This window comes from Nonomuraea sp. NPDC050691 (assembly GCF_040654455.1).
Lineage (GTDB): Bacteria > Actinomycetota > Actinomycetes > Streptosporangiales > Streptosporangiaceae > Nonomuraea.
Map to the genome: position 1 here is coordinate 109,434 of NZ_JBFAIA010000001.1, position 55,614 is coordinate 165,047.

At 71.9% G+C, this 55,614-nt stretch carries 55 protein-coding genes, 2 tRNA genes and 1 riboswitch (2 of these 58 running past the window's edge); of the genes, 33 read left to right on the forward strand and 24 right to left on the reverse strand.

Annotated elements, in window-relative coordinates; genetic code table 11:
• The 6 genes in view from AB0H81_RS00595 to AB0H81_RS00620 are tightly spaced (at most 21 nt apart) and all read right to left on the reverse strand, a layout consistent with a single transcriptional unit that may run on beyond the window.
• Positions 1-1,187, reverse strand: the 5' portion of a protein-coding gene (locus tag AB0H81_RS00595) for a serine/threonine-protein kinase (protein ID WP_358367173.1). Its footprint begins 268 nt before the window's first position; 1,187 of the gene's 1,455 nt are visible here — the first part of the coding sequence; its start codon is at positions 1,185-1,187; its stop codon lies off the left edge, out of view.
• A gap of 21 nt (positions 1,188-1,208) precedes the next feature.
• On the reverse strand, positions 1,209-2,672 hold the full coding sequence (locus AB0H81_RS00600) for a penicillin-binding protein 2 (protein ID WP_358367176.1): 1,464 nt from the start codon (positions 2,670-2,672) through the stop codon (positions 1,209-1,211).
• Positions 2,669-4,057: an FtsW/RodA/SpoVE family cell cycle protein gene (locus tag AB0H81_RS00605; RefSeq protein ID WP_358367179.1), complete on the reverse strand. Its 1,389-nt coding sequence runs from the start codon at positions 4,055-4,057 to the stop codon at positions 2,669-2,671. Before AB0H81_RS00605 ends, AB0H81_RS00600 begins: the two co-directional genes overlap by 4 nt.
• Positions 4,058-5,392 (reverse strand): Stp1/IreP family PP2C-type Ser/Thr phosphatase, encoded by a 1,335-nt coding sequence (locus AB0H81_RS00610; protein ID WP_358367182.1) that lies wholly within the window; start codon positions 5,390-5,392, stop codon positions 4,058-4,060.
• A complete protein-coding gene (locus AB0H81_RS00615; RefSeq protein WP_358367185.1) occupies positions 5,389-5,859 on the reverse strand; it encodes an FHA domain-containing protein in 471 nt (156 codons plus the stop codon). Before AB0H81_RS00615 ends, AB0H81_RS00610 begins: the two co-directional genes overlap by 4 nt.
• 17 nt (positions 5,860-5,876) lie before the next feature.
• Positions 5,877-6,617: a DUF3662 and FHA domain-containing protein gene (locus tag AB0H81_RS00620; RefSeq protein ID WP_175594526.1), complete on the reverse strand. Its 741-nt coding sequence runs from the start codon at positions 6,615-6,617 to the stop codon at positions 5,877-5,879.
• 199 nt (positions 6,618-6,816) lie between these two features.
• On the opposite strand from AB0H81_RS00620, the gene AB0H81_RS00625 reads away from it, so the two are divergent.
• Positions 6,817-6,899, forward strand: a tRNA-Leu gene (locus AB0H81_RS00625).
• A 351-nt stretch (positions 6,900-7,250) separates the two neighbouring features.
• Here the strand turns inward: AB0H81_RS00625 and AB0H81_RS00630 are convergent.
• Positions 7,251-8,282 carry a hemolysin family protein gene (locus AB0H81_RS00630; protein ID WP_358367188.1) on the reverse strand — a complete coding sequence of 344 codons (1,032 nt, stop codon included), beginning with the start codon at positions 8,280-8,282 and terminating at the stop codon, positions 7,251-7,253.
• Positions 8,279-9,637, reverse strand: a complete 1,359-nt coding sequence (locus tag AB0H81_RS00635; RefSeq protein ID WP_358367191.1) for a hemolysin family protein — start codon at positions 9,635-9,637, stop codon at positions 8,279-8,281. Before AB0H81_RS00635 ends, AB0H81_RS00630 begins: the two co-directional genes overlap by 4 nt.
• A gap of 240 nt (positions 9,638-9,877) precedes the next feature.
• Between AB0H81_RS00635 and AB0H81_RS00640 the strand changes: the two genes are divergently transcribed.
• Complete coding sequence (locus AB0H81_RS00640; RefSeq protein ID WP_358367194.1) at positions 9,878-11,221, forward strand: LCP family protein; 1,344 nt, start codon at positions 9,878-9,880, stop codon at positions 11,219-11,221.
• A 78-nt stretch (positions 11,222-11,299) separates the two neighbouring features.
• Here AB0H81_RS00640 and AB0H81_RS00645 read toward each other — a convergent pair whose 3' ends face one another.
• On the reverse strand, positions 11,300-11,959 hold the full coding sequence (locus tag AB0H81_RS00645) for a GPP34 family phosphoprotein (RefSeq protein WP_358367196.1): 660 nt from the start codon (positions 11,957-11,959) through the stop codon (positions 11,300-11,302).
• Between the two features lie 45 nt (positions 11,960-12,004).
• Here AB0H81_RS00645 and AB0H81_RS00650 point away from each other — a divergent pair, with 45 nt between their 5' ends.
• Genes AB0H81_RS00650 through AB0H81_RS00670 form a run of 5 tightly spaced genes read left to right on the forward strand, consistent with a single transcriptional unit; the run spans position 12,005 to position 15,126 of the window.
• A complete protein-coding gene (locus AB0H81_RS00650) occupies positions 12,005-12,610 on the forward strand; it encodes a transcriptional regulator (RefSeq protein ID WP_358367199.1) in 606 nt (201 codons plus the stop codon).
• A 45-nt stretch (positions 12,611-12,655) separates the two neighbouring features.
• A complete protein-coding gene (locus AB0H81_RS00655; RefSeq protein ID WP_358367201.1) occupies positions 12,656-13,534 on the forward strand; it encodes a DNA-formamidopyrimidine glycosylase family protein in 879 nt (292 codons plus the stop codon).
• A 50-nt stretch (positions 13,535-13,584) separates the two neighbouring features.
• On the forward strand, positions 13,585-13,998 hold the full coding sequence (locus tag AB0H81_RS00660) for a helix-turn-helix domain-containing protein (protein WP_358367203.1): 414 nt from the start codon (positions 13,585-13,587) through the stop codon (positions 13,996-13,998).
• Complete coding sequence (locus AB0H81_RS00665; RefSeq protein WP_358367206.1) at positions 13,995-14,318, forward strand: rhodanese-like domain-containing protein; 324 nt, start codon at positions 13,995-13,997, stop codon at positions 14,316-14,318. The genes AB0H81_RS00660 and AB0H81_RS00665 overlap by 4 nt, the downstream gene beginning before the upstream one ends.
• A gap of 52 nt (positions 14,319-14,370) precedes the next feature.
• On the forward strand, positions 14,371-15,126 hold the full coding sequence (locus tag AB0H81_RS00670; RefSeq protein ID WP_358367208.1) for a GNAT family N-acetyltransferase: 756 nt from the start codon (positions 14,371-14,373) through the stop codon (positions 15,124-15,126).
• 2 nt (positions 15,127-15,128) lie between these two features.
• On the opposite strand, the gene AB0H81_RS00675 is transcribed toward AB0H81_RS00670, so the two are convergent.
• The gene (locus tag AB0H81_RS00675; protein WP_358367210.1) at positions 15,129-16,028 is read right to left on the reverse strand and encodes a LysR family transcriptional regulator; all 900 of its coding nucleotides are present in this window, start codon (positions 16,026-16,028) and stop codon (positions 15,129-15,131) included.
• 79 nt (positions 16,029-16,107) lie between these two features.
• On the opposite strand from AB0H81_RS00675, the gene AB0H81_RS00680 reads away from it, so the two are divergent.
• The 3 genes from AB0H81_RS00680 to AB0H81_RS00690 all read left to right on the forward strand — a co-directional run bounded on the left by AB0H81_RS00680 (position 16,108) and on the right by AB0H81_RS00690 (position 19,762).
• Positions 16,108-17,358 (forward strand): MFS transporter, encoded by a 1,251-nt coding sequence (locus AB0H81_RS00680; RefSeq protein WP_358367213.1) that lies wholly within the window; start codon positions 16,108-16,110, stop codon positions 17,356-17,358.
• A 2-nt stretch (positions 17,359-17,360) separates the two neighbouring features.
• On the forward strand, positions 17,361-18,236 hold the full coding sequence (locus AB0H81_RS00685; RefSeq protein WP_358367215.1) for an SDR family oxidoreductase: 876 nt from the start codon (positions 17,361-17,363) through the stop codon (positions 18,234-18,236).
• A gap of 58 nt (positions 18,237-18,294) precedes the next feature.
• Positions 18,295-18,407: riboswitch (TPP riboswitch) on the forward strand.
• On the forward strand, positions 18,398-19,762 hold the full coding sequence (locus tag AB0H81_RS00690) for a cytosine permease (protein ID WP_358367218.1): 1,365 nt from the start codon (positions 18,398-18,400) through the stop codon (positions 19,760-19,762). It overlaps the preceding riboswitch by 10 nt.
• On the opposite strand, the gene AB0H81_RS00695 is transcribed toward AB0H81_RS00690, so the two are convergent.
• Complete coding sequence (locus tag AB0H81_RS00695; protein WP_358367221.1) at positions 19,740-20,267, reverse strand: methylated-DNA--[protein]-cysteine S-methyltransferase; 528 nt, start codon at positions 20,265-20,267, stop codon at positions 19,740-19,742. The genes AB0H81_RS00690 and AB0H81_RS00695 overlap by 23 nt on opposite strands.
• 126 nt (positions 20,268-20,393) lie before the next feature.
• Here AB0H81_RS00695 and AB0H81_RS00700 point away from each other — a divergent pair, with 126 nt between their 5' ends.
• A complete protein-coding gene (locus AB0H81_RS00700) occupies positions 20,394-22,262 on the forward strand; it encodes a PAS domain S-box protein (protein ID WP_358367224.1) in 1,869 nt (622 codons plus the stop codon).
• Positions 22,263-22,404: 142 nt separating this feature from the next.
• Positions 22,405-22,845, forward strand: coding sequence for an ATP-binding protein (locus AB0H81_RS00705; protein ID WP_358367227.1), 441 nt, complete (start codon positions 22,405-22,407; stop codon positions 22,843-22,845).
• Between the two features lie 43 nt (positions 22,846-22,888).
• Here AB0H81_RS00705 and yidC read toward each other — a convergent pair whose 3' ends face one another.
• From yidC to AB0H81_RS00720, 3 genes are all read right to left on the reverse strand, one after another.
• Positions 22,889-23,536: a membrane protein insertase YidC gene (yidC, locus tag AB0H81_RS00710; RefSeq protein WP_358367229.1), complete on the reverse strand. Its 648-nt coding sequence runs from the start codon at positions 23,534-23,536 to the stop codon at positions 22,889-22,891.
• Positions 23,537-23,622: 86 nt separating this feature from the next.
• A complete protein-coding gene (locus tag AB0H81_RS00715; protein WP_358367231.1) occupies positions 23,623-23,844 on the reverse strand; it encodes a DUF6412 domain-containing protein in 222 nt (73 codons plus the stop codon).
• A gap of 18 nt (positions 23,845-23,862) precedes the next feature.
• The gene (locus AB0H81_RS00720) at positions 23,863-24,033 is read right to left on the reverse strand and encodes a hypothetical protein (protein ID WP_358367234.1); all 171 of its coding nucleotides are present in this window, start codon (positions 24,031-24,033) and stop codon (positions 23,863-23,865) included.
• A gap of 94 nt (positions 24,034-24,127) precedes the next feature.
• On the opposite strand from AB0H81_RS00720, the gene AB0H81_RS00725 reads away from it, so the two are divergent.
• Together AB0H81_RS00725 and AB0H81_RS00730 are read left to right on the forward strand one after the other, a co-directional pair.
• Positions 24,128-24,826, forward strand: a complete 699-nt coding sequence (locus AB0H81_RS00725; protein WP_358367236.1) for a response regulator transcription factor — start codon at positions 24,128-24,130, stop codon at positions 24,824-24,826.
• Between the two features lie 67 nt (positions 24,827-24,893).
• On the forward strand, positions 24,894-26,021 hold the full coding sequence (locus AB0H81_RS00730; RefSeq protein ID WP_358367238.1) for a HAMP domain-containing sensor histidine kinase: 1,128 nt from the start codon (positions 24,894-24,896) through the stop codon (positions 26,019-26,021).
• A gap of 169 nt (positions 26,022-26,190) precedes the next feature.
• Here the strand turns inward: AB0H81_RS00730 and AB0H81_RS00735 are convergent, their stop codons facing one another.
• Positions 26,191-26,592 (reverse strand): hypothetical protein, encoded by a 402-nt coding sequence (locus tag AB0H81_RS00735; RefSeq protein ID WP_358367240.1) that lies wholly within the window; start codon positions 26,590-26,592, stop codon positions 26,191-26,193.
• Between the two features lie 245 nt (positions 26,593-26,837).
• Between AB0H81_RS00735 and AB0H81_RS00740 the strand changes: the two genes are divergently transcribed.
• The 3 genes from AB0H81_RS00740 (at position 26,838) to mptB (ending at position 30,839) form a co-directional block, all read left to right on the forward strand.
• Positions 26,838-27,185 (forward strand): STAS domain-containing protein, encoded by a 348-nt coding sequence (locus tag AB0H81_RS00740; RefSeq protein ID WP_175594545.1) that lies wholly within the window; start codon positions 26,838-26,840, stop codon positions 27,183-27,185.
• Positions 27,186-27,645: 460 nt separating this feature from the next.
• Positions 27,646-28,377, forward strand: coding sequence for a glycosyltransferase (locus AB0H81_RS00745; protein ID WP_358367242.1), 732 nt, complete (start codon positions 27,646-27,648; stop codon positions 28,375-28,377).
• Between the two features lie 587 nt (positions 28,378-28,964).
• Positions 28,965-30,839 (forward strand): polyprenol phosphomannose-dependent alpha 1,6 mannosyltransferase MptB, encoded by a 1,875-nt coding sequence (gene mptB / locus AB0H81_RS00750; RefSeq protein ID WP_358367245.1) that lies wholly within the window; start codon positions 28,965-28,967, stop codon positions 30,837-30,839.
• Here mptB and AB0H81_RS00755 read toward each other — a convergent pair.
• Positions 30,721-33,516, reverse strand: coding sequence for a hypothetical protein (locus AB0H81_RS00755; RefSeq protein WP_358367248.1), 2,796 nt, complete (start codon positions 33,514-33,516; stop codon positions 30,721-30,723). The two genes, mptB and AB0H81_RS00755, sit on opposite strands and share 119 nt — an antisense overlap.
• A 325-nt stretch (positions 33,517-33,841) precedes the next feature.
• On the opposite strand from AB0H81_RS00755, the gene AB0H81_RS00760 reads away from it, so the two are divergent.
• Genes AB0H81_RS00760 through serS form a run of 5 tightly spaced genes read left to right on the forward strand, consistent with a single transcriptional unit; the run spans position 33,842 to position 38,252 of the window.
• A complete protein-coding gene (locus AB0H81_RS00760; protein ID WP_358367250.1) occupies positions 33,842-34,153 on the forward strand; it encodes a hypothetical protein in 312 nt (103 codons plus the stop codon).
• A 37-nt stretch (positions 34,154-34,190) separates the two neighbouring features.
• Positions 34,191-35,585, forward strand: a complete 1,395-nt coding sequence (locus tag AB0H81_RS00765) for a glycosyltransferase family 87 protein (protein WP_358367253.1) — start codon at positions 34,191-34,193, stop codon at positions 35,583-35,585.
• Between the two features lies 1 nt (position 35,586).
• Positions 35,587-36,015: a DUF4446 family protein gene (locus AB0H81_RS00770; protein ID WP_358367256.1), complete on the forward strand. Its 429-nt coding sequence runs from the start codon at positions 35,587-35,589 to the stop codon at positions 36,013-36,015.
• A gap of 2 nt (positions 36,016-36,017) precedes the next feature.
• Positions 36,018-36,941 carry a prephenate dehydratase gene (gene pheA / locus AB0H81_RS00775; protein ID WP_358367258.1) on the forward strand — a complete coding sequence of 308 codons (924 nt, stop codon included), beginning with the start codon at positions 36,018-36,020 and terminating at the stop codon, positions 36,939-36,941.
• A gap of 48 nt (positions 36,942-36,989) precedes the next feature.
• The gene (gene serS, locus AB0H81_RS00780; RefSeq protein ID WP_358367260.1) at positions 36,990-38,252 is read left to right on the forward strand and encodes a serine--tRNA ligase; all 1,263 of its coding nucleotides are present in this window, start codon (positions 36,990-36,992) and stop codon (positions 38,250-38,252) included.
• Between the two features lie 582 nt (positions 38,253-38,834).
• Here the strand turns inward: serS and AB0H81_RS00785 are convergent.
• Both AB0H81_RS00785 and AB0H81_RS00790 read right to left on the reverse strand, forming a co-directional pair.
• Complete coding sequence (locus tag AB0H81_RS00785; RefSeq protein ID WP_358367263.1) at positions 38,835-39,002, reverse strand: hypothetical protein; 168 nt, start codon at positions 39,000-39,002, stop codon at positions 38,835-38,837.
• Positions 39,003-39,146: 144 nt separating this feature from the next.
• The gene (locus AB0H81_RS00790; RefSeq protein WP_043619750.1) at positions 39,147-39,350 is read right to left on the reverse strand and encodes a cold-shock protein; all 204 of its coding nucleotides are present in this window, start codon (positions 39,348-39,350) and stop codon (positions 39,147-39,149) included.
• 250 nt (positions 39,351-39,600) lie between these two features.
• Between AB0H81_RS00790 and AB0H81_RS00795 the strand changes: the two genes are divergently transcribed.
• A complete protein-coding gene (locus AB0H81_RS00795; protein ID WP_358367265.1) occupies positions 39,601-40,398 on the forward strand; it encodes an HAD family hydrolase in 798 nt (265 codons plus the stop codon).
• Here AB0H81_RS00795 and AB0H81_RS00800 read toward each other — a convergent pair.
• Together AB0H81_RS00800 and AB0H81_RS00805 are read right to left on the reverse strand one after the other, a co-directional pair.
• A complete protein-coding gene (locus AB0H81_RS00800; RefSeq protein WP_253769983.1) occupies positions 40,389-40,895 on the reverse strand; it encodes a bacterial proteasome activator family protein in 507 nt (168 codons plus the stop codon). The genes AB0H81_RS00795 and AB0H81_RS00800 overlap by 10 nt on opposite strands.
• Positions 40,896-40,900: 5 nt before the next feature.
• Positions 40,901-41,857 (reverse strand): NAD(P)H-quinone oxidoreductase, encoded by a 957-nt coding sequence (locus AB0H81_RS00805; RefSeq protein ID WP_358367268.1) that lies wholly within the window; start codon positions 41,855-41,857, stop codon positions 40,901-40,903.
• Between the two features lie 113 nt (positions 41,858-41,970).
• Between AB0H81_RS00805 and AB0H81_RS00810 the strand changes: the two genes are divergently transcribed.
• The gene (locus tag AB0H81_RS00810; RefSeq protein ID WP_358367271.1) at positions 41,971-44,538 is read left to right on the forward strand and encodes an AAA family ATPase; all 2,568 of its coding nucleotides are present in this window, start codon (positions 41,971-41,973) and stop codon (positions 44,536-44,538) included.
• Positions 44,539-44,563: 25 nt separating this feature from the next.
• On the opposite strand, the gene AB0H81_RS00815 is transcribed toward AB0H81_RS00810, so the two are convergent.
• The 3 genes from AB0H81_RS00815 to AB0H81_RS00825 all read right to left on the reverse strand — a co-directional run bounded on the left by AB0H81_RS00815 (position 44,564) and on the right by AB0H81_RS00825 (position 46,661).
• A tRNA-Ser gene (locus tag AB0H81_RS00815) sits at positions 44,564-44,650 on the reverse strand.
• A gap of 56 nt (positions 44,651-44,706) precedes the next feature.
• Positions 44,707-45,552, reverse strand: coding sequence for an NUDIX domain-containing protein (locus AB0H81_RS00820; RefSeq protein ID WP_358367274.1), 846 nt, complete (start codon positions 45,550-45,552; stop codon positions 44,707-44,709).
• 92 nt (positions 45,553-45,644) lie between these two features.
• The gene (locus tag AB0H81_RS00825) at positions 45,645-46,661 is read right to left on the reverse strand and encodes a LacI family DNA-binding transcriptional regulator (RefSeq protein ID WP_358367277.1); all 1,017 of its coding nucleotides are present in this window, start codon (positions 46,659-46,661) and stop codon (positions 45,645-45,647) included.
• 181 nt (positions 46,662-46,842) lie between these two features.
• Between AB0H81_RS00825 and AB0H81_RS00830 the strand changes: the two genes are divergently transcribed.
• The 4 genes from AB0H81_RS00830 (at position 46,843) to AB0H81_RS00845 (ending at position 51,176) form a co-directional block, all read left to right on the forward strand.
• Positions 46,843-48,276 (forward strand): glycoside hydrolase 43 family protein, encoded by a 1,434-nt coding sequence (locus AB0H81_RS00830; RefSeq protein ID WP_358367278.1) that lies wholly within the window; start codon positions 46,843-46,845, stop codon positions 48,274-48,276.
• 30 nt (positions 48,277-48,306) lie between these two features.
• On the forward strand, positions 48,307-49,365 hold the full coding sequence (locus AB0H81_RS00835) for a pectinesterase family protein (RefSeq protein ID WP_358367281.1): 1,059 nt from the start codon (positions 48,307-48,309) through the stop codon (positions 49,363-49,365).
• 180 nt (positions 49,366-49,545) lie between these two features.
• The gene (locus tag AB0H81_RS00840; protein ID WP_358367282.1) at positions 49,546-50,064 is read left to right on the forward strand and encodes a SigE family RNA polymerase sigma factor; all 519 of its coding nucleotides are present in this window, start codon (positions 49,546-49,548) and stop codon (positions 50,062-50,064) included.
• On the forward strand, positions 50,061-51,176 hold the full coding sequence (locus tag AB0H81_RS00845; RefSeq protein WP_358367284.1) for a hypothetical protein: 1,116 nt from the start codon (positions 50,061-50,063) through the stop codon (positions 51,174-51,176). Before AB0H81_RS00840 ends, AB0H81_RS00845 begins: the two co-directional genes overlap by 4 nt.
• Positions 51,177-51,190: 14 nt before the next feature.
• Here the strand turns inward: AB0H81_RS00845 and AB0H81_RS00850 are convergent, their stop codons facing one another.
• A complete protein-coding gene (locus AB0H81_RS00850; protein ID WP_358367285.1) occupies positions 51,191-51,964 on the reverse strand; it encodes a M15 family metallopeptidase in 774 nt (257 codons plus the stop codon).
• Between the two features lie 228 nt (positions 51,965-52,192).
• On the opposite strand from AB0H81_RS00850, the gene AB0H81_RS00855 reads away from it, so the two are divergent.
• The 5 genes in view from AB0H81_RS00855 to AB0H81_RS00875 are tightly spaced (at most 28 nt apart) and all read left to right on the forward strand, a layout consistent with a single transcriptional unit that may run on beyond the window.
• Complete coding sequence (locus AB0H81_RS00855; protein ID WP_358367288.1) at positions 52,193-52,543, forward strand: bifunctional 3-phenylpropionate/cinnamic acid dioxygenase ferredoxin subunit; 351 nt, start codon at positions 52,193-52,195, stop codon at positions 52,541-52,543.
• Positions 52,540-53,712, forward strand: coding sequence for an FAD-dependent oxidoreductase (locus tag AB0H81_RS00860; protein WP_358367290.1), 1,173 nt, complete (start codon positions 52,540-52,542; stop codon positions 53,710-53,712). The genes AB0H81_RS00855 and AB0H81_RS00860 overlap by 4 nt, the downstream gene beginning before the upstream one ends.
• A gap of 14 nt (positions 53,713-53,726) precedes the next feature.
• Positions 53,727-54,812, forward strand: coding sequence for an S-(hydroxymethyl)mycothiol dehydrogenase (locus tag AB0H81_RS00865; protein ID WP_358367291.1), 1,086 nt, complete (start codon positions 53,727-53,729; stop codon positions 54,810-54,812).
• Positions 54,812-55,498, forward strand: a complete 687-nt coding sequence (locus AB0H81_RS00870; protein ID WP_358367293.1) for an MBL fold metallo-hydrolase — start codon at positions 54,812-54,814, stop codon at positions 55,496-55,498. The genes AB0H81_RS00865 and AB0H81_RS00870 overlap by 1 nt, the downstream gene beginning before the upstream one ends.
• A gap of 28 nt (positions 55,499-55,526) precedes the next feature.
• A protein-coding gene (locus AB0H81_RS00875; RefSeq protein ID WP_358367296.1) for an aromatic ring-hydroxylating dioxygenase subunit alpha crosses the window boundary here: on the forward strand, positions 55,527-55,614 show its start. The gene runs 1,034 nt beyond the window's last position; only the first 88 of its 1,122 coding nucleotides appear in the window; it begins with the start codon at positions 55,527-55,529; its stop codon lies off the right edge, out of view.

Below are 55,614 nucleotides of genomic sequence, written 5' to 3' on the forward strand. Positions count from 1 at the left end.
GGGGTGGCCGAGCCGGCACCCGACGGGTTCATGATGTCCGGCGGCCTGGCGGGAACGTCGCGCTGCTGGACGATCGTCATGGCGCTGAGCCCCACCGCGGCCAGGCAGCCGGCCGTGGCCACGACGGCCAGCGCCCGCGCGCCCTTGCCGCGCCGCCGCCCGGGCCCGCCGGGGTGGCGCCGCGACGGGTGCGCCGACACCGTGGCGGGCACGGCGCCGCCCATCAGGTCGTCCGTGGAGTCACCGTCATGCGGGCGCACCGGGCTCCCGGCCGGCACGGTGCCGGTGCCCGCGCCGCCGCCCGTCCCGTACGGGCCGCGCTCGTGGACGCGGAAGCCGTCGGGGTCGGTGAGCATGCTGAGCTCCACGCCCCGCTCGTGCCCGACCAGCGAGTCGCGCAGCACGTACGCCCGGTCGGCCAGCTCCCGCGCGGACCCGGGCCGCATCGCGGGGTCCTTGGACAGCAGCGCCGAGACCAGGTCGCGCACCGGCGCCGGCACGTCGACGCCGAGCGGCGGCGGCTGCTCGTTGAGGTGCTGGAGCGCGATCGCCACCTGGCTGTCGCCCCGGAACGGCGTGCGGCCGGCCAGGCACTCGTAGACGACGATGCCCAGGGAGTACAGGTCGGTGGCGGGCGTGAGCGGCAGGCCCTGGGCCTGCTCGGGGCTCACGTACTGGGCGGTGCCGAGCACGGTGCCGGTCTGCGTCACCGGCGCGGCCTCCAGCGCCCGGGCGATGCCGAAGTCGGTCACCTTGATGTGGCCGTCGGGCGTCACCAGCAGGTTGCCCGGCTTGATGTCGCGATGGACGACCCCGGAGGCGTGGGCCACGTGCAGCGCCTTGGCCGTCTGGTGCAGCACGTCCAGCGCCACCTCGGGGCCGAGGGCGCCGTTGCGGGCCAGGATGGCCGACAGCGGCTCGCCGTGGACGAGCTCCATCACGAGGTAGGCCAGCTCGTCCTGCTCGCCGTAGTCGAAGACCTGCGCGATGCCGGGGTCGGACAGCGCCGCGGTGATGCGCGCCTCGTTGCGGAACCGCTCGCGGAACGTGGGGTCGGCGTGGATGTGGCTGCGCAGCACCTTGACCGCCACCTCGCGGCCCAGCAGCTCGTCGCGGGCACGCCAGACCTCTCCCATGCCGCCCGTGGCGATGCGGGAGAGGAGGAGATAACGGTTACCGAGCCGCATGACCCGGCACGTTGCCGTCGATCAATTCTTCAGCACCGCCTCCATCACCTGCTTGGCGATCGGCGCGGCGGTGTGGCCGCCCGTCGCCTCGGCGCCCACGTTGGCGGCGCCCGACTCGACGATGACCGCGAGCGCGATCTGCGGGTCCTCGGCGGGGGCGAAGGAGATGAACCAGGCGTGCGGGGGGCGGTTGTCGGAGGTCTCGGCGGTGCCGGTCTTGCCGGCCACCTGGACGCCCGGGATCTGGGCCAGGTTGGCGGTGCCGTTGTTGACGACGCTGACCATCATCTCGCGCAGCTTGCCGGCCGTCTCGGGGCTGACCGCCTCGCTCAGCTCGTCCGGGCTGGCGTCCTCGATCGAGTCGCCCTTGCTGTCGGTGATCTTGTTGACGAGGTACGGCTTCATGACCGTGCCGTTGTTGGCGATGCCCGCGGCGATCATGGCCATCTGCAGCGGCGTCATCCGGTTGCTGCGCTGGCCGATCGAGGCCATGGCCAGGGCCGCCTTGTCCTCTTCCTTGCCGAAGTCACTCTGGGTCACCGACATCGGGACGCCGATCTGCTCTCCCATGCCGAACTTCTCGGTCTGCTCCCTCATCTTCGCGTAGCCGAGCTCCATGCCGATGGAACCGAACGGCGTGTTGCAGGACTTCTCCAGCGCGAAGACCAGCGGGACCTTGCCGGCACCGCAGGCGGCGCCGCCGTAGTTGGGCAGGCTGATGGTGGTGCCGGGCAGGGGCAGCCGCTGCGGCGCGTCCACCGTCGTGTCCGGCCCGCGCGAGTCGTCGTCCTCCAGGTACGCGGCGGCGGTGACCACCTTGAACGTGGAGCCGGGCGGGTAGGTCTGGCCGATGGCGCGGTTGAGCAGCGGCTGGCTCTTGTCCTTGGCCAGCTCGTCGTAGCGGGCGAACACCTTGGTCTTGTCGGTCAGCGACAGCTCGGCGGGGTCGTAGGTGGGCAGCGACACCATCGCGAGGATCGCGCCGGTCTTGGGGTTGAGGGCGACCAGGGAGCCCCGCTTGCCGCTCGCGCGCAGCGCGTCGTAGGCCGCCTTCTGCGCCCGCGGGTTGATCGTCAGATCGACGTTGGCGCCCTTGGTGGGCTCGCCGGTGAACAGGTCGATGCTGCGCCGCAGCAGCAGGTCGGAGCTGGAGCCGTCGAGCAGCTTGTTCTCGGCCGCCTCGATGCCGGACGCGCTCTCGGGCGAGAAGAAGCCCGTGATGTGCGCGTACAGCTTGCCGTCGGTGTACTGGCGGACGAAGCGGAACTCCTTGCTGTCGGTCTCACGGGACTGGGCGAGGATCTCCTTGCCGCCGGCCGTGATGCGCCCGCGCTGCACGGCGTAGCGCTCGTAGAAGTTGCGCAGGTTGCGCTGGTCCTCCGAGTACTTGTCGGCCTTGACCGCCTGGACGTAGTTCACGTTGACCATGAGCAGCGCGAACATGGCCAGGCAGGCCACGGCGATGCGCTTGACGGTGCTGTTCATCGCTGGAACACCTGTGTCAGTCCTTCGTTCTGGATCGCCTGCGGCGGCGGTTGGCGCGCCGCGTCAGATGTGCGTACCAGGAGGGCGATAAGGATCCAGTTTGCCAGCAGGGCCGAACCGCCCTGCGACATGAACGGGGTGACCAGACCTGTGAGCGGGATGAGGTTGGTCACGCCGCCGACGATGATGAACACCTGCCAGGCCAGCAGGAACGACAGACCGCCCGCCAGCAGCTTGGTGAACGGGTCGCGGGCCGCGAGCGAGGTGCGCAGGCCGCGCTCGACGATCAGCGCGTAGACCATCAGCAGCGCCATGAGGCCGGTCAGGCCGAGCTCCTCGCCGGTGGCGGAGAAGATGAAGTCGGAGAACGACAGCGGGACCAGATAGGGATGGCCCTCGCCCAGGCCGGTGCCGAGGATTCCGCCCGCGCCCATCGCGAACAGGCCCTGCATGAGCTGGGCGCTGCCGCCGAGCTGGCGGTCGAAGAACGCCTGGTTGCCCGGGTCGAGCCAGACCTCGAAGCGGGCATGCACGTGGTCGAAGATCAGGCCGGCCAGGAACGCGCCGCCGACGAAGAGCAGGATGCCGATCAGCACCCAGGACGTGCGTTGGGTCGCGATGTACAGCATCGCGATGAAGGTGCCGAACAGCAGCAGCGACGAGCCGAGGTCCTTCTGCAGCACGAGCACGCCGAGGCTGACCGCCCAGGTGATGAGGACCGGCCCGAGGTCACGGGCGCGGGGCAGGTCGATGAAGAGCAGTCGGCGCCCGGCCAGGGCCAGCACGTCGCGCTTGGCCACGAGATAGCCGGCGAAGAACACGACCAGAGCGATCTTGGCCAGCTCCGCGGGCTGGATGATGGCGGGGCCGAAGCCGATCCAGATCGTGGCGCCGTTGCGGCTCACGCCCAGCCCGGGGACGAGCGGGGAGATCAGCAGGAACAGGCCGACGAAGCCGGACGTGTAGGTCAGCCGCTGCAGCGCGCGCTGGTCGCGCAGCACGATCAGCGTGATGGCGAACAGGACCACGCCGATGCCGGTCATGATGAGCTGGTTGGTGGCCGAGGCTCCCGCGGTTCCCCGCGCGTGGGAGGCCTCGATCCGGTAGATCATCACCAGGCCGAGGCCGTTGACCAGCGTGACCAGCGGCAGGATGAGCGGGTCGGCCCAGGGCGCGAACTTGGCCAGCACCAGGTAGGCGGCCAGCATGAAGCCGCCCAGGCCCAGCCCGTACGTCAGCATGCCCGCCGGGACCTTGCCGTCCATGGCGAGGCCCACGTTGGCGTAGGCGAACATGATGATGCCGACGGCGAGCGCCAGCATGAGAAGCTGCGCCCCTCGCCGCTTGGCCGGGAGGGGGACGGGGGTGGCGGCCATTTCGCTCATCTAGGGCTTCGTCCTCGTGGAGCTCGGAGATGCCTTCGTGGCGCTGGGGGACGCCTTGGCGGATTCGGGGGAGGGCGACGCGCTCGCGTCAGGCGCCGCCTTGTCCTTCGTGTCGGTCTGGCCGTCGGCGAACTTCAGGCCGTTGATGCGGTTGATGCCCTCGTCGAGGGTGGCCACCTCGATGCCGTCCTTGATCAGCTCCTGGTCGGGAAGGGAGAGCTGGGCCAGGGGCTTGCCGGTGTGCTTGACCACCGAGAAGAACTGGAGGGGGCCCACCTCCTGCTGGATCCCCCGGAAGACGACCACCTCGCCGCCCCTTGCTCCGACGAAGAACTGGTCCTGGGTCCACTGCCAACCGAAGTAGCCGCCGACACCGGCGACCACGGCCCCGACACCGAGCACGGAGACCAGCACGGGCCACACACGACGACGGCGGCCCGGCTGCCGGGACGCCTGAGCGCCCGGCTCGTCGAACTCGTCGTCAGTGATCACCGGCTGGGGCGCGGTCACCGCGCTCGATCGCCCCGGGGAGGTCTCCTGCGGGGCGGGTCTCAGCCGGTTCATGCCGGCCGCGCCGACGACCGCCGCCTCGACGGGCACCTGCTGGCCGTCGGAGATGTCCACCACGTCGGCCAGCACGCAGGTGATGTTGTCGGGCCCGCCGCCCCTGTTGGCCAGGTCGATGAGCTGCCGGACGACCTCTTCGGGGTCGTCGATGTTGGTCAGCGTGGCGTGCAGCGTCTCCGCGCTCACCACGCCCGACAGCCCGTCGGAGCAGAGCAGGTAGCGGTCGCCCACCTGGGCCTCGCGGAGCGTGAGGTCCGGATCGACCTCGCCGCTCCCGTCGAGCGCCCGCAGCAGGATCGAGCGCTGCGGGTGCGTCGCCGCCTCCTCGGGGGTGATGCGCCCGTCGTCGACCAGCTGCTGCACCAGCGTGTGGTCGTGGGTGATCTGGTAGAGCTCCCCGCGTCTGAGCAGGTAGGCGCGCGAGTCGCCGACGTGCACCAGGGCCACCTGGGTGCCGTTCCAGAGCATGGCGGTGAGCGTGGTGCCCATGCCCTTCAGGCTCGGGTCCCGCCCCACCATCTCGTGCAGCCTGCGGTTGGCGTCGCGTACTGCTGCCTCGATGGCGTTGAGCAGGTCACCGCCCTGCTGGGCCTCCTCCAGGGAGGCCATTGCGGCGATGGCGACGGAGCTCGCCACCTCGCCGTGTGCGTGCCCGCCCATGCCGTCGGCGACGGCGAGCAGGCGGCCGCTGGCGTACGCCGAGTCCTCGTTCCCCTCGCGGAGGAGGCCGACGTCCGAGCGGGCGGCGTAGCGGAGTGCGATGGTCATTTGCGCAATTCAATGACTGTCTTGCCGACGCGGATCGGAACACCGAGCGGCACCGGGGTCGGACGGGTGACTTTTGAGCGGTCGAGATACGTGCCGTTGGTCGAACCGAGATCTTCCACGATCCACTGACCGTCCTGAGGAAAGAGCCGGGCATGCCGGCTGGAAGCGTAGTCATCGCTGACTACCAGCGTGGCGTCGTTCGCCCGGCCGATGGTGATGGGCGTCTCCGTGAGGTTAATGGTGGTGCCCTGCAAGGGGCCACCGGTCACGACGAGCTGGCGTGGCTCGCCCTTCTTGCTCTTCGGCTTGGCCGCCGGTTTGGCGGGTTTCGCGCTCTTCCGTGGGCCCGCCGGAGCCGTACGTGATCCGAACAAGTCAGTCCGGATCACGCCGACTGCGGCAATGACGAAGAACCACAGCACCGCCAGGAAGGCTAGCCGGATCAGCAGCAGCGTGAGCTCGGACATGGACCGTTTGTCTACCCCTAATCGCGCCGGAACACCAGAGTCGTGCGCCCCAACGTCACTCGCGTGCCGTTCTGGAGCTCGATTCTGCGTACCGGCTGGCCGTTGACGAAAGTGCCGTTGGTCGATCCCAGGTCCACCAGGTGGACCTGGGGCCCTTCCACGCGCAGCTCCGCGTGGTGGCGCGAGACGCCGGGGTCGACCAGACGAAGATCGCAGTCGGTGCCCCTGCCGAGCAGGGTCACCGGAGTGGTGAGCTCGTAGGAGCGGTCGCCCTGCGGGTCGTCCTGGGTGGAGACGAGCAGCCGGGGCCGCCCGCCGAACGCGTTGGGCCGGGAAGGGGGCAGGTCGCTGGCGGGCTGGCGGATCTCGTCCTGCTCCACCGTGGCGCCGCGGATGACGCCCGACCTGATGCGGAACAGCCCCACAGCCAGGTCTGCGGCGGTCTCGAAACGCACCCGGACCGGTCCCACGAAGGAGTAGCCCTGTTCCTTGGCGTACTCCCTGGCGAGGTTGGCCAGCTCGTGGCTGATGCTGTCGGCGTAGACCTCGAGCCGCTCACTGTCGGTCGTGGACAGCTCCACCACGAAGTCGTTGGGCACGAGTGTGCGACCCTGTGCGACGATCGCCGCACGCTCGTCCATCTCCCGCTGAACCGCGCTGGCGACCTCGACCGGCTGAAGGTCAGATTTGAACGCCCGCGCAAAGGCCCCCTCAACCAAGCCTTCGAGCCTTCGCTCGAAGCGCTGAAGGACTCCCACCGGGTACCTCCCTTCCTCCGTGCATATGATCGCGGCCTCCAGGCGCTCGCACGCCTGGCTCCGCTCGTCCCACGTCACGGCGATCCCGGCGCTCGGTCGGCCGTCGCGCCCAGCTCATCCGCTCCCGTGTCTTATGCGATCGTATCCGGGTTCAGTACCAGCGGCTGTTCCGTGCTACTGTTTCTCCGCACCCAACAAAGGGCGGGTGGCGGAACGGCAGACGCGCACGGTTCAGGTCCGTGTGTCCGAAAGGACGTGAGGGTTCAAATCCCTCCTCGCCCACTCCGGGTTCGCCGATGGAATCGGCAGACCCACACTGACGAAGACAAGCCCCGGTTCGCAAGAGCCGGGGCTTTTTCTTTCCCAGGAACCTGACAGGAACCCGGGGCCGTCGCTTCCCCCGGCGGAAAGTGTGGCGTGGGCCACTTGCAGATCGCCTTCGGACCGCTTTCTGTGGATTCGAGGTGAGATTTCGCTCACAGCGGAGCGCGGCCGGCGGGGCAGGCGCGGCGCCGCACCATGGCCGGCCCTGGGCGGACCGGCCGCCGGGCGGCGCCTCAAGTGATTCCCCGAGCCGCCGGGCGGCGCCTCAGGTGAGTGCCTGAGGCGCCGGGCGGGCGATGCCGAGCGGCGTCAGGCGAGCGCCGGGGCGGCGAGAGCGGCGCGGGTGTCCAGCAGCTCCCCGATCAGGTCCGAGAGCGTCACCATGCCGATGACCTCACCGCCCTGCCCCGTGACCAGCGCCAGGTGCGCGCGGGCCTCCTGGAGCGCCGTCACGGCCTCGGGCACCTGCGTGACGCACGCCAGCCGCGGCGCCGGACGCGCCAGAGCCCCGGCCGTGGCGTCCGGCTGGAGCAGCGCCTCACGGGCGTGCAGCACGCCCCTCACGTCGCCGGGGACGCCGACGAGCAGCCGCAGGTGGCCGCTCTCGCGGGCGGCCCTCCGGATGGTCTCCGCGCCGGCCTCCGGGGGCACGGTCACGGCGCGGCCGATGGGCACCATGAGCCGCTCGATGCCCTCGGCCTCCAGCCGCAGCGCCCGCGTGAGCAGATCGTGCTCGTCCCTGTCGAGCAGCCCCATCCGGCCCGACTCGCCCACCAGCATGGCGAGCTGGCGCGGGGTGCGGGTCGTCGCCAGCTCGTCGCGGGGGCTGACGCCGAAGGCACGCAGGATGAGGTTCGTCAGGCTGTTCAGGGTCCACAGCAGCGGCCGCGTCACGGTCACGAACGCCCGGAAGGGCAGCGTCAGCAGCATGGCGGCCCGCTCTGGCGCGGTGAGCGCCCACGACTTGGGCGCCATCTCGCCGATCACCATGTGCAGGAACGTGACCAGCGCCAGCGCGATGGTCAGCGCGATCGGCATCCGCAGCGGCTCGGGAATCCCGACCGCCGCGAAGACCGGCTCCAGGAAGTGCTCGATCGCCGGCTCGGTGACCTGGCCGAGGGCCAGCGTGCAGAGCGTGATGCCGAGCTGGGCGCCCGCCAGCATCATCGACAGCTGGCGCCCGCCGCCCACCGCCGACCTGGCCACGAGGCGGACCAGCCGGTTGCCGCCGCTCGCCGCCTCCTCCAGGCGGTGGCGCCGGGCCGAGACGAAGGCGAACTCCGCGGCCACGAAGACCGCGTTCAGCGCCAGCAGCACCAGGCTGAGCAGGATCATCGTCATCGGACGGCCTCCGTCTGCAGCGCCGGCGACAGGCGCACCAGGCCCGGCACGCGGCGGTCGAGCGAGAGCACGGTCAGCTCCGCCAGCCGCTGGCCGTCGTCGTCGGCGAACAGGTCGGGCTCGGTCTCCAAGGGCACGACCACCTGGTCGCCCGCCTCGGCCATGCGGCCCAGCCGGGCCAGGATGAGACCGGCGAGGGTGTCGTAGTCGTCGCTCTCCGGCAGGGCCACGCCGGTGGCCCGCTCCACCTCGTCGAGGCGGAGGCGGCCCGGCACGTCCCAGCCGCCGTCGGGACGCTCCACGGCGCCGGCCGGCTCCGGGTCGTTCTCGTCGACGAGCTCGCCGACCAGCTCCTCGGCCAGGTCCTCGATGGTGATGACACCGGCCAGGCCGCCGTACTCGTCGATGACGCAGACGATGTCGTCCTTGGCGGCCCGCATCTCCTCGACCACGGCCGGCAGGGGCAGCGAGTCGGGCACCAGGCGGGCCGGACGGGTGATGTCGCCGATCGTGCCGTCCGCGGCGGCGTCCAGGCCGGAGGCCAGCAGCTCGCGCACGCCCGTCACACCGGCCACGTCGCCGTCGGCGCCCAGCACCGGGTAGCGGGAGTGACCGCGTTCGCGCATGACGTCCACGAGATCGGAGATCGGCTGGGAGTCGCGCAGCGCGACCACCCGCGGGCGCGGCACCATGATCTCCTCGGCGATGCGGTCGCCGAACTCCAGGGCCCGCTCCAGCAGGTCCGACAGCCGCGGCGGCAGCTCGCCCGCCCGCGTGGACTCGGCGATGATCCGCGACAGCTCCTCGGGCGTCGCGCCGTGCTCCACCTCCTCGACGGGCTCGATGCCGACGCGCCGCAGCACGCCGGTGGCCGCCGAGTCGAACAGGCGGACCACCGGGCCGACCACGGCCAGGTAGGCCAGCGTCGAGCCGGCCAGGAACTTGGCGACGGGCTCCGGCCGGGCGATGCCGAGGTTCTTGGGCGCGAGCTCGCCGAGGACCATCTGCACGATGGTCGCGACGAACACGCCGGCGGTCACCGACAGCCCGGTGACGGCCGCGTCAGGCAGCCCGGTGCCGCTCAGCCACGGCCGTACGAGCGTGGCGATCGCCGGCTCGGCCAGGAAGCCGACCAGCAGCGCCGTCACCGTGATGCCGAGCTGGGCCCCGGAGAGCATGAAGGAAAGACGGGAGGTCACCTGCAGGGCCTTGTCGGCGGCCTTGTCGCCGGCCGCGGCCTGCTCGCGCAGGACGGTCCGGTCGGCCGCCACGAAGGCGAACTCCTGGGCGACGAAGTAGCCGGTCGCCGCGGTGAGAAGGAGGAGGGCCAGCAGGCCCAGATAGGCGCTCACCATGGTGAGCTCTCAGAGGCACCCGTGCGCGCGCACGGGCTGCTACTCCAGGGGTCCGGAGCGGACACGATCATCCCTTCGATAGAGGTCGTCCATAACCGTAACGATCCACCTCTCCACTATGTTTCCAGCGTGACTCCCCGCTAGTTCTGCGTACTTTTCCGTGGGAAAAGCCGGACGGGCCGTCTTCACTGGTGCAGGTACGACGTAGCGTTTATGGCAGTCGAAGGGAAGTAGGGGGAAGTGTCTGAGGACGACCGGACGCGGGCCATGCGCTCGCCGGGCGACGGGCGCCCGCTGCCTCCCAGGAACGACGGGGGCCTGTTCTCGGGTGGCGCCCCGGCCCACCAGCGGCCCGCGGCTCCCGGCCGTGACGCCTCCCGTCCGCCTACGGGGCCGCCGCCCGGCGCGCGCCCCGGCGCCGGGCCGGAGTCCGCGTCCACGCACCTGCTGCCGAGCCAGTCCGAGCCCGCCCCGCCCTCCGGGGACGCGCCCCGTCCCGCTTCCTCCCGCGTGTACGGGCGGGAGCGCTCGGGCAAGTCACCCGTCCGGCCGATGAGGCGGCGGGGCGACGAGCCCCCGGGCCCCGGCGAGCCGCCCGGCCCCCCGCGCCCGCGCTCGCCCAGGAAGCGACCCTCGGGCCGCACCGTTCTCAAGATCCTGGCGGCCGTGGTGGCCGTGCTGCTGGTCGCCACCGTGGGCCTGTTCTTCTGGATCGACTCGCGGTTGGCCGGCATCGAGGGCGTCCTCGACGAGTACCCGGGCCGCGTGGCCGACACCCCGGGCACCAACTGGCTGCTCGTCGGCTCCGACAGCCGCAAGGGCCTGTCGGCGACGCAGCGCCGCAAGCTCGCCACCGGTCGCGCGGCCGGGCAGCGCACCGACTCGATGATGCTGCTGCACATCCCCGAGGGCAGCGACAAGCCGACCCTGGTCAGCCTGCCCCGCGACTCGGCCGTCACCATCCCCGGCAAGGGCCGCAACAAGCTCAACGCCGCGTACGCGATCGGCGGCCCGAAGCTGCTGGTCCAGACCGTCGAGACCGTCACCGGCGTGCACGTCGACCACTACATGGAGATCGGCTTCGCCGGGTTCGTGGGCATCGTGGACGCCATCGGCGGCGTCGAGATCGACGTACGGGCGCCCGTGGACGACCCCAAGGCCGGGCTCAAGCTGAAGAAGGGCAAGCAGGTGCTCACCGGTGGCCAGGCCCTCGGCTACGTGCGCACCCGCAAGGGCGGCGCGCTGCCCGACTTCGAGCGGACCAAGCGGCAGCGGCAGTTCCTCGGCGCGGTGGTCAAGAAGGCCGCCGGGCCCGGCGTGCTGCTCAACCCCTTCACCTCGATCCCGCTGGCCATGAGCGCCACCGACGCCGTCACGGTCGACTCCGACACGGGTGCGCTCGACATGCTGTCGCTGGGGCTCGCGATGGGCGACAGCCCGGTGACGACCGTGGTGCCGTTCGGCGGCAACGAGATCGCGGGCGGCGGCTCGGCGGTCAAGTGGGACCGCACGCGCGCGCTGGCGCTGTTCGACGCGCTGAAGAACGACAAGCCGGTCCCGCAGGAGATCCTCGACGCCAACTGATCCGGCCTCCCGCGCCCGGCCTCCACACGGTGGCCCAGGCGCGGCGGGGGTGCGGCTCAGCTCAGCGGGAAGCCGGGGTCAGCTCGAGGCGGTGCTGCTCGCGGCGGCGACGGCGGCGGAGGTCACCGCGGCCATCATCGCCGCGTTGATCGCCGCGATGGTCTTGGCCACGGCGTCGGCCGCCCACGCGCCCTCGGCGATCTCCTTGACGCGCTCCTTGCTCGCCCCCGGGAACGCCTTGCGGTCGATCTTGGCGGCGTGCAGCAGCGCGATCAGCACCGCGGTGCGCGGGTCGGGGTCGGCGCCGCCGAGCGCGCTCGCGACCCGCTCCCGGACGTTCGCCTCGACGGAGCCGTCGGCCTCCGGCCAGCGGGTCGTCGTGAAGATCCCCAGGACCTTGCCGCGCTGCTCGGTCAGCACGCCCCGCTCGGCGAGCCGGGTCAGCAGCCGCCGGCGCGGCTTGCCGGACATGAGCTTCTGCACCCACCAGACGGGCTTGCGCTCCTTGCCCTCCGCTGCGATGCGGGCCAGGACGCCGTCCAGCTCGTCGTCGCCGAGGGGGGCGGGGTCCGTGACCGTCACGGTCTTGGCCGACAGCGCGATCCGTTCGTTGACGGCCAGTTCGGCCAGGATCGCGCCGCCGAGCGCGGGGTCGAGCTGGGCGGAGCTGACGAGTTGTCTGCCCTCGTCCTCGCTGTAGGCGAGCAGGAGGAGTTCCTCGGCGATCGTCACAGTCATGCCCCTGACACTAACGCGCGTCCCCGGCCGGTTAACGTGCCGCTCATGGCCATCTCCGAGAAGTTGCACGCCGTCGGCCGCCCGCTGCTCGACGCCCAGCTCGCCCACCCGACCGTCGCCGGGATCGGGCGCGGCGACCTGCCGGAGCCGGTGTTCCGGTCCTGGCTGGAGCAGGACTACCTGTTCCTGCTCGACTACGTGCGGGTCTTCGCCCGGCTGGCCTGGCAGGCGCCCGACGGGCACCTGGGCGACCTGGTGGACCTCGCGCACGCCACCTTCCACGACGAGCTGAGCCTGCACCGGTCGATGTCGGCGGAGTTCGGGGCGGACCTGGAGGGGGCCGTGAAGGGGCCGGCGTGCGCGGCGTACACGTCCTTCCTGCTGGAGTCGGCGGCCACGTACGCGGAGGGGCTGGCGGCGCTCTACCCGTGCATGTGGGGATATTCGACGCTGGGCCGGATCCTCGCCCAGGACCCGCCCGCCGAGCCGCGCTACCGCGCCTGGGTGGACACCTACGCCGACCCGGGCTTCGCGGCGCTGGCCGCGCGCATCGCGGAGATGATCGACGAGGCGGATCCGGACCCGGAGCGGGCGGAGCGGCTCTTCCGGGAGGGCATGGCGCACGAGCTCGCCTTCTGGGACGTGCCCTGAACGGACCTGCCCGGAACGGACGTGCCCGGAACGTACTCTGATGGCATGCCGGAACTTCCCGAAGTCGAGTCGCTGGCCGGGTTCCTGCGCGAGCGGGCGGTCGGTCGCACCGTGCTGGCCGTCGACGTGGTGGCGATCCAGGCGCTGAAGACGTTCGACCCGCCGGTGAGCGCGCTCGGCGGCCTGACCGTGACCGGCGTGTCACGGCACGGCAAGTTCCTCGACCTCGACTGCGACGGCCTGCACCTGGTCTTCCATCTGGCCCGCGCGGGCTGGCTGCGCTGGCGCGACGACCTGTCGGGGGCCAAGCCGGTGCGTCCCGGCAAGGGGCCGCTCGCGGCGCGCGTGCGGCTGGCGCCCGACGAGGAGGGCCTGGCGCCGGGGTTCGAGCTGACCGAGGCCGGCACGCAGAAGCGCCTCGCCCTGTACGTGGTGCGGGATCCGGCCGAGGTGCCCGGCGTGGCCTCGCTCGGTCCCGACCCGCTGGCCGACTCGTTCACGGCCGACGCGCTGAAGCGGATCGTCGGCGGCAACCGCACCCAGATCAAGGGGCTGCTGCGCGACCAGAAGGTCATCGCGGGCATCGGCAACGCCTACTCCGACGAGGTGCTCCACGCGGCCCGGATGTCGCCGTTCAAGATCGCTTCGACGCTGACCGACGCGCAGATCGCCGATCTGCACGAGGCCATCGTCGAGACGCTGCGCGAAGCCGTGGAGCGGGCTCACGGGCTGGCCGCCAAGGACCTCAAGGCCGAGAAGAAGTCGGGCCTGCGCGTCCACAACCGCACCGGCCAGCCGTGCGACGTGTGCGGCGACACCATCCGCGAGGTGTCGTTCGCCGACTCCTCGCTCCAGTACTGCCCGACCTGCCAGACGGGCGGCAAGCCGCTCGCCGACCGGCGCCTGTCACGCCTCCTCAAGTAGCGGCGGTTACCTCTTGTAACCGCCTTCCTTCTGCGCCAGCATGGGATGCCATGGACGACCCTGCCTCCTGCGAGACGACCGACGACTACGACGTCCGGCAGTGGGACACCCGTGAGGGCTGCGAGGTCCGCCAGATCCTGGACCGCGTCGCCGACAAGTGGTCGCTGCTGGTCATCGCCCTGCTCGACTGCCGGAGCCTGCGCTTCAGCGAGCTGCGCCGCGAGATCGACGGCGTCAGCCAGCGCATGCTCAGCGTGACCCTGCGCCACCTGGAGCGCGACGGCCTGGTGAGCCGCACCGTCCACCCCGTGGTGCCGCCGCGCGTCGACTACGCGCTCACCCCGCTCGGTCGTACCCTGCACGAGACGATCAAGACCCTGGTGACCTGGACCGAGGACCACCAGCGGGAGATCGCCGAGGCCCGTGCGGCCTACGACCGCGGGCGCGAGATGATGGACGCATGACGGTTCCCGAGGTCGAGGCACGTGACGTCCCCGCCGACGCTTTCCTGCTGGACGTGCGTGAGCGTGAGGAGTGGGTGGCGGGCCACGCTCCCGAGGCCGTGCACATCCCGATGACCGAGATCCAGGGGCGGGTGGACGAGGTCCCCGCCGACCGCCAGGTCTACGTCGTCTGCCGGGTCGGCGGCCGGTCCTACCAGGTGGCGGCCTGGCTCAACCACCTGGGGCGCGAGGCGGTCAACGTCGGCGGCGGCATGCAGTCGTGGGAGGGCGCGAGCCGCCCGATGGTCAGCGAGACCGGTCAGCCGCCGTTCGTGGCCTGAGGCGGCTCTAAACCGGTTGCCGGGTCCGCGTTCTGGCTGGTGGGCTGTGCCGGTGAATCGTGACGAGATACTGGCGGCCTACGAGCGTCAGGTGCGGACAGGCCAGGGTGAACGGGTGGGCCGCGTGGTGCGCAAGGCGCCCGACGACGGCTGGAACGGCATCATCTGGTCGGACCTCGACGAGGCCACGGCCGACGCCGAGATCGCGGCGCAGGTGGCCTACTTCACCGCGCTGAACCGTGACTTCGAGTGGAAGCTGTACTCCCACGACCGCCCCGCCGACCTGGGGGAGCGACTGCTGGCGGCGGGCTTCAAGGCCGACCCGGAGGAGGCGCTGCTGGTCGCCGAGGCCGCCGCCATGGCCGCCGAGCCGCGGCTGCCCGAAGGCGTCGTGCTGCGTCCGGTGGATGACGCGGCCGGGATCGACCTGCTCGTGGAGGCGCACGAGCAGGCGTTCGACATGTCGCTGCCGGACCTGCGCGACCGGCTGGTCCGCCGGCTGGCCGAGCGGCCCGAGTCGATGGCCGCGGTCGTGGCGATGGCCGGCGACCGGCCGATCAGTGGGGCGCGGCTCGACCTCGACCCGGGCACCGAGTTCGCCGGGCTCTTCGGCGGCGGCACCGCGCCCGGCTGGCGGGGGCGCGGCGTGTACCGGGCGCTGGTGGCCCACCGGGCGCGGGTGGCCGTCGAGCGGGGCTACCGCTACCTCCACGTGGACGCCTCCGACCAGAGCCGGCCCATCCTGCTGCGCCTCGGGTTCGAGCCGCTGGGCACCACCACCCCGTACGGCTACGCCCCGAAAGCCTGACGTCACGGGTCCGGCGCTCCCGAGCATTCCGCCGCCGAGACGCCGAGGGTGGCCAGGAACGCCGCGGCGACGGGCGAGGGAGCGAAGCGGCTCCAGATCAGGTGCTCCATGCGGGCGGGGGCGTCGCGGATGTGGAGGACGGGAAGGCCCGGGAGCTCGGACACGAAGGCGGCGGGCATCATCCCGATGCCCAGGCCCTGCCGGATCAGGCGGGCGATGAAGTCCACGGTCGTCACCTCGAAGGCGACCTCGCGCCGCACACCCGCCGCCGCGAACGCCTCGTCCGTCTGGGCCCGGGCGGCGGTGCCCGGAGGGAAGTCGACGAACGGGTCGTCCGAGAGCCGGCGCAGGTCCACGCGTTCCTCGTCCGCCAGGGGATGGTCGGGCGCCACCACCGCGACGAGGTCGCCGCGCGCCAGTTCCCGGCCGCGGACGCCTTTGGGGCGCACACCCAGGGGAAGCCCGAGGAAGGCGGCGTCCAGGGCGCCCTGCCGCACCCCTTCGACCAGGTCCTCGCTCGAACCCGAGCGCAGGCTGATCCGCACCTGCCGATGCCGCAGGTGGAACTGCTTCAGCGCGGCCGGCAGATCGACCGCCGCGACGGTGGGGATGGCGCCGACGGCGAGCCGGCCGCGGATCTCGCCGGCGGCGGCGGCCACCTCGGCGCGGGCTCGTTCGGCGGCGTCGAGTGCCTGACGGGCCGCGGGGAGGAACGCCTCGCCGGCGGGGGTCAACCGGACGCGGCGGCTGGTGCGGTCGAACAGCTTGGCGCCCAGCTCGCGTTCCAGGCGGGCGATCTGGTGGCTCAGCGCGGACTGGACGACCAGGCACTGCTCGGCGGCGCGGGTGAAGTTGCGCGTCTCGGCGACGGCGACGACATAGCGCATCTGCTGCAGCTCCATGGATCAATCGTGATGCACGATCGTTCCGATGACAAACATGCGTTGGACTCATTGATGCCCCACCCCCCAGGCTGGGGGCATGACGGCGATGAGACCTCAAACAGCCGGCGGCCTGTCGCGCGGGCTGCTCCTCCTCATGTCCGTGGCCACCGGGCTGGCGGTCGCGGGCAACTACTTCGCGCAGCCGCTGCTCGACCTGATCGGCCGGGAGCTCGGGATCGGGCCGTCGGCGGCGGCGCTGCTGGTGACGGCCGCGCAGGCCGGGTACGCGCTTGGGCTGATCCTGCTGGTGCCGCTCGGCGACCTGATCGAGCGGCGGCGGCTCGCCGTGTCGCTCTACGCGGCGACCGCGGTGTTCCTGCTGGTGTCGGCCGCCGCGCCCAACGGCACGGTGCTCCTGGTCAGCACGGCCCTGACCGCGCTGACCTCGGTGGGGGCGCAGGTCGTGGTGCCGTTCGCGGCGACGCTGGCGGACCCGGCCGAGCGCGGCAAGGTGGTCGGCACGGTGATGACCGGGCTGATGCTCGGCCTGCTGCTGGCGCGCACCGCCTCAGGAGCGCTGTCGGAGCTGGGCGGGTGGCGGACGGTCTACTGGGTGGGCGCGGTCCTGATGGCGCTGATGGCCGTCCTGCTGCGCGCCTTCCTGCCCCGGCTCGGCGGTGACGGCGCCCGCCAGTCCTACCTCGGCCTGCTGCGCTCGACGGTGGCGATGTTCCGGTTGGAGCCGGTGCTGCGCTGGCGGGCGGGCATCGCCGCGTTGAGCCTCGCCACGTTCAGCGTGCTGTGGACGTCGCTGACCTTCTTGCTGGTGGAGGCGCCGTACGCGTGGTCGGAGTCGGCCATCGGCCTGTTCGGGCTGGTCGGCGCCGTGGGCGCGCTGACCGCCACGGTGGCGGGCCGGCTGGCCGACCGCGGGTTCGTGCAGATCGTGAGCGGGGCCGGGACGGTCCTGCTGGTGACGTCCTGGGCGGCGATGGCGGCGGGGGCGAGCTCGCTGGTCTTCCTGCTCATCGGTGTGGTCGTGCTGGACCTGGCGCATCAGGCGGTGCTCAACAGCAGCCAGAACGTCGTCTACGCGCTGCGTCCCGAGGCCCGCAACCGGATCAACTCCGCCTTCATGACCTGCCTCTTCGTCGGCGGCGCGGTGGGGTCCGCGCTGGCCTCCGCGGTCTGGGTCGACAGCGGCTGGACCGGCGTGTGCGTCCTGGGCGCCACACTCTCCGCCGGGACCGTCGTGCTCTGGGTCCTGGAGCGCGTCACCGTCAGCCGGGCGGCGGGCAAGCACTCGCCGGCCCCGGTCCGTACCCCCGTAACCACCAAGGGAGAATGAGCATGTCACGCACCGTGCTGATCACCGGAGCCACCGGAACCGTGTCCACCGCGCTGATCGACGCGCTGGACGGGGCCGACGTGAACCTTCGCGCCCTCGTCCATGACGGGTCCAGAAGTCCGCGCGCGGGCAGCGCCGAGGTCGTCGTCGGCGACCTCGACGACCCCCGGTCGCTGCCGCCCGCCTTCGAGGGCGCGCAGGACGTGTGGCTGCTCACCCCGAACGGCCCCCGCGCCCCGGAGCACAACATGAACGCCATGTGGGCCGCGCGCCAGGCCGGTGTGGAGCGCGTCGTGCGCCTGTCGGTCGTCGGCGCGGCGCACGACGCGCCCAACCGCAGCGGCAGGCTCCACGCGCTGTCCGACCGGGAGACCGAACGGTGCGGCATGCGCTGGACGATCCTGCGTCCGCACTGGTTCATGCAGAACCTGCTGAACGAGGCGGACGACATCGCCGCCACCGGCAGCTTCTCCCTGAACATGGCCTCGGCGCGGATCGGCATGATCGACGTGCGCGACATCGCCGAGTGCGCCGCCCGCGTGCTCCTCGACGACCCGGATCGCCACCACGGCCGGACGTACACCCTCACCGGCCCGCGCTCGCTGACGTTCGACGAGGTCGCCGGCCACCTGAGCGTCGCTCTCGGCAGGTCCGTCGCGTACCTGCCGGTCAGCGACGACGCCAAGCACAAGACCCTGCTCGGGTACGGCGTTCCGGCCTGGATCGTCGACATGCTCGAGGAGTACGCGCAGGCGTACGCCTCCGGCTGGGGCGACTTCACCACCGACACGGTCGCCGACCTGCTCGGCCGCCCCCCGCGCGACATCGCCGACTTCGTCAGCGACCACGCCGCCGCGTTCACGATCGGTTCGACCTGAGATCCGACCCACTGTGGCCAGAAGTCCTCTCATGAGGCAATATGAGGGCGCCAACTGCATGAGCCAACGCGGGAGCTCGGGGCCACCGGGCTGAGAGGGCAGCTACCGCTGCTGCCGACCGCATGAACCTGTCCGGGTAATGCCGGCGTAGGGAGTGTGTGATGACGCGTGCCGTCAACGAAGTCCCGCTGACCCTCGACGAGCCGCCGCCGAAGACGCTCGGCGTGCTCGACCAGGGGGCGCTCTGGGCCAACCTCGGCGTCAGCCTGCTGGGCTTCTCCGGCGCGCTCCTCCTGCTCGACCCGCTCAAGGGCGCGCCCCTGAGCGTCGCGGCCGCCCTCGTCGCCGCCGTGGTGGGCAGCCTGATCGGCACCGCGATGGTGGGCCTGGCCGCCATCCCGGGCACGCAGACCGGCCGGCCGTCGATGGTGCTGCTCCGCGGCCTGTTCGGGGCGCGGCTGTCGTACGTGCCGACCGTGCTCAACATCATCCAGATGGTGGGCTGGGGCGCCTTCGAGCTCTGGGTGATCGCCATGGGCGCGAACGCCGTCTTCGGCCCGGCGGTGCCGTACGCGGTCTGGGTGATCGCGGCCGGCGTCCTCACCACCGCGGTGACCATCTGGCCGCTCGGCTCGGTGCGGCTGCTGCGCCGCTACGTCACGATCGCCGTGATCATCGCGCTGATCTGGTTCGCCGTGGACTTCCTGGGCCAGGCCCAGCCGCAGTCCGGCGGCTCGTGGCAGGCGTTCGCCCCGGCCGTCGACTACGTGATCGCGCTGTCGGTCTCGTGGGTGCCGATGGCGGCCGACTTCGCCCGGCACTCCAGGTCGAGCGCCGCCGCGTTCACCGGCATCGTCGGCGGCTACACGCTGGCCCAGGTGGCCTGCCTGGGGCTCGGCGTGTACGCGGTGGCCATCACCGGGGCGGCCGTCGCCGGGGCCGACTCCACCGCGGTGTTCGGCGCGTTCGTCGCGGCCCCGCTGGGGGCGCTGTTCTTCGCCGTGCTCGTGCTGCGCGAGACGGACCAGTCGTTCGCCAACGTCTACTCGACCACCGTCTCGCTGCAGAACCTCATGCCGCGCGTCGACCGCCGGGTCTTCACCGTCGCCATCGGCGTGCTCACCACCGGGCTCGCGCTGCTGGTCGACGTGAACTCCTACGGCGCGTTCCTCGGCGTCATCGGCGCGGTGTTCGTGCCGATGTTCGCGGTGCTCGCCGTGGACTACTTCCTGCTCGGCGGCGCCGCCCGGTGGAACACCGGCGAGGACGCCCCGGCCCGCTGGTCCATGCTGGTGCCCTGGGCGCTCGGCTTCGCCGCGTACTGGCTGACCACCTCGGCGCTGACCGTCGCCCCGTGGGACGACTTCTGGGCCGCGGTGCGCGACGCGATCGGCTTCACCCGGCAGCCGTGGATGAACGGCGCGCTGGGCGCGGCGCTCGTGGCCTCCCTCGTCACGCTCGCCATCGGCCTGGTCTCGCGCCGGGGCGACCGGCCGACCGCTCTCAGGAGCGGGACTCGACGGTGAGCAGGTGCCGCTTGGCGGCCACGCCCCCGGCGTAGTCGCCGAGCTCACCGTCGCCGGGCACGACGCGGTGGCAGGGCACGACGACGCACACCGGGTTGGCCATCAGCGCGTTGCCGACCGCCCGCAGCGCGCGTGGCCGCCCGATGCGCTCGCCGATCTCGCCGAGCGTCGTCGTCGTGCCGTACGGCACCGCCATCGTCTTCTGCAGCACCGTACGCGCGAACGGGGTGGCCAGGGCGAGGTCCACCGGCGTGGTGAAGGCCCGCAGCCGCCCCGAGAAGTACGCGTCGAGCTCGCGGCGCACCGGGTCGAGCCGCCCGGGGTCGGGCCCGATGAACGTGCCCACGTGCCGCATCACCCGCTCGTACACCGTGTTCTCGTCCTCGAAGCTGCACGCCACGACACCCTTGCCGGAGGCCGCGAGCACCAGCCGCCCCACGGCGCCGTCATACGTGCCGAACGCGATGTCGGGCGGCGTCTCCCCGCGGTAGGTGGCGGAGGTCACCCTTAGCAGGGCATCGAGATCACCGCTCGACATCCGCTCACCCTCTTCTCACCTGGTAGGTCGTGATCGGCAGCGTATCGGACGGATCGGCCGACGGCGGCCCCGCAGCGCGGGCACTATGGAGGTGTGGGTGACGAGTGGGCCGGCAGTGACGACGAGATCGCTCGCGCGGTGCTCGCCGGCTCGCCCAACGCGCTGATCGCGCTCGACCGGGACCAGACCGTGCTGGTGTGGACCCCGGCCGCCGAGCGGCTCTTCGGCTGGAGCGCCGAGGAGATGCTGGGCCGCAGGGCGCCGATCGTGCCGGGGGAGCTGACGGCTGAGCACAACGCGGTGCTCGAACGCGCGCGCACCGGCGACCAGGTGACGCTGCGCACCAAGCGGTTGCGCCGCGACGGCCGCGTGCTCGATGTCACGGTCGACATCGGGCCGCTGGTCATGGGCAGCTCGGTGGTCGGCTACGTGTGCGTCCACCACCGCGCGGCGGCCGAGGAGGCGGCGAGCGAGCGCATGGCGCGCCGGGTGCGGCTGGTGCGCCGGCTGACCGACGTGGTCGGCGACATCAACGCCGAGCTGGAGCTGCCGGCCGTGCTCGACCGGATCGCGGGCAGCCTGACCGAGTTGACGGGCGCCGACGCGGGCGGGTTCGTGCTCATCGAGGGCGAGCGGCTGCGGCTGGTCAGCGCCCACCGGCTGCCCGACACGCTCAAGGGCGCCACGGCCGGCCTGCGCACCAGCCTGGTCGACAAGCTGCTGCGCACCGGCAAGACGGTCATGCTGGAGTCTCAGGGGCTGGACGAGCTGGTGTGGGCCGAGCTGAGCGGCCTGCACACCATCGCGCTCGGCCTCGCCGCCGTGGGCGGGCGGCCGTACGGGGCGCTCTACGCCCTGTACGCCCGGCGCAAGCCCGGCCACCTGGAGCTGGAGCTGCTGGAGCTGCTGGCCGGGCACGCGGGCATCGCCGTGGGCAACGCCATGGCCTACCAGGAGGCGGTGCGGCAGCGGGCGCACGAGCAGGCGGTTTTCGACGCGAGCGCCGACGGCATCGCGGTGCTCGACGGGGCGGGCCGCGTCATCCGGTGGAACCCCGCTGCGGCCGAGCTGACCGGGCTGGCCCCCGACGCGGTGATGGGCGGCCCGCCGCCGTTCCCTCTGCCCAGGCCCGGGGAGAAGCTGACGTTCCAGCTCGACACGGGGCGCTGGCTCGACGTGGTGAGCGCCCGCGTGGACGCGACCGGCGAGACGGTGGTCGACTTCCGTGACGTGACCCGGGCCAAGGAACTGGAGGAGGCCAAGGACCTGTTCCTCGCGACGACCAGTCACGAGCTGCGCACCCCGATCACGATCGTGCGCGGCTTCGCCAGCACGCTCGACGCGCGCTGGGACAAGCTGAGCGACCCGGAGCGCCGTTCCGCCGTCCACACGATCGCCGAGCGGGCCAGGTCGCTGGGGCAGCTCATGGACCATCTGCTGCTCGGCTCGCGGGCGGGCGCGGACGAGCTCAAGGTACGGGTGGAGGCATTCGACCTGGCTGAGCGGATAAATGCGGCAACGCTAGGATTGCCCGAGTTGTCCGACACGCACCGGGTCGAGGTGGACATCCCCGACGGTCTGCCGTACGTGAAGGGCGACGCGCTGGCCACCGACATCGTGCTCGGCCAGCTGCTGGAGAACGCCTTCAAGTACTCACCGAAGGGCGGGCTGATCAGGGTCGAGGCGTGGCCGGAGGACGACAGGGTGGTCGTGGTCGTGGACGACGAGGGCGTCGGCATCGCCGCGCCCGACCGGGAACGGATCTTCGAGAGGTTCGTCCAGGTCGAGAGCGGCGACCGGAGGAGGTTCGGCGGAGTGGGGCTCGGGCTCTACATCGTGCGCAGCCTCGCGCGGGCCCAGGGCGGCGATGTGAGCGCCCATCCGCGACCGGGCGGAGGCACCCGGATGCGGATGGTGCTCGCCGCGGCTCCCCCTATCGGATCCGACACACCGGTGCGGTAACGAGGTGGTCACGGTTGAGCTGACCTATCGTCCGATGTGGACAAGCTGTGATCGAGATCCGGTTTCTGGGATTGAGTAACGGGGCATTTCGGTCGTACCGGGGGTGTTCCCGCGGGGGGCACATGAAGACGGGGAGGTGGGTGTGTCAAGCGTGGTGCTGCTGCCGTACGCGCCGTCCAGCGTCGCTGTTGCCCGCCAGCGTCTGAGCACTGACCTGCATGATTGCGGTGTCTTCTCCGCCGCGATCGACGACGCGGTGCTCGTGGTGAGCGAGCTGCTCAGCAACGCGCTGCGGCACGCGCACCCGCTGCCGTCGGGCATGGTGAAGGTGGCGTGGCTGCGTAACGACGACCACATCGAGGTCGCGGTGAGCGACGGGGGCGCGGCGACCGAGCCGCGCGCGGGCCGTCCCACGTTGTCCTCGCTCGGCGGCCGGGGGCTCGGCATCGTCGAGTACGTCGCCGAGAGCTGGGGCGTGCGCCACGACGGCGACACCACCACGGTCTGGGCCATCCTGCCCGCCCCCGACGGGACGGGCAGCGGCATGAACGGGCAGGTCGCGGCCCTGCGAGAGGCCGGCTGAGCCGGCCTCCGGGCAGCCGCCGAACGGCTACGTGGCAGGCGCCTCAGGCGAACCGGCGGTTCAGCACCGTCCGTTCACCGTACGTCCACCCGGTGGACACCAGCAGGTAGAGACCGGCGGCCAACGGGAGCACCAGGGCGGCGAGCACCGAGCCGAACGGCATCAGCGGCATGATCCTTCTCAGGTACGCCGGCTGATCCTCGGGCAGCGTGGCCGCGATCCGGCGGGCCTGGAGCCACGCCACCAGCATGACCAGGGCGATCACCAAGATGAAGACCGAAACTGGCCAACTGATCAGTCCGTAATTGGTGACAATTCCGGCAATCTGCTGGCCCAGTGGGGCGCCGAAAAGATCGTGGCCGGCCAGAGCGGTCGGGTGCGTGGCCACCCGGTAGACCAGCCACATGAACGGCGCCTGCGCCAGCCCGGGCAGGAGCGCGGCCATCGGCGAGCTTCCCTCTTTCGAGTAGAGGGCGGACATCTCCCGGGCGAGCCGTTCCGGGTTCCGCCCGAACCGCTCGCGCAGGGCGCGGACCTTCGGCGCCAGCCGCTCCGTGATGCGCGCGGCACGCGCCTGGCGGACGCTCAGGGGGAGCAGCAGCAGCCGTACGGCCACCGTGAACAGCACGATCGCGAGGGCCGCGTGGCCTCCGGACATGCCGATGAGAAGCGTGACAAGAGAATCGATCATGAGCCCTTCCTCGACGTACGGATGCGTTCTCACGTACGGATGCGTCTCGCGTACGGGTGAACGAGGGCTCGGTGAAATGAGCCCCGCTAGGTGGAAGCGGGGCGGGAGGAGGGCGCTCTCGGCCGGGGCCGGCCGGCGGCCCCGGGGTCACGCTGGCGCTGGAAGGCCGTGCGCCGGGCGTACACCAGCGGGAAGCTCGGCGCCCGGCCGCTCAGGGCGGGCAGCAGCCTGGCGGCCCAGCTCACGAGGAGCAGGACCGCCACCATGGTGACGCCGGCCAGCCACGGGTCCAGCAGGAACAGGGTCACGTCAGCTTCCCGGCGGGATCACCGCGAGGAGGTCTTGCCGACCAGTGAGACGGCGACGAAGACGAGCAGACCGATCACTCCGATGATCAGCGCCACCTTCAGCAGCCCCACCACCATGGGCAGGACGAAGTTGAACAGCACGAAGAGCCCCAGAAGGGCGCCCAGCACGAGCATGACGACTCGACTCATGAGCACACCGTACGTCCTCCGACCAAGATCCGCGAGGCTTACGAACCGATGACGTGAGTGTCCCGCCGAGGGCCGCCCGCCGTACCGTGAAAGCGTGAACACACGCATCCTGGTGGTCGACGACGACCCCACCGTGGCCGAGGTGGTGGCGCGGTACCTGGAGCGCGACGGCCACGAGGTGGAGTGCGTGAGCGACGGCGCCGAGGCGCTGCGGCGCGCCCTCGCCCGGCCGCCCGACCTGATGGTCCTCGACCTCATGCTGCCCAAGGTCGACGGGCTCCAGGTGTGCCGCAAGCTCCGGGAGCGCTGGCCGGTACCGGTGATCATGCTGACCGCTCTGGGCGAGGAGATCGACCGCGTCGTCGGGCTGGAGACGGGCGCCGACGACTACGTGACCAAGCCGTTCAGCCCGCGCGAGCTGGCTCTGCGGGTGCAGTCGGTGCTCCGGCGGGCGCGTGGCGCGTCCGTGCCGGGTGGCACGGGGGTGCTGCGCGACGGCGACCTGATGGTGGACGTGGGCGCGCACGAGGTACGGCTGGGCGGCGCCGAGGTGATGCTGACGGCGCGGGAGTTCGACCTGCTGACGTACCTGATGCGCAACCCACGGCAGGCGTTCAGCCGGTCGGCGCTGCTCGACCAGGTGTGGGGGTGGTCGTTCGGCGACTCCTCGACGGTGACGGTCCACGTGCGGCGGCTGCGGGAGAAGATCGAGCCGGATCCGACGGAGCCGCGCCGGATCATGACGGTGTGGGGGGTCGGGTACCGGTTCGAGCCGCTGGAGGCCGGCGGGTGAGCTCGGCGATGAGCTTCGGGGCGGCTGGAGGCCGGCGGGTGCGCTTCGCGGCGTGTGGAGGCCGGGGGTGAGCTTCGCGGGGGCCTTGGGCGCCGGGGCGGCGATGGACGACCTCGGGATGATCGTCGCCGTCACCGCCGGGCTGGGGCTGCTCGTGGCTTTCGTCGGGGTGTGGGCGATGTGGGCGCTGCGCCGCAGGTCCATCGGCGTCATGCTGGCCGTCGTCATGGTCGTGTCCATCGCGGCCACCCTGGCCGGCGTCGTGGCCATCACCCTGAAAATGATCATCGAGGGCGACGTCAGGGACATCGTGCTCAGCGTCGTCGCGGTGGGCGGCCTCGTAGGGCTCGGAGTGGCGTACGTGCTGGCCAGAAGGGTAGTGGGCGAGAGCAGGAGGCTGGTCGCCGCCGTACGGGAGCCGCCGTTCACCGCTCCGTCCGGGCTGCCGGCCGAGCTCCAGACGATCGCCGACACCCTGGAGGAGGCGTACGCCCGCGAACGCGCCCTCGAAGGCGCGCGACGCGAGCTCGTGGCGTGGGTCAGCCACGACCTGCGCACGCCGCTCGCGGGGATGCGCGCCATGGCCGAGGCGCTGGAGGACGGGGTCGTCACCGACCGGGCGACGGTCGAGCGCTACCACCGGCAGATCAAGCTGGAGGTGGAGCGCCTGTCGGCGATGGTGGACGACCTGTTCGAGCTGTCGCGCATCCACGCGGGGGCGCTGCGCCTGTCACGGGCCCGGATCGGGCTGGCCGACCTGGTGGCTGACACGGTCGCCGGGGCCGAGCCGCTGGCCAGGGCGAAGGGCGTGCTGCTGACCGCCGAGGCCGCCGAGCCGGTGCCCGTGGAGGCCGACGCCGCCGCGCTGGGGCGGGCTCTCGGCAACCTCGTGGTCAACGCGATCCGGCACACCCCTTCGGACCGGGGCGTGGTGCTGCGCGCGGAGGTGGACTCCGGAATGGCCTGCGTGTCGGTGTCCGACTGCTGCGGGGGCATACCGGACGCGGACCTGCCTCGGGTGTTCGACGTCGCCTTCCGGGGCGAGACCGCCCGTACCCCCACCCGGGAGGGGGGTGGGGCCGGGCTCGGGCTGGCCATCGCTCAGGGCATCGTCGAGGCGCACGACGGGATGATCGGCGTGGTCAACGACGGGCCGGGGTGCCGGTTCGAGATCCGGCTGCCGTTGGTCCGTTGAGGTTGGTGCTTTGCTGCTGGTGGTCTGGAAAAGACCGTTTCCTCGAACGAGGAGGGGGATCAGCCCTTCGAACGAGGAGGGCGATCAGCCCTTCGAACGAGCAGGGGGATCATCTCTTCGAACGAGGCTGGGCGGCGATGGGAAAAGGCCGGCTTCGAGGGGCCGGGTTTCATGCGGGCTCGGGGAGGGGGTTGTCGAGGGCCCCGCCGAACGACTCCGACATTGCCCGAAAGGTCGGGCACGGCCAGCGCCACATGCAGCTCCGGCAGCGCAGGATCGGATGGGCGGAGTCACTGGTGATGCCGCCGGCGTCGCGGGGCTGATGCAGGTCGAGCAGTCGCAGGGTCAGCTCGGTGAACGTCAGCACGTCCTGGCGGGCGCCCGCCAGAAACTCCAGGTCCTCGATCGCCAACCGTGTGCGTACGGGGACGAACCCCTCGTGATTGACCAGACCGCGCAGGCGCCCGGCCTCGTCATGCCAGGGAGCGGCCTTCTCGGTACGGATGAGGATGGTCTCCAGGTGCTCGCGGAGCCGTTGACGCTGAGGGTCTTCGGGTTCTTCGGTATTCATCAGATACTCGGGCCCGTGGTCGCGCCCAGCCCCTCCTTCTCGGTGCGGCGATCCGTCTCGGTGCGGCATCGGAGCGGTGACCGGACGCGGGTGCCGGGCCGCCCCCTTCCGGCCGTGCCGGTGTCACACCGTCAAGCTTCGCGTACTCTGCGTTCCTGTGGAGCCCAAACGGAGGACAAAAACCTGCGGTTCCCCTCTCGGCGTGACAGCGTGACCGGAAGGCTCCGCGCCGCTAGCCTGCCCCTGTGGAGCTCAAGGTCTCGACTCGATCACATGCCGGTCAGGCGCTCGTCGCCATCACCGGCGAAATCGACCTCTACACGGCACCCCACCTGCAGTCCGAGTTCACTCGCCTGCTGCAGGACGGGCCAAGCCGCGTGGTCATCGACATGTCCGGCGTGGATTTCTGCGACTCCACGGGGATGAACGTCCTGCTCTCTGCGCTCAAACGCATGAAGGAGCGGGGCGGCGCCCTCGACGTGGCCGCCCCTCGTCCCGCCGTACGGAAGATTCTGCAGGTCACGGGGCTCGACTCGGTGTTCACCGTGTACGACGCGGTGCCGCAGGAGCTCCTGATCACCGAGGGGTCGTGAGGGCGCCCTTGCAACGCGTGTACCCGGCCCCCCGGCTTACGACGGACCACCCGCTCTCGCGCGGGGCGGGCCGTACGCTCACTCTGGGTGCGGGCCCGACGCCTTCGCCCAGGGTGAGCCGAACACGCCCCCGGAGCACCGGCCTGAGGCCCTCGCCCAAGGCGGAACGCGTACCCGCACCGACAGCGCACGGGCCGAAAGCCTTCGTGGGCATGGAGACGTCCGCAGACGCGGGGACTTTCGTGCGCGAGGCCTTCTCGGGCATGGAGATTTCCGTGGGTGCGGAGACCTCTGGGGGCGTGGAGGCGTCCGCACACATGGGGACCTTCGTGCGTGCGGGGACCTCCCCGGGCGCGAGGATGTCCGTGGGCGCGGAGCCCGTCGGGCGCCTGGGATGCCGGCGGCGGCCGGGACCCGATCTGACCATCCCCACCCCGATCCCGACCAATTGCGGGGAGGCATGGTGAGCGGCGGCGACACAGCGGTCATCATTCCCGCCAAGGACGAAGCCGGGCGCATCGGCGCCACCGTAACCGCTGCCCTGGCCCTGCCGGGTGTCGACCTGGTGGTGGTCGTCGACGACGGATCGTCCGACCAGACCGGCAAGGCGGCGCGCGCGGCGGGAGCCCGTGTGGTGCGTCACAGCCGCAACCGTGGCAAGGCCGCCGCGATGGAGACGGGCGCCGAGGCCGTGCGTCTGCTCGACGACGACACCCCGCGCCACTTACTGTTCCTGGACGCCGACCTCGGCGACACCGCCCGCGCGGCGGCCGCCCTGATCGCCCCCATCCGCGAGGGCAAGGCCGACATGTCCATCGCGGTGTTCGCCACGCGCGTCAAGCTCGGCGGCCACGGCATGGTGGTCCGGCTCTCGCGTGACGGCATTCGGCGCGCCACCGGCTTCACGGCCACCCAGCCGCTCAACGGCCAGCGCTGCCTGACCCGCGACGCCTTCGAGGCGGCCCGGCCGCTGGCTCACGGGTTCGGTGTGGAGACCGGGCTGACCATCGACCTGCTGCGTAAGGGGTACCGCGTGGTGGAGGTCGAGGTGGAGATGAGCCACCGCGCGACGGGCACCGACTGGCGCGCCCAGGTCCACCGCGCCCGCCAACTCCGCGACGTGGCACTCGCCCTGGCGACCCGGGAGCCCCTAATCACCCAAAACCTCAACAAGCTCCGCCCCAACCGCTGACCCGCTCCACGCAAACCCGGTCGATCCCCCGCACCCCCTCCGCGCCCCGGCAAATCCCCGCACGAACGCCCCCTTCGACTGGCCTCTCTGCCCGCTCGGTCGGTGCTCGTGCGACCGGCTCCTCTGCTCGCGCGAGCGCCCTCTTCGACGGCCTTTCTGCTCGCTCGACCAGGGGGGCTCTGCCCGTACGGCCTGGGGGCGAATATCGGGACCATGAGTGGCCATGGCTGGGTGTCCGGCTGTCCGGGGTGGCCGGGTGTCCGGCTGTCCGGGGGTGGCCGGAGTGGCCGGGGCCGGGGGGGCCGGGGTGGCCGCGGCCGTGCTGCCGCGTGAGCAGATCGACAGCGAGGTGGCGCTGAGGCGTACCCACCAGCTGTCTCGTCAAGTGCAGCCGAAATCTGTGATCCACTCGCCTACAAGCCAGAACTGTCCGAAACAGAGCCCCAAGCAGGCCCGAAACCGAACCGGACGTCCCCAGACGACCTTGTAGCCCTCCCCGCCCCCCTTCATCCACCAGAAACGCGAAGTTATCCACAGCCTGGGGATAGACGGCCTGGGTGCTCGGGCCGGTGTGCTGGAATTTGCGGGTGACTTCGGAGAACGAGAGCGGAAAGCCGCCCTACCGGCTTCCCGGGCCGGCCATGATCGCGATCATCGCATCGATCCTGCTGACGATCGCCATCGGCCTCCTCGGCCCGTCCGCCATGGTCCCTGACCTCGGCGGCCCGGCCTGGCTGCCGCCGTTCTCGCTGGACGTCCGGCCCGACCCCCACCTCGTGATCGCCATGGCCGCGGCTGCCATCGTCCTCGGCGGCCTGGGTCTGTTCGCGGGCCTGACCGCCACCCGCCACGCTTCTCCCCGGCCCGCAACCGCCCCCACGCACGCGCCGAGCGACGCCCACCCCTCCACTGACCCCGACCCCGCCCCAGACGGCCCCAACCCCGCCTCGGGCGGGGCCAGCCCTGCCCCTGACGCTCCCAGTCCCGCCCCAGGCAGCGCCGATTTCACCTCAGGCGGCACCCATGTTGTCGCCACAGACCGCACCAACCACGCAGAGTCAGAGAGCACACCAGACCACCTCAGAAGCGCCTCCGGTCCCGTCACAGGCGGCACCGACCTCGCCAAGAGCACTCCCAGCCACCTGACAGGCGCCTCCAGCCATGCGGAGGGCGCTCCTGGCCGCGTCACAGACGGGCCCGGCCGTGGCCCCCTGACGGCGGCAGCCCGCCTCCTCTTGCTCGTCGGCTGCATAGCCGCCGGTCTGCTCGCGTTCCTGCCGCCCTCCGGCTCCGGCGATCACCTCAACTACGCCGCGTACGGCCGCATGGTCGTCCAGGGCATCAACCCGTACACCCACGGTGCGGTCGATCTCCCCGGCGACCCCATCGCCGGAGCGGTGGAGGAGCCCTGGCGCGAGGAGCCCAGCGTCTACGGCCCCGTCGCGACAGGCGCGCAGGCGCTGGCGAGCTGGGTCGGTGGAGACTCGCTCAGGCTGACCATGTTCGTCCTGGCTGTGCTGAACTCCGCCGCGTTCATCGCGACGGGCCTCCTGATCGACCGTTCCACCAGACACGATCCCGCCAGACGGCTCCGGGCGGCGTTGCTGTGGACGGCGAACCCGCTGCTGCTCTACCAGCTGGTCGCCGGCATGCATGTGGACACGCTGGCCGTGGCCTGCATGATCGCGGCGCTCCTCGCCCGTGCCCGCCCGCTCGGCTCCGGGATGCTGCTGGGGGTGGGTGTGGCGATCAAGGTCAACGCCGGACTGGTGGCGCTGGGGTCCGCATGGGAGCTGCGGCGCCGGCCGGGGCGGCTCGCGCTGATGGCCGGCGCGGCGCTGGCCGTGGTGATCGCCGGGTACGCCGTCGTGGGCACGGACGCCATCAGCCCCGTGACCCGTACCAGCAAGGCGATCTCCCACGCCTCCTACTGGAAGCTCGTCCAGGGCTGGCTGCAGACGCTGGTGGCCCCGGGGAGCGCCTACCGGGGCGAGATCCAGATCGGCTCTCTCCTGATCCTGGTCCTCGTCGCCTGGTCCCTGTTCCGCCTGTCGCACCGGCTGACCCCCGTGGGACCCGGACCCGTCGGACCCGTGGGGCGGGTCGGGCAGGTAGGGGGTGTCCCGGCCGAGGTGGTGGCCGCCGTGCTGGTCGGCGCGTACGTGTTCGCGACCCCGTACATCCTGCCCTGGTACGACGGGATGGCGTTCGCGCTGCTGGCGCTGGTGGCGGCCACGGCGTTCGACGGCTTCCTGGTCGCGCACCTGCTGGTCCTGTCCCTGGCCTACCTCCCGGCACGGGTGATCGTCCTCCCGGACGACCTCGGGTGGCTCAGGGCCGTGGTCAGACCCCAGGTCGTTCCGTGGGTGTTGCTGGCTCTGACGGTCGCTCTGGCGTGGTGGGCCTGGAGAGCCGCAGGGCCCGTACGGAGGCGGCCAGCGCCAGCGGGACGGCCATCGTGAGCGCCATGGCCGGGATGGCGATCCCCGAGTCGTTGATGAGAAACCCGATGAACGCGCACGTCAGCGCCCCGAACAGCCCGGCGCGGAAGGTGGGCGCGAGCGCGTACGCCTGGCCGAGCGCCGAGGCGCCCCAGCGAGAGGGACGATCCAGCACCAGGAAGAGGAAGGCCAGCGCCACCGCCGACAGGAGCGTCAGCGACCAGTTCCCGACGGTGACTCCGATCATGGCGCCGAACTTCCGGCCGACCACGGTCCACGCCTGGCCGTCGATGATCTGCTGGACGAAGTTGCCGAGATGGGTGCGCTGCGCCGCCGGCCGGAGCCAGTCGAAGAACGCGATGGCGCCGATCAACGCGGCGCCCGCGAACGCCACCAGCATCAGCTTCACGAGGGACACACGTCGACCGGCGAGCATGATCAGGAAGACGGCCAGTCCGATCACGAAGGCGGGCACGCCGCCGAAGTCGGCTCCCCAAGCCGGCCATCCGTCGGCGAAGACCGCCAGGCCCCCGTAGGCGGCGCAGACCAGCAGCGTCACGAGCCGCGACGCTCCCCTGCCCAGCAGCCACTGGGCGAGTCCGGCGAGCCCGAGGATGGTGCCGGTCGCGTAGACGGCGAAGGCGATGTTGCTGAAGCCGTAGAACCGGCCGCCGGTGACGGGCTCGTAGCCGGTGACGGCGTTCACCTGCAGCGTGGAGCCGGTCATCACGTCCACGAGCAGGGCCACCGAGGTGACGGCCGCGACCACGGTCAACGGCCCGAGCACGTGCGTCCGCCACGGCCCGCCGAACGCGACCGCGCTGATCAGCCCGGCGATGCCCAGGATGGTGCCTATCACGCCCGCCATCGGCATCGGCAGGCTCCACCAGGGCACGAGCTGCGCCAGGAACGTGGACACGGCGATTGATCCACTGACCACCGCCACGACCTGCACGACGCTCAGCAGCCGAGACTCCCCGGCGACCTCACCGGCGGAGTCCGGCCGTCCCGCCGAGACCGAGCCTGAGACCGGGGGTGAGGCTGAGCCTATGCCCAAGGCTGAGACCGAGCCCGAGCCCGAGCCCGAGGGTGAACCTGAGACCGAGGGTGAACCTGAGACCGAGGCGGAGGCTGGGTCTGTGTCCGAGGCTGAGGCCGACTCGGGGATGCCATCGTGGCCCTCGCCCGCCACCTCGGCGGTCGTTGCCTCGATCTTCGTGGGTTCGGCCGTCGGTGCCTCGGTCTTCGCCTTCGTGGGTTCGGTCTTCGGGGGCTCGATCCTCGTGGGTTCGGCTCCTGTGGGGTCGGTCTCCGCTGTGAGGGTGCCGTTTGCGGGGGACGGGGGTCGGCTGCTGGGGGACTTGCGGCGGCGGCGCAGGGCGAGGGCCGCGAAGGCGTAGAAGAGGAGCTGCACCGAGACGAAGACCGCGAAGAACGGGCCGCGCACCTCGCGCAGCACCTGGCTGGCCAGGTCGGCGTCCGCCAGCTCCGCCACCGTCTCGGCCGTCGTGGCCGGGGCGGGGTCGCCGTTCTGCCAGACGTGGCCGACGACCTGGCGCGGAGGCTCCAACCCGAGCGCCCCGATCGCCGTGGCCGTCAGGTCGGTGATCGTGACCAGGGCGTCCTGGCGCGTGGAGGTGGCGGTGAGGTGACCGTGGCGGTACTCCTGCTCGCCGTCGGAAGAGCGAGCAGAGGAAGACCGGGCCGGGGTGGTGCCATCACCGCCAGGGCCTCGGGCGGCTCCACTGGCAGGTGTTCGCTCGCTTCCACGGCTGGGTGCGGGGTCGGCACTACTTCCAGGTGTCTGGCCGGCGCTTCCAGGTGTCTGGTCGGCCATGGTGCCAAGGTTCTGGCCGTCTGTGGGGTCGGTGGGGCGGTTGGTTCGGCTCGCGTGGTTCTGGTCGTCCGTGCTGCCGGTGGGGCCGTTGGCTCGGCTCTCCTGGTTCTGGTCGGCCGTGCCGGTGGGGCTCTGGTTGTGGTGGGCTGTGGGACTGGCTGTGGTGGGGGCCGGGCCGGTGGCGAGGGCCACGTGGAGGTGGGCGTTCGGAGTGACGTCGGAGATGCCCGCCACCAGAGTCGTCGTCCCCGCCGGGAGCCGGGAGAGGAGGGCCCCGATCCGGCGGTCGGCCTCCGTGGCCGCCTTCCGTCTGGTGGCGGCCGGCATGGGCGTCGGCACGCCGTACTCGTCCAGGGGCTGGCGGGCCCAGGCGTCGGCCAGGGGGGAAACGTCCTGAACGATCAGGTGATAGGCGGACAGGTCCGGCAGGGCCTCTGCGGTGTCTGCGTATGTGGTGATATTTCCGGCCTTGTTGGCGGCGGCCAGGGCCGCGCCCGGGCCGATGGCCGCGACCCGGCCGCCTCCGTCGGTCACCAACTGTCCGAGGGTGCCGAGCTGCGCGTCGTACCCGGTCTCCGACTGGTACGCGGCCAGCGCCGCCCATCCCGGGACACTGGCGCCCTCACCGTTCCGCTGGGGCTTGGGCACGGCGGGGCAGCCCCGGCCGGGCGCACCGGAACGCTGGCCCGCCGAGACGGTCAGCCAGCCCGCGATGGGACAGGTGATGCCGCGGTCCGGAGGCGGGACGGCGCGCGTGGACAGGGACGCGGAGCCCGCCTCCCCGGCGAGCTTCCACAGGTTGGGGGTGCGGGAGACGTCGAGGTCGCTCCATTCCAGGCCGGGGACGCCGATGAGAGCCACCCGGCCGGTCAACTGGTCGGCCCGGAGAGTCCCTGTGGCGGGGGCCTGGCCGGACCTTCCCGTCGGGGCGGTCTCGACTGAAGACCTTCCAGGCGGGGCTGTCTCGACGGAAGAGGCTGTCCCTCCTGTTGCGTCCGCCCGTCCAGTCGTGTCGGCTGTGTCGGCTCTTCCGGTCGCGCCGGCTCTTCCGGCCGCCTCCGCCCTTCCTGTTGCGCCCGCTCTTCCGGCCGCGCCCGCACTTCCTGCCAGGGCGGCCCCTGCGGTCAGGGATGTGCCGCCGGTCGAGGCGTAAGCCGCTCCCGTCGTGGCGTCCTGGGCTTCTCCGGTGGTGGCGTACTCGGCCCCGCCGGTGGCGGCGTACCGGACCCCGTCGGTGGTGGCGTGCAGAGGGGAGGTCGTGAAGGCGGGGGAGACGGCCGTGGCCGGCGTGGTCGCGGAGGCCGGTCTGGTGGCGAGGGGCACGAGGCCGGGGTTGGCGGTCGCGTTGGTGCTCAGGAAGACGGTGGTCACCGTGGCACTCAGGATGACGGCGGTGATTCTGGAGGTCGCGGAGAGCCAGAGGGGCCGCTGGGCGCGTGAGGGCGCGCTGAACGTGGCATACGGCACGTGCGGCATGTACGGGACCCCCGGTGTGTGACCCTCGATCGGCAACAGCCACGGTAACGTGCCACACCGTGACAGGTGGCGAGACGTCGGTGCGCCGGCGGCAGTGGTGGGCGTGGGCCGTGGCGGCGGTCGTCGTGGCGTGGGCCGTGGCCCCTCTCGTGCTGCACTGGCTGACGAACCCCGACGACCAGCGCCTCGTCGACCTCGATGTTTACCGTACCGGCGGCCAGGTGCTCCTTGACGGCCGCGACGTGTACGCGTACTTCACCCCGGCCCCGCAGCTTCTCCCGTTCACCTATCCGCCCGTCGCGGCGATGCTGGCCGTGGCGCTGGCGGAGATGTCGTGGGGGACGGCCCAGTGGGTGTGGACGGCCGGGATCTTCGTCGCGCTGGCCGTGACCGTGGGGTTCGCCTTCCGGGAGGTGCTCACACGGCCCCGCGAGGGCACCGAAGGCTCCCATGTCGACAGCGTTCCTGGTCGACAAGAACATGCCGAGGACGTCCGTCGCGAACAGGCCAGTGGGGCGGGTTCCGCGGGGCTCCCGCCACTGCTCCGCCGTACCGGCACCGGACTCCGGCGCATCCTGACCGGCGGCACCCGGCACAGCCCCTGGTTGTTCGCGTTCCTGATGGTGGCGTGCACGTACCTGATGCCGATCCGCGACCAGGTCCGGTTCGGGCAGGTGGACATCATGCTGGTGGCCCTGTGCCTGGCCGACTGCGTCGCGCGGCGGCCGTGGTGGCCGCGCGGGTTCCTGATCGGGCTGGCCACCGCCGTCAAGCTCGTCCCCGGCGTCTTCCTCGTCTACCTCCTGATCACCCGGCAGTGGCGGACGCTGTTCATGGCGTCGTTCGTGACGGCGCTGCTCACGCTGCTGCCGTTCGCGGTGATCCCCCGGGACGCGGCCGGCTTCTGGTTCTCGGCGCTGCTCGACCCCGACAGGCTCGGCTCGAACGCGGGCACCACCAACCAGTCCATCCGCGGCATGCTGATCCGCCTGTACATGAACGACACGCTCACGGGGCTTCTGTGGGTGGCGATCGTGGCCGTGGTCGGCTGGTACGGCTTCCGCGCCGCCCGGGACGCGTACCGCGCGGGTGACTCCGTCACGGCTGTCGCGCTCGTCGGGCTGATGGCGGTGCTGCTGTCGCCCGTCGCGTGGATCCACCACCTGGCCTGGGTCGTCGTCGTGCTGGGCGCCGTCGTGGGCGACGGGCGCGATCCGGTACGGCTGCGCGTGGCCGCCGGCGTGTGGCTGTACTACGTGCTGCCGATCCCCTGGTGGGGCGTGGCGCTGAAGGCGGCCGAGATCCCTGTGCTCAGCCCCGTGCTGGGCAAGATCGTGCAGAACGCCTTCGGGCTCGGGGCGCTGGCCCTGGTCTGGCTGCTGGCGTCCTGGCTGCCGAAGCGGCGGGCCGCCGAGCCCTCGCCAGGCGCCTTGCCCGCCCATTACCCTCTGTAGCGTGCTGATTGCCGTGGGGATGTGCGCCGCCGCAGCGACGGGCGGCGTGGTCATGGGCTACCTGGCGCTCCGGCGGGCCCGGGAGGAGCTCGACGACTGCCGCCGCATGCTCGTACGGCAGGCGTCCGTCGCCGCGGGCGACCTGAGGGCCATCCGCGACGTGGCCGTGTGCCGGTACGACGCGCTGGAGGAGATGGCCGGCCGCCTGTCGTTCTCCGTCGCGATGATCAACGGCCTGGGCGACGGCATCGTGCTGACCTCGATCAACGGCTGCTCCGAGACCCGCACGTACGTGCGGTGCGTGGTGGGCGGCAAGGGTGAGCAGCCGCTGTCGCCGGAAGAGGAGGAGGCGGTGCGGGCCGCCCGGCTCGGGCTCGGGTCGGTCGCGGCAAAGCCGCGCGCACCTCGACAAGCTGCGGATACTCTGTAGTCATGCCCAGACTCGCGTATCTCGGGCCCGAAGGAACCTTCACCGAGGAAGCCCTGCGGCTCCTGGACCCCGGTGCCGAGCGTCTGCCCTGCGCGACCGTGAGCGCCGCGCTGGCGGCGGTCCGCGGCGGCGAGGCCGACGGCGCGGTCGTTCCGCTGGAGAACTCCGTCGAGGGCGCGATCACCACGACACTCGACGAGTTCGCCTGGGGCGAGCCCCTGCTGATCGACGCCGAGCTGCTGCTGCCGGTGCGCTTCTCGCTGCTGGCCCGGCCCGGCACGGAGATCCCACACATCAAGCGCGTCTACACCCATCCCGCTGCGATCACGCAGTGCCGCGCGTACCTCTCGCGCGAGCTGCCCGACGCGGTGGTGGTGGCGGCGCCTTCGACGGCCGCCGCGGCCCAGGAGGTGTCGCTGCCCGGCTCCCCGTACGACGCGGCGATCGCGGCCCGCATCGCGGGCGAGCACTACGGCCTGGTGGAGCTGGCAGGCGACATCGGCGACCGCACCGACACGGTGACGCGGTTCGTCAAGGTGGCCCGTCCCGGCCGTCCCCTGCCCGAGCCGACCGGCTCCGACCGCACCACGCTCGTCGTCTTCCTGGCCGACGACCACCCCGGCGCGCTGCTGGAGATGCTGACCGAGTTCTCCGTGCGCGGCGTCAACCTGACGCGCATCGAGTCGCGGCCCACCGGCGACGGCATCGGCCGTTACTTCTTCCACTTCGACTTCGAGGGCCACGTCGCCGACGCCCGCGTCGGTGAGGCCATCGCGGGCCTGCACCGCGTCTGCGGCGAGGTGCGCTTCCTCGGCAGCTATCCGCGGGCCGACGGGGTCGTGCCGAGGGTCAAGCCCGGCACGGCCGACGAGGAGTTCGCCGAGGCGGGCGACTGGCTGGCCCGGATCCGCGCCGGTCAGGTCTGAGGCCGAATAGAGGGGCGAGGAGACGCCTCGCGCCGGTAGCCTTTCCTTGTGATTGACCTGCGTACCCTTCGTGAGGACCCCGACCGGCTCCGGGCGTCGCAGCGTGCCCGCGGTGAGGACGACGCCGTCGTCGACACGCTGCTCGACCTCGACGAGCGCCGACGCTCCGCGCTGACCAGGTTCGAGTCGCTGCGCGCCGAGCAGAAGAGTCTCGGCAAGTCGGTGTCCAAGGCGCAGGGCGAGGAGAAGGCCGCGCTGCTGGCCCGGGCCAAGGACCTCGCGGCCGGGGTCAAGGCCGCCGAGGCCGAGGCCGAGGCGCTCGGGGCGCAGCTCGACGAGCTCGTGCAGACCGTGCCCAACCTCGTCGAGGAGGACGCCCCGCACGGCGGCGAGGACGACTACGTCGTCCTGGAGACCTACGGCGAGCCGCGGCGGTTCGACTTCGAGCCCAGGGACCACCTGGAGATCGGTGAGCTGCTCGACGCCATCGACATGGAGCGGGGCGCCAAGGTGTCCGGCTCGCGGTTCTTCTTCCTCAAGGGCGTCGGCGCCCGGCTCCAGCTCGGCCTGCTCAACATGGCCATGCAGCAGGCCATCGCCAGCGGCTTCACACCCATGATCACTCCGGTGCTGGTCAAGCCGGACACCATGCAGGGCACGGGCTTCCACGTGGCCCACGACAAGGAGATCTACCGCCTGCCCGAGGACGACCTCTACCTGGTCGGCACCTCGGAGGTGGCGCTGGCGGGCTACCACGCCCAGGAGATCCTCAACGCCGACGAGCTGCCGCTGCGCTACGCCGGCTGGTCGTCCTGCTTCCGCCGCGAGGCGGGCTCGTACGGCAAGGACACCAGGGGCATCATCCGCGTCCACCAGTTCGACAAGGTGGAGATGTTCTCCTACGTACGGCCCGAGGACGCCCGTGAGGAGCACCGGCGGCTGCTGGCCTGGGAGAAGGAGATGCTCGACGCCCTGGAGCTGCCCTACCGGGTCATCGACACGGCGGCGGGTGACCTCGGCATGTCGGCGGCGCGCAAGTTCGACTGCGAGGCGTGGATCCCCAGCCAGGGCCGCTACCGGGAGCTGAGCTCGACCTCCAACTGCACGGAGTTCCAGGCCCGGCGGCTGGCGGTGCGCTTCCGCGACAAGGACGGCAAGCCGCAGCACGTGGCCACGCTCAACGGCACGCTGGCCACCACGCGCTGGATCGTCGCCATCCTGGAGAACCACCAGCAGGCCGACGGCTCGGTCGTGGTGCCGAAGGCGCTGCGCCCGTACGTGGGCCTCGAGGTGCTGGAGCCGTCCAAGTAGCCGGACGTGTGGCCCGGACCTGGAGTTCTCGGGCCCTGGGTCGCCGCCCGCCCGCCGCCCCCTCTGTGCGCCCTGCGCCGACGCCCCCGCCCCCATGGGACGGGGGGGTCGGCGTGTCACGTCTCAGGGCGTCGCGCGGCCTCGACGGCGGCGGTTATCAGGGCGTCCTCCTTGACGGCTTCGCGTCCGACGAGGACGGCGACCCCTGGCGAGGAGCTCGCGCCGGCCCTCGGAGAGCTCCCACGAGGTGCGCCAGGTCCGGCCTCTGTCGCCGGACTCCCTCACGGCCATCCGGCCCCGGCACGATGGCGTAGCAGCGCCGCGCGTCGCCCGGCACGCACGCCTTCTCCTGTGGCCGCGTGGGCCAGCGTCCGTGGACGCCATGCCGTTCACCGTCTCGCGGCCGCGTCCGACGGAGTCGGTGCTGAACACGATGCAGCCTGCGTCGGCGTGGAGGGTGCGCCGCCGTACCCGTCAGGCCAGGGCGAGCGCGGGCAGGGCCAGGAGGTCCGTGGAATCGTCCAGGACGCGCGACGGACCCGCCACGAGGGTGAAGACATGGGAGGCCGCCTACGCGCCCGTCTACGTCGTTTTGGCGAGCGTGAACAGCGTCCCGGTGATCAGGGTGGCGGCCAGGTCGGCCCGTCCCAGGAAGAGGAGGGCCACCAGTGGCGGGGCCACCACGAGCCCCGCGACGTCACCCGGCTTGCCGGTCACGGTCGCCGGGTGGCACAACCACGCGTACGTCATGCCTGGGTCGATGATCGTCCAGGGGCGCGGGTTCGGCGATCCGTGAGTTGAGTCACATTCGTGATCAGGTGAGCGGGCTGCCCCGGGTACGCGAAAGGCCGAGGTTCGCTGGAAGCGAACCCCGGCCTATCTCGCTGCTACAGGTCAGATGGCACGGACCTGAGAGGCCTGCGGCCCCTTCTGGCCCTGCGTGATCTCGAACTCGACCCGCTGGCCGTCTTCAAGGCTGCGGTAGCCGTTGCCGACGATCTCGGAGAAGTGCACGAACACGTCCGGCGCACCGCCGTCCGGGGCGATGAAGCCGAAGCCCTTCTCAGCGTTGAACCACTTGACGGTTCCCTGAGCCATAAAAGCTCTCCCTCAGGATGTGAATCTATGGGACCCGCACCTCGCGGGTCCCGGTGTGTCGTACAGCAGCAACCCGGGGTGGCTCAGACAAAGTCATGCTGGTTTTCACTACGGGATCAGCTAATACAACGCCTCCACATCTAACACCATTCTGGCGCGTCGGTGTTCCCGTCCCTGGGAAGATTTCTGGCCGGCGGCATCACCCGGCAAACTGGAACGTGTTATGCAGAGTCTCCCCGCGCCGCGTCTCGTGGCCACCGACCTCGACGGCACCGCCCTGCGCGCTGACGGAACCATCTCTCCCCGGACGGCTGCGGCCTTCGCCAGAGTCGAGGAGGCGGGCGCCATGCTGGTGTTCGTCACCGGCCGGCCGCCGCGGTGGATGAGCGGAGTGGCCGGTGCGCTGCGTCACCGAGGGCTGGCAATCTGTGCAAACGGAGCACTGATCTACGACCTGCATACGGAACGCATAGTCGAATCGCACCTGATCGCGGTGGATGTACTGGAACAAGTCGTCGCTCAGCTAAGAGCGAACGTGCCCGAACTCGCATTTTCGGTCGAGTATGAGGGGGGATTTGCGCATGAGTCCCAATTCCCGCTCGGCGGTTGGGACAGCAAGGCCGTCGGAGGGCTGCGCGTCGGCGCCGGCACGCTGACGTCGCAGCCCTGCGCCAAGCTGCTCGCCCTGCACCCTCACATGGACCCCGACACGCTGCACGCGACCGTCCACGAGCTCGTGGGGCACCTCGTGACCGCCACGCACTCCAGCGGCCGCAGCCTCATCGAGATGAGCGCTCACGGTGTGACGAAGGCCACGGCGCTGGCCGTGCTCGCGGAGCGGCACGAGATCAAGCCGTCGGAGGTCGTGGCGTTCGGCGACATGCCGAACGACCTGCCCATGCTGAGCTGGGCAGGCACGTCGTACGCGGTCGCCAACGCGCATCCCGGCGTGCTGGCCGCGGTCGATCATGTGACGGCGGCCAACGACGACGACGGAGTGGCCCGCGTGCTGGAGCGGCTCTACGGGCCGTCCCCCGGCTACAGGTAGGGGCCGGAGCCTCCAGGCGGGGCGTCACCGTGCGGCACGCCGGGCAGCGCCCTGCGCATCTGCTCCAACTGGGCCCTGGCCGCCATCTGCTGCGCGAACAGCGTGGTCTGGATCCCGTGGAACAACCCCTCAAGCCAGCCCACGAGCTGCGCGTGGGCGATGCGGAGCTCCGCGTCGCTCGGCGGCGTGCCGTTGTCGTCGGTGAACGGCAGCGACAGCCGCTCCAGCTCGTCGACCAGCTCGGGCGCCAGGCCGTCCTCCAGTTCCTTGATCGAGGACTGGTGGATCTCCTTCAACCGCTTGCGGCTCGCCTCGTCCAGAGGGGCCGCGCGGACCTCCTCCAGAAGCTGGCGGATCATGCTGCCGATACGCATGACCTTGGCGGGCTGCTCGACCAGGTTGGTGACCGAGCGCTCCTCTTCACCACTGTCACTCTGGCCCTGGAAGTCGGGACCGACCACCACGATGCGAGAGGTGTTGTTGTCCTCAGCACTCATAGGTTTCACCGTACTAGCAGGATCTTGCCGATGTGCTCACCGGAATCCAGCAGCCGGTGCGCCTCGGCCGCGTCGCTCATCGGAACCCGCGCGTGCACCACGGGACGCACCGCCCCCGCGCCGACCAGCGGCCAGACGTTGTCCGCGACGCTGCGCACGATGACGCCCTTCTCCTCGACGGGCCGGGCGCGCAGCGTGGTGCCGTGGACCGACGCGCGCTTGGTCATCAGGACGCCGAGGTCGATCTCGGCCTTGGCGCCGCCCTGGAGGGCGATGATCGTCAGGCGGCCGCCGGTGTTGAGTGCCTTGAGGTTGCCGGCCAGGTAGGAGCCGCCGATGATGTCGAGGATCACGTCGGCCCGCACCAGGTCCGAGAAGTCCTGCTCGCGGTAGTTGATGGTCTCGTCCGCGCCGAGCTCCCGCAGCCGCCGCAGCTTGGCCTCGCCGCCGGCCGTGGCCACCACCCGTGAGCCGAGCGCCTTGGCGAGCTGCACCGCGAACGTGCCGATCCCGCTCGCCCCGCCGTGGACCAGCAGCGTCTCGCCCTTGCGCAGCCGGGCCAGCATGAACACGTTGGACCACACCGTGCAGGCCACCTCCGGCAACGCCGCCGCGTCCACCAGCGGGACGCCCTCGGGCACCGGCATCACCTGCTCCCACGGCACGGCCACCCGCTCGGCGTAGCCGCCGCCGGCCAGCAGCGCGCAGACCTCGTCACCGGGCGCGAACCCCGGCACGCCCGCGCCGACCTCCGCCACCACGCCGGAGACCTCCAGCCCCGGGTACGGCGGGGTGCCGGGAGGCGGGTCGTAGAACCCCTTCCGCTGGAGCACGTCCGCTCTGTTGACCCCGGCCGCGGCCACGTCGATGACGACCTGGCCCTGCTCAGGACGCGGGTCGGGCACCTCGCGCCACTCCAGGACCTCTGGGCCGCCGGGCCGGACGATCTCGATGGCTCGCATGTCACCACCGTAACCGGGCAAAGAAGTTCCGGGTTGGCTGCGACCATGGGAACACATGGCGTTAATCTTCAGAATATTTGCTGCCCCTTTACACCCAGCCGAGGGGGAACACGGTGGCGAGACACGATCGCGAGGAATCGCTCGAGGAGCAGCTTGCCTGGCTCGATGCGATCAAGGAGACGGAGGAGGCGTCCGTCCCGGGCGGCTCCGCCGGCTCCGCCGACGAGCAGTCCGCTTCGCCGTACCCGCAGGACCCGTGGCGGTCGGTGACGCCGCCGGAGGTGCCGCCGCAGCCGCTGTTCCGCGCCGCGGCCGGGTCGCTGTACGACCCTGACACGGCGTCCGGCGCGGGGGCCGACGTGGGGGAGGAGGGGGCCGGGCGCGAGAGTGAGGCCTCCACGCAGTGGCTGGAGCCGCCGTCGCCGTTCGGCCAGACGTCGGGGTACGAGCAGACCTCCGGGTACGACCAGACGTCCGGATACGGTCTGGAGCACGGTCGGCGGCAGGGCTCGTTCGGCGAGGCGTCGGCGTTCGAGACGCCCGCGGCGCCGTTCGACGCGCAGCCACGGGACGACCGGGACGACCTGGCGTCGGCGGGGCCCGACGGGTTCCTGGAGCCGCTCAAGCCGCTGCCCCGGGCCGACGACGCCGACACGTACCCCTCGCTGCCCGAGCCCCGGCCGGCGCGCGAGGGCGACGACCCGGCCGCCGCCGGGGGACGGACGGCTGAGGAGCGCGCCGGGTGGCCGGAGCCCCTGGAGTGGCCGCTGCCGCCGGAGCGCTTCAACGCCTTCGACACGCGCCCGTCCGAGACCCACCCCTCCGAGACGCGCCCGTCCGAGGCCCGCCTTTCCGAGACGCGCCCGGCCGAGACCTCCGAGCCCGGCCTCCCCGAGACGCGGAGGTCCGAGACGCGCCCCTCGGAGACCCCTTCCGCCGAGGCCCGCCCCTCCGACACGCACACCTCCGAGGACCGCAGTCCGGAGTCCCAGCGCTCGGAGGCGGGCGTCTCCGAGGGAAGCGTCGCGGCGTCCGACCCGGACTCCCCGGACGCGACCTCTCCCAATGTGCGGCCTCCGTCCGCGTGGGAGCCGCGCCCGGTGCCGCCGTCCGACACGCCGCTGTTCGCCCCACGGCCGTCCGAGACGCGTCCGTCGGACGAGGTACGGCCGCCGGGTGAGGGGCGCCCGACGGATGAGGGGCGCCCGACGGGCGACGCACGGTCGGCGGAGAACGCACGTTCCCCCGAGAACGCGCGGTCGGCAGAGAACGCACGTTCGGCCGGGAACGCGTGGTCCACCGAGGACGCACCGGCCGCCGAGGACGTACCCGACGACACCCGGCCCACCCGGTCCCGCTCCCGCCACGAGGAACCCGAGCCCGGCCACGGCATCACCGCCGCCGGCCCCCACGGCGACGAGGACACCCCCTTCGCTCCCTCCGTGGACGACGACGAGGACCGGCACACCGTCGAGGTCAGGCCCCTCGCCCATCCGCCCGCGTTCGGCGCCCCGTCGTCCGGTCGCCGGGCCGCCCAGGGCAGCGGGCTCGACCGTCCGGAGCCACCGCGGCACCCCGAGACGCGGGACCTCCCCGAGCCGCCCCCGCACGCGGCGGCTCAGCCCCCCGCGCCGCGGGCCGAGCCGTCGGCGCCCAGGCCGCGCCGCCCGGCCCCCGTCCCGGTCTTCAGCGCGTCCCCGCGCCCGCCCGTCACCGGCAAGCCGACCGCCGAGAGCCTGGACCCCGAGACCCTGCTGAGGGGCCGCCGCAACGCCCCGTCCAAGGGCTGGCGGCGCCTGGTCTACAAGGCGTCCGGCGGCTGGATCAAGCCGGGTGAGCCGCCGGAGGTGCGCCGCCGCCGCGAGCTGCTGTCCAGGGCCCGCACACCGGTCGCCACGGGTCACCACCGGGTGGCCGTCCTCAGCCTGAAGGGCGGCGTCGGCAAGACGACGACCACGGTCGGCCTCGGCGCGACGCTCGCCTCGACGCGCGGCGACCGCGTCATCGCCGTCGACGCCAACCCCGACCGCGGCACCCTGTCCGACAAGCTGGCGCTGGAGACCTCGGCGACGGTCCGCGACCTGCTCAACGAGCGTGAGCAGGTCAAGAGGTACGTCGACATCAGGGCGTTCACCTCGCAGGCGCCCTCGCGGCTGGAGGTGCTGGCCTCCGACCGCGACCCGTCGGTGTCGGAGGCGTTCAGCGGCGCCGACTACCAGGCCGTCTCGCAGGTGCTGGAGAACTTCTACTCCATCTGCATCACCGACTGCGGCACCGGCCTGCTGCACTCCGCGATGGGCGGCGTGCTCGGCCTGGCCGACCAGATCGTGCTGGTCAGCTCGCCGTCGGTGGACGGCGCGCGGGCCGCGTCTGCGACGCTCGACTGGCTGGAGGCGCACCACTACGGCGACCTGGTGCGCGACGCCACCGTCGTGCTGTGCAGCGTGCGGCCGCGCACGAAGTCGGCGGTCGACATCAACAAGCTGGAGGCCCACTTCGCGGCCCGGTGCCGGGCGGTGATCCGCGTGCCGTACGACCCGCATCTGGAGGAGGGCGCGGAGATCGACCTGGACCGGCTGCAGGAGCCCACGCGGGACGCCTTCCTGCAGCTCGCGGCGTACGTGGGCGACGGCTTCGCCGGGGCGAGGGAGACCGTGGCGGCCCCCGGGATGCGCGACTAGGCCGCCCGGGGGCGCCGGAGCCGAGCGGAGGGTGTGGGATTCGAACCCACGAGGCCATCGCTGACCTGGCCGCTTTCAAGGCGGCTGCACTCGTCCACTATGCGAACCCTCCAGTGCGCACACCACCTTAGCGGCTGCCGTGCCGCCGGGGTACCGGAGCGGCGGCTCCTACCGGTCGAGCTGTGAGAGCAGCCACCGGGGGCCGGCGGTGGTGGCGCCGAGGTCGGTGACGCGCTCCTTGAGGCCCCGGTCGGCGGTCACGACGAGCACCCGCTCCCACGGCCGGGCCCGGCGTACGACCTCCACGATGGCGTCGTCGCCGCTGCCCGTGGCCGCCACCACCTGGACGCCCGGCACGTCCGGCACCTCGCGGGCGCCGCCCTCCACGACGGCCACGATCCGCGGGTACCAGCGTTCCAGCACGGGGTGGGACAGGCCCAGCCGCGCCACCTCCTCCAGCAGGCGGGTGGCGGCGCCGAGCCGGTCCTTCCACCAGCCGTGCTCGGCGCGGGCGCCGACGATGTTGGCCACGTCGAGGACCAGCGTCTCGGGCCGCAGCTCCTCCTGGACCTGTCCCCACGTCTCGGCGAACCCGGGGTGCAGTCGCATCGCGGAGATCTCCGGCAGGCGCAGCCAGCGCAGCTCGTCGCTCTCGCGGTTGGCGGGCACGGCGGGCAGCAGCTCGGGCGCCTCGGCGATGACCGTCTCGAACGCCCACCCGCCGTGGTCGTCCACGTACACGCCCCTGACCCGCAGGGTGTCGGCGGGCAGCGCCGCCTCCTCGTGGGCCTCGCGCAGCGCCCCGGCGACGGCGTCCTCGTGGCTGTCGAGCGCGCCGCCCGGCAGGCCCCACGTGCCGCCGTGGTGGCTCCACCACGAGCGTTTCTGCATGAGCACGTACGGCACGCCGTCCGCGTCGTGGTGGACGGCCAGCAGACCGGAGGCGCCGTGCAGCCCCCAGTGCCGGTGGCCCCGCCCGCACTCCGTCCACCCGTCGCCGTCGCCAGCCGCCATGGTCTCGCTTCTCCCCCCGTTCACGGGCGTTCCTGGAACGCCCAGGAAGTCTCAGCCTAGGTGCCGCGGCGGCGCGGGCACCGCCAAGGAGATCAGCGGGGAGCGGCGGTGCTGGCGCGGACGACGAGGGTGGTGGGCAGCTCGACCCGGGCCGGGGCGTCCGCCGACAGCAGGGCGGTCAGCGCGGCGGCGCCCAGGCCGTTCCAAGGCTGGCGGACGGTGGTCAGCGGGGGCGTGACGTGCGTCCCGGCCACGGAGTCGTCGAAGCCGACCACGCTGACGTCTTCCGGCACCCGGTGGCCGCGCTCGGCGAGCGCCTGGCACACCCCGGCGGCCATCGCGTCGGAGCAGGCGAAGACGGCGGTCGGCGGGTCCGGCAGCCGGTCGAGCAGCTCGCGGGTGGCCCGCAGGGCCTCCTCGCCCCGGAAGTTGCCGCACACCTCCCAGCGCGGGTCCACGGGCAGGCCCGCTCCGGCCATGGCCTCCCGGTACCCGGCCAGCCGCTCGACGGCGCAGGGCACGCCGGGACGGCCGGTGACGACGGCGATGCGCCGGTGGCCGAGGCCGACTAGGTGCTCGACCGCCGACCGGGCGCCGGCCTGGTTGGCGGAGACGACGACGGGCACGCCGGGCGGGGGCTCGCGGCGCGGGTCCACGATGACCGCGGGGATCCCGCGGTCGGTCAGCCAGGAGCGCTGGGAGGCGGTCGGGGCGGTCCGTACGAGCAGGATGCCGGCGCTGTCGCGGGCGCTCATCCGGTCCAGCCAGGCGGCCGGCGGCCGGCCGTTCTTGGTGCGGCCGGTCACGGAGGAGACGACGACGTCGATGCCCAGCCGCCAGGCCGCGTCCTCGACGCCGCCGAGGACCGCCAGCGCGTACGGCGAGTCGAGGCCCTGGAGCATGACGTCGACGAGGCTGCCGCGGCGCTGCTTGAGCCGCTGACGGGGGTAGCCGCGGCGTTCCAGCACGTCGGCGACGAGGCGGCGGGTGTGCGCGGAGACGTCCGACCGGCCGTTGAGAGCTTTGGAAACGGTTGCGACGGACACTCCGGCCTCGCGGGCGATGACTGCCAGCTTGGGCAACGGGGGTGGCGTGCTTTCGGCCGTCATGTCCCCAACTGTGCCTGCAGCATCGCGTCCCTGCCACCCCCGGGGGTGCGAAAATTTCGAGGTTCGGGCGTTTCCGCTGCTCGGCGCGCCGGATCCGGCCGCGTCCCATTGACGTCACCTCTCCGCGGGCGGATCGTTTTGTGCAACCGGTTGCACAACTTTGACCCAGGAGAGTTCCACCGTGGCCCTCGGCCTTTCCTCCCGCTACCGCAACCCCGTGCTCAACGCGGACTGGTCGGACCCCGACGTGATCCGCGTCGGCGACGACTTCTACCTGACCGCCTCCAGCTTCACCAAGGTGCCGGGGCTGCCGATCCTGCACTCCCGCGACCTGGTCAACTGGACGATCATCGGCCACGCCGTGACCCGGGGACACGACGACGTGCGACCCGGCTGCGGCGTGTGGGCCCCGTCGCTGCGCCACCACGACGGCCGTTTCTGGATCTTCTACGGCGACCCCGACGTGGGGATCTGCCAGGTGAACGCCGCGGACCCGCTTGGGCCGTGGACCGAGCCGCACCTGGTCAAGCCCGGGCTCGGCCTCATCGACCCGTGCCCCCTGTGGGACGAGGACGGCCAGGCTTACCTCGTGCACGCCTGGGCCAGAAGCCGGGCGGGGGTGAGCAACCGGCTCACCCTGCACCGCATGTCACCGGACGCCCGCGAGGTGCTCGACGAGGGCACGCTCATCGTCGACGCCGACCTGCTGCCCGGCTACCGCACGCTGGAGGGCCCAAAGCTCTACCGGCACGACGGCCACTACTGGATCTTCGCCCCGGCCGGGGGCGTGGCGACCGGCTGGCAGTCGGTCTTCCGGTCGCGCTCGATCTTCGGCCCGTACGAGGACCGGATCGTGCTGGAGCAGGGCGGCACCGACGTGAACGGCCCGCACCAGGGCGGCTGGGTGGACACGCCGTCCGGCGAGCACTGGTTCATGCACTTCCAGGACCGCGGCGCGTACGGGCGGGTCGTGCACCTCCAGCCGATGGAGTGGCGGGACGGCTGGCCGGTCATGGGCGCGAACGGCGTGCCGGTGCCGGACGGTCCCCTGCCGGTGCCCGGCGGGGAGCCGGCCGCGCCGGCCACGTCCGACGACTTCGCCGGGCCCGGCCTCGGCCTCCAGTGGAGCTGGCAGGCCAACCCCGACCCCTCCTGGTGGGAGCTGCGCGACGGGACGCTCCGGCTGACCTGCGTGCCCGGCCCCGCGGACCTGCGGGAGCGCCCGGCCGTCCTCACGCAGCGGCTCCCCGGCGACCCCTGCACGGTCACCACGCGGGTCACGCTCAAGGGCGCGGGCCGCGCCGGGCTGGCCGTCGTCGGCCACACCTCCGCCTCCGTGGCGGTCGAGCCGGCGCCGGACGGGTCCGCCGTCGTGCGCGCGGGCTCGGCGCGGGTGGCCGTGCCCGAGGGGACGGCCGTCACCCTCGGCGCGCGCGTCGGGGAGGGCGCGGTCGTCACGTTCCTGGCCGACACGGGGGACGGCCTGCGCCCGCTCGGCGAGCCGTTCCACGCCACGCAGGGCCGTTGGGTGGGGGCGGTGCTCGGCCTGTTCGCCGAGGGCGACGGGACGGGACAGGCGATCTTCGAGGGATTCACCGTGCACATCGCAAGGTAGGCATCTGGCACCTCCGGTCAAGGAGCGCACATGAGACCCGTCCTCGCACTCGCGGTCGCGACACTGGCCGCCGCCTCAACCCTCACCGCCCCGGCCGCGGCAGCCCCCACCGCCGCGGCCGGGGCCACCGCGCGCCGGGACCTCGTCGTGGCCGCCGACGGCACAGGTGACCACCGCACCGTCCAGGCCGCCATCGACGCCGTGCCCGCAGGGTCGTCCTCGCGGGTGACCATCCTGGTCAGGAAGGGCACGTACCGGGAGGTGGTGACCGTACCGGCGAACAAGCCGAACATCTCGCTGGTGGGCGCGACCGGTGACCCGCGCGACGTGGTCATCACGTACGACAACGCCGCGAGTACCCCGAAACCGGACGGCAGCGGTACGTACGGCACGTCCGGCAGCGCCAGCGTCGTCGTGTCCGGCAACGACTTCGTCGCGCGGAACCTCACGTTCCAGAACGCCTACGACGAGCGGGCCCACGGCAACAGCCAGGCCGTCGCCGTCCGCACCACCGGCGACCGGCTGATCTTCGACAACGTCCGCTTCCTGGGCAACCAGGACACCCTGTACGCCAACTCGCCGTCCACCACGACCGTGTCGCGGCAGTACTACCGCAACTGCTACGTCGAAGGGGACGTGGACTTCATCTTCGGCCGCGGCACGGCGGTGTTCGACCGGTGCACGATCAGGTCGCTGAACCGTGGCAGCAGCAGCAACAACGGCTACGTCACGGCCGCCAGCACCGAGATCGCCAACCCGTACGGGTTCCTGATCTACCGCAGCACCCTGGTGGGCGACCTGCCCGCGCAGTCCGCGTACCTCGGCCGCCCCTGGCCCGCCGGCGGCTCCACCACGGCCCGCGGCCAGGTGCTGGTCAGGGAGTCGACGCTCGGCGCCCACGTCAAGCCGGCCCCCTGGACGGACATGTCCGGCCTGAGCTGGCGCGACGCCCGCCTGTCGGAGTACCGCAACACGGGGCCGGGCGCGGGGGTGAACGCCAACCGCCCCCAGCTCACCGACGCCCAGGCGGCGGCCCTCACCCCGCAGCGCTACCTCGCGGGCCCGGACGGCTGGAACCCGCTGACGTAAGATCGCCGGGTAGCCGCCCCGGAGGAACCGGCCAGAACGCTGGTGATCACCCGCACCGTCGAGCCCCCGGACGGCCCCGCCCCCCGCGTGCTGGGGATGCGGGCCGGCAAACCCCTGTGACGGACACCTGCAACCTTTCGCCCGCCAGGTGGCGTTGGCAACGGGCGAGAGGAGATCACCTTGGATCGTCACGACGGCTTCCGCGAGTTCGTGCTCGCCCGCCAGCAGGCGCTCATGCGCACCGCGTACCTGCTGACGGGCGACGCCCACCTCGCCGAGGACCTGCTGCAGAGCGTCCTGATGAATGTGGTGCGGCAGTGGCACAAGCTGTCGAAGGACGGCAACCCCGAGGCGTACACCCGCAAGGCGCTGGTCAACCAGTACATCTCCTGGAAGCGGCGCCCACGCCCCGAGGTGCCGAGCAGCGACCCGCCCGAACGCTGCGTCTCGCACGACGACGCCACGCTCGACCGCATCGTGCTGCGCCAGGCCCTGGACCGGCTGACGCCCAAGCAGCGGGCCGTGATCGTGCTGCGCTTCCGTGAGGACCTCAGCGAGGCCCAGACGGCCGAGCTGCTCGGGTGCTCCGTCGGCACCGTCAAGAGCCAGACCCACCACGCGCTGGCCCGGCTGCGCGCCGTGGCGCCCGAGCTGGCGCACCTGCTGTCCGAACGGGAGATCGTGGAGGTGGCGCGGTGACGCGGCTGCGGGAGACATTGAACGACATCGCCGACGAGGCGCCCCTGGTCAACCTGGCCGACGTGGCCATCGCCGGCTACCGCAGGCGCCGCCGCCTCACCACGGGCGCGGCGGCCCTGGGCACGGCGCTGGTGCTGGCCGCGGCGACGGTCGCCACCACGGTTCCCTGGCAGCATCAGCAGCCGGCCGCGTCCCAGGACGCCGCCACGGTGCCGGACCTGCCCGCCGGGAAGGTCGGGCCGCTCAGTCACGCGTACCAGACGCGGTGCGAGGTGACCACGCAGAGGAGCCTGAACTGCGACGACGTCGAGTGGCGTGTGGTCACCGCCGCCGGCGCCACCTACCGCGTGCCGCAGGCGCTCGCCATGACCACCAAGGAGTGGAGGGTGCCGGTCTCGATCAGCCGGGACGGGCGCATGCTCGCCTACTACAGCCGTCAGGCCCAGGCCCACGTGATCCGTGACCTGATGACCGGCACCGAGGTGACCTCTCCCGTCCCGATCACGGAGGACCGGATCGGCGCGGGCTCCATGCTCGTGGTCTCCGACGACGGCCGGTACGTGGTCTTCGACCCTCGCGAGGGCAGCAAGGATCCCGGAACTCTGATCGACGTGCGCACCGGCAGGACGGTGTCGCTGAACGGCAAGTACGAGGTGGTCAGCGCCAAGGGCGGCGTCGTCGAGCTGGTCCGGTACGTCAAGACGGACCTGTGGCTGATGCCCGTCACCGGAGGCGGCAAGCCGGTGCGCTTCAAGGGTCCGTACATCATGTTCAACGAGGTGAGCCCCGACGGCCGCACCGTGATCGCCGTGCACTGGGACCGAAGGAACCGTGACCTGAAGACCGGCACCGTGACCGTGCTCGACGTCAAGAGCGGACGCGTCGTGCGCACGCTCCCCATCCGCGGCCTGCCGAAGGACAACAAGTACACCGCCCTCCTGAGCACGGGTCCCTGGACGAGCGGACACGAGTTCACGGTGGTGTACGCGACGAAGGAGCGCGTGGCCACGTACGCGGTGGACGCAGATACGGGACAGGCCCGGCAGCTGACCGGCTACCAGAGGGCCTTCGGCGAGCTGGTCCTGCCAGGCGTCGGCGAACCCGTCAGCTGACGGGACCCGAGCCCTCAGCGGCCGCTGCGGGAGAAGTGCTGGTAGTCCTTGGTGCCGGACCAGGAGCCGCCCCAGCCCCAGTCCACCGAGGCGAACGTGCGCACCACGCGGTCGCCCGGGTTGATGACGGCCTTGCCGCGCATCGGCCGGTGGGCGTACTTCTTGGCGTTGGCGTGGGCGGTGCTGCCCGAGGCGGTCACGTACGGGTTCTCGCGCGGGTTGAGGTCCACCGCCTCCCCGTACGCGTGGTTGGACCAGTTGCTCGATCCCGTGGCGGCGCGGCAGTTGAAGGCCGAGGTGTTGTCCGCGTCGATGGAGTCGTAGTCGTCGCCCTTGTAGACGTCCACGAGCCGCATCTGCCTGATCGGGTACCGCATGGCGTACAGCTTCTTGAAGACGGTCACGACGTCGTCGGTGACGGTCTTGCGCACGACCAGTTCGCCGGTGTGGGCGCGGTCGTCGAAGCCCCAGTACGTCATCGTGACCAGGCGCAGGTCCTTGTAGGAGACCGGGCAGCCGGGACGCCAGGAGTACGGCAGGCGTTTGCGGGCGATCGGGGTGACCTTGGCGGCGAACGGCGGTGGGCCGGTCCTCGTGGGCGTCGGAGTGGGAGCCGGGGTGGTGGCGCCGGCCTCGCCGGTCGTCGACGTGGTGGCGGGCGGCGGGCTTTGTATGGGTGAGCCCTGTGTGGGTGAGCTCTGGGTGGACGAGGCGGCGGGGGCCGACTGCCCGCCGCCGCACGAAATGGACGCGAGCACCACGAACGCCATGGTGGCGGCACCTTTCATCTGGCCACCCTACGCGAAGAGTGCCGGAAGCCCACAAGAGGGAAGCGTGTCATCCCCGCAGGCCACGGCGTAGCGGGAGGCCGTGGAGGCCCACGCTCGGAGCTTTTCCCGCAAACAGAAATCCGGCCCCAGGTCACCGCAAACCGGTATTGACATCCGCATTCCGCACCCGCACTCTGTTGCGTATAACGCTAGACGTTGCTCTTTGTGAAACCGGGGTGTGCCACGATGATCCCAGCGTGCCCTCTCGCGTCCCTGCCGCGAGGCGAGGCCCTCCGCCTCGACGTCGATCCGCCCATCGCCGTCTTCCACACCGACGACGGGGACATCCTCGCGATCGACGACACCTGCACCCACCAGGACGCCTCCCTCGCGGACGGCTGGCTGGAGGGCTGCGAGGTCGAGTGCCCGTTGCACGCCTCGCGGTTCGACCTGCGCACCGGCCAGGTGGACGCGCCGCCCGCCAAGCGGCCGGTCCGCACTCACCAGGTCGTCGTCGAGGACGACGTCATCTACGTCGTGCCGTCGGAGGCGCCGCCCAACCTTCCGCCCGGCGTCACCCTGAAGGGGCAGGCGTGAACACGATCTGCGTGGTCGGCGGCTCGCTCGCCGGGCTGCTCACGGCTCGTGCCCTGCGCAGCCAGGGCTACGGCGGGCGGCTCGTCGTCATCGGCGAGGAGCCGCACCGGCCCTACGACCGCCCCCCTCTGTCCAAGGACTTCCTCAAGGGCGCGATCGGTGAGGCCGACCTGGCCCTGGAGGGCGAGGACGAGGAGCCGGGCATCGAATGGCGGCTCGGCGTGGCCGCCACCCGCCTCGACGCGGCCGCCCGCCGCATAACGCTGAGCGACGGGACCTCCCTCGCGGCCGACGGCGTCGTCATCGCCACCGGCGCGGCCGCGCGTACGCTGCCCGGCACCGAGGGGCTGCGCGGGGTGCACACGCTGCGCACCCTGGATGACGCCCGCGCCCTGCGCGACGACCTCGGGACCGCCAGGAGGCTGGTGGTGATCGGTGGCGGCTTCATCGGTGCCGAGGTCGCCGCCTCCGCCCGGGAGCTCGGCCTCGACGTCACGCTCGTCGAGTCCGGCCCGGCGCCGCTGGCCGGCGTCATCGGCCTCACGATGGCGCAGGCCATCGCCGGCCTGCACGAGCAGCGCGGCGTCCGGCTGGTCCGCGGCGTCCAGGTGACGGAGGTGACCGGCACGGACCGCGCCGACGGCGTACGGCTGTCGGACGGCACGCACCTGCCCGCCGACGTCGTGGTCGCCGGGATCGGGGCCGTCCCCAACACCGCCTGGCTGCGGGGCAGCGGGGTGGAGCTGGGCGACGGCGTGCTCTGCGACGAGGGCGGCGGCACCTCGATCCCCGGCGTCGTGGCCGTCGGCGACTGCGCGGCCTGGTGGGACCCGGCGCAGGGCCGCCACCACCGGATCGAACACTGGACCGGCGCCCGCCAGCGGGCCGTCGTCGCGGCGGCGACCCTGCTGTCCGGCGGGACCGCCCGCCCCGAGCCCGCGCGCCCCGCCTACTTCTGGTCCGACCAGTTCGACGTGAAGATCCAGTTCATCGGGCACGCCCGCGACGCGGACACGGTGACCGTGGAGGAGGGCGACCCGGCGGGCGGCAGCTTCCTCGCCGTCTACCGGCAGGGCGAGCGCCCGGTGGCGGTGCTCGGCGTCAACCAGGTCCGGCTGTTCACCCGCTGGCGCCGCCATTTGGAGACCGCGCCGGTGCAGGCCGGCTGAAACAGGAGTGAATCATGGCTCATGAAGTGCGCGGCGTGGTCGCGACGGGCAAGGGCAAGCCGGTCAGCCTGGAGACGATCCTGGTGCCGGACCCGGGTCCCGGCGAGGCGCTGGTCAAGGTGCAAGCGTGCGGCGTCTGCCACACCGACCTGCACTACCGCGAGGGCGGCATCAACGACGACTTCCCGTTCCTGCTCGGCCACGAGGCCGCCGGCGTGGTCGAGGCCGTCGGCCCGGACGTCACCGAGGTCGCGCCCGGCGACTTCGTGATCCTCAACTGGCGGGCGGTGTGCGGGTCCTGTCGCGCCTGCCTCAGGGGCCGCCCGCAGTACTGCTTCGCCACCCACAACGCCACCCAGAAGATGACGCTCGTGGACGGCACGCCGCTCAGCCCGGCGCTGGGCATCGGCGCGTTCGCGGAGAAGACGCTGGTGGCCGCGGGGCAGTGCACCAAGGTCGATCCGGCCGCCTCCCCGGCCGCCGCGGGACTCCTCGGGTGCGGCGTGATGGCCGGTCTCGGCGCGGCCGTGAACACCGGCGCGGTCGGCCGCGGCGACTCGGTCGCGGTCATCGGCTGTGGTGGCGTCGGCAACGCGGCGGTCGCCGGGGCGCGGCTGGCCGGCGCCACCACGATCATCGCCGTCGACGTGGACGACCGGAAGCTGGAGTGGGCGCGCGGCTTCGGCGCGACACAGACCGTGAACGCCAAGGAGGCCGACCCGGTCGAGCGGATCAGGGAGCTCACCGGCGGGTTCGGCGCGGACGTGGTGATCGACGCGGTCGGCCGGCCGGAGACGTTCAAGCAGGCGTTCTACGCCCGCGACCTGGCCGGGACGGCCGTGCTCGTGGGGGTGCCCACGCCGGAGATGACGCTGGAGCTGCCGCTGCTCGACGTCTTCGGCCGCGGCGGCTCGCTGAAGTCCAGCTGGTACGGCGACTGCCTGCCCAGCCGTGACTTCCCCATGCTGGTCTCCCTCTTCCTGCAGGGGCGCTTCGAGCTGGACGCCTTCGTCACCGAGACCATCGGCCTGGAGGACGTCGAGGAGGCCTTCGCCAAGATGCACCACGGCGAGGTGCTGCGGTCTGTGGTGGTGCTCTGATGGATCCGCAGCGAAGCGAGGACATCCATCAGAGCCGCCGGGCGGAGCCCGGCCAAATAGACGCAGTGCTGGACAAAATCATCACGTCCGGGACGTTCTCCCTCGACGGTGGCACCTGGGACGTCGACAACAACGTCTGGCTGATCGGCGACGACGACCAGGTGCTCGTGGTCGACGCGGCCCACGACGCCGACGCGATCGAGCGGGCCGTGGGCGGCCGGCGCGTGACCGGGATCGTGTGCACGCACGCCCACGACGACCACGTGAACGCCGCGCCCGAGCTGGCCGCGCGCACCGGGGCGCCCGTGCTGCTGCACCCGGACGACGAGGTGCTGTGGAAGCTCGCGCACCCGTCGGCGACGCCGGACCGGGCGCTGGCCAACGGGCAGATCCTGCGGGTCGGCGACCTGGCCGTGCATGTCCTGCACACCCCGGGGCACGCTCCGGGAGCGGTCTGCCTGTACGTGCCGGAGCTCGGCGCGTTGTTCTCCGGCGACACCCTCTTCCAGGGCGGCCCGGGCGCCACGGGCAGGTCGTACAGCGACTTCCCGACGATCATCGCGTCGATCAGCCGGACCCTGCTCACGCTCCCCGCCGAGACTGTGGTGCACACCGGCCACGGCGACGACACCACCATCGGAGCCGAGGCTCCGCAGCTCGAGGACTGGATCCGCCGAGGGCACTGACCCGGCACGTACCCAGAGGAGTACTCCCGTGACCACCTCAACATCGACGGCCTCCAGCGTGATCCCCACCCTGCCGGGCCGCTACTACACCGATCCAGAGCTCTTCGCGCTGGAGC

Bases quoted from the DNA above. Each gene is read 5' to 3' on its own strand.
- AB0H81_RS00600 (WP_358367176.1), bottom strand. From the start codon at position 2,672: ATGAACAGCACCGTCAAGCGCATCGCCGTGGCCTGCCTGGCCATGTTC.
- AB0H81_RS00605 (WP_358367179.1), bottom strand. From the start codon at position 4,057: ATGAGCGAAATGGCCGCCACCCCCGTCCCCCTCCCGGCCAAGCGGCGA.
- AB0H81_RS00610 (WP_358367182.1), bottom strand. From the start codon at position 5,392: ATGACCATCGCACTCCGCTACGCCGCCCGCTCGGACGTCGGCCTCCTC.
- AB0H81_RS00615 (WP_358367185.1), bottom strand. From the start codon at position 5,859: ATGTCCGAGCTCACGCTGCTGCTGATCCGGCTAGCCTTCCTGGCGGTG.
- AB0H81_RS00630 (WP_358367188.1), bottom strand. From the start codon at position 8,282: ATGACGATGATCCTGCTCAGCCTGGTGCTGCTGGCGCTGAACGCGGTC.
- AB0H81_RS00635 (WP_358367191.1), bottom strand. From the start codon at position 9,637: ATGGTGAGCGCCTATCTGGGCCTGCTGGCCCTCCTCCTTCTCACCGCG.
- AB0H81_RS00645 (WP_358367196.1), bottom strand. From the start codon at position 11,959: ATGACTGTGACGATCGCCGAGGAACTCCTCCTGCTCGCCTACAGCGAG.
- AB0H81_RS00650 (WP_358367199.1), top strand. From the start codon at position 12,005: ATGGCCATCTCCGAGAAGTTGCACGCCGTCGGCCGCCCGCTGCTCGAC.
- AB0H81_RS00655 (WP_358367201.1), top strand. From the start codon at position 12,656: ATGCCGGAACTTCCCGAAGTCGAGTCGCTGGCCGGGTTCCTGCGCGAG.
- AB0H81_RS00660 (WP_358367203.1), top strand. From the start codon at position 13,585: ATGGACGACCCTGCCTCCTGCGAGACGACCGACGACTACGACGTCCGG.
- AB0H81_RS00665 (WP_358367206.1), top strand. From the start codon at position 13,995: ATGACGGTTCCCGAGGTCGAGGCACGTGACGTCCCCGCCGACGCTTTC.
- AB0H81_RS00675 (WP_358367210.1), bottom strand. From the start codon at position 16,028: ATGGAGCTGCAGCAGATGCGCTATGTCGTCGCCGTCGCCGAGACGCGC.
- AB0H81_RS00680 (WP_358367213.1), top strand. From the start codon at position 16,108: ATGACGGCGATGAGACCTCAAACAGCCGGCGGCCTGTCGCGCGGGCTG.
- AB0H81_RS00685 (WP_358367215.1), top strand. From the start codon at position 17,361: ATGTCACGCACCGTGCTGATCACCGGAGCCACCGGAACCGTGTCCACC.
- AB0H81_RS00690 (WP_358367218.1), top strand. From the start codon at position 18,398: ATGACGCGTGCCGTCAACGAAGTCCCGCTGACCCTCGACGAGCCGCCG.
- yidC (WP_358367229.1), bottom strand. From the start codon at position 23,536: ATGATCGATTCTCTTGTCACGCTTCTCATCGGCATGTCCGGAGGCCAC.
- AB0H81_RS00720 (WP_358367234.1), bottom strand. From the start codon at position 24,033: ATGAGTCGAGTCGTCATGCTCGTGCTGGGCGCCCTTCTGGGGCTCTTC.
- AB0H81_RS00735 (WP_358367240.1), bottom strand. From the start codon at position 26,592: ATGAATACCGAAGAACCCGAAGACCCTCAGCGTCAACGGCTCCGCGAG.
- AB0H81_RS00745 (WP_358367242.1), top strand. From the start codon at position 27,646: ATGGTGAGCGGCGGCGACACAGCGGTCATCATTCCCGCCAAGGACGAA.
- pheA (WP_358367258.1), top strand. From the start codon at position 36,018: ATGCCCAGACTCGCGTATCTCGGGCCCGAAGGAACCTTCACCGAGGAA.
- AB0H81_RS00785 (WP_358367263.1), bottom strand. From the start codon at position 39,002: ATGACGTACGCGTGGTTGTGCCACCCGGCGACCGTGACCGGCAAGCCG.
- AB0H81_RS00790 (WP_043619750.1), bottom strand. From the start codon at position 39,350: ATGGCTCAGGGAACCGTCAAGTGGTTCAACGCTGAGAAGGGCTTCGGC.
- AB0H81_RS00800 (WP_253769983.1), bottom strand. From the start codon at position 40,895: ATGAGTGCTGAGGACAACAACACCTCTCGCATCGTGGTGGTCGGTCCC.
- AB0H81_RS00805 (WP_358367268.1), bottom strand. From the start codon at position 41,857: ATGCGAGCCATCGAGATCGTCCGGCCCGGCGGCCCAGAGGTCCTGGAG.
- AB0H81_RS00820 (WP_358367274.1), bottom strand. From the start codon at position 45,552: ATGGCGGCTGGCGACGGCGACGGGTGGACGGAGTGCGGGCGGGGCCAC.
- AB0H81_RS00825 (WP_358367277.1), bottom strand. From the start codon at position 46,661: ATGACGGCCGAAAGCACGCCACCCCCGTTGCCCAAGCTGGCAGTCATC.
- AB0H81_RS00835 (WP_358367281.1), top strand. From the start codon at position 48,307: ATGAGACCCGTCCTCGCACTCGCGGTCGCGACACTGGCCGCCGCCTCA.
- AB0H81_RS00850 (WP_358367285.1), bottom strand. From the start codon at position 51,964: ATGAAAGGTGCCGCCACCATGGCGTTCGTGGTGCTCGCGTCCATTTCG.
- AB0H81_RS00855 (WP_358367288.1), top strand. From the start codon at position 52,193: ATGATCCCAGCGTGCCCTCTCGCGTCCCTGCCGCGAGGCGAGGCCCTC.
- AB0H81_RS00865 (WP_358367291.1), top strand. From the start codon at position 53,727: ATGGCTCATGAAGTGCGCGGCGTGGTCGCGACGGGCAAGGGCAAGCCG.
- AB0H81_RS00870 (WP_358367293.1), top strand. From the start codon at position 54,812: ATGGATCCGCAGCGAAGCGAGGACATCCATCAGAGCCGCCGGGCGGAG.